This is a genomic window from Bacillus sp. 22190, assembly GCF_052045575.1.
Taxonomy (GTDB): Bacteria; Bacillota; Bacilli; order Bacillales; family Bacillaceae; genus Bacillus; species Bacillus altitudinis.
The window spans coordinates 1-53,451 of the sequence record NZ_JBQEPF010000021.1; the positions used below are offsets into that span (position 1 = coordinate 1).

Sequence of the window (53,451 nt, forward strand, 5' to 3'; positions counted from 1 at the left end):
GCAATTACAGGTCGAGATATGTTTGGAAATAAAGTCTCGAAAGAACAGCAGGAAGCGAGTATGAATGCGGCGCTAGGGATGCTTTTGCCGTTTGGGGCGAAAGGATTTCATGGGAAGATGGGTGTGAAGGATAGTGCTGGTACTTGTACCTAGTATTAGAATGGAAAAATATAGTAATTAGGAGGATCTTGATGTTAAAAAATATGCAGGCGATTATTCAAGACTTTTTTTCTTTTTTGAAGAATGATTTAGTTGAGGTGTTAGAGTGTTTGTCCCACAGAGAACCTTGGCAAGATCATATGATGGGATATGAACTTCCAGAGCATTCAGAGGATGTTGAATTTAATAATGGAGTAATGATATTTATGGACACAGCATCTTATCATGAAATTGTAATGGATAATCTAGATTTCTATAGTTGCTTGGAGGAAATTTGTATGGAGTATGTTGCTGAAACTCCAGAACAGGAGGCACAAGTTTATTTACTTTTGGACAAGGTAAAGACTACTTTAAATTTGTGAAAATTAAACCTAACTGAGTAAACCTTTAATACGAAGGTTGATTAACTTATATGAGGTATTCAAATGTATTTAAGGAGCAATATTTCGAAGTGTAGGGGAGAGATAAAAATCTTTAAAAACATCTATTTCAATTAATAAAATCAAAATGTGTAATGTTAATTGGATAAAGCTCGGAGGAGACAATAGAGTTTGTCTAATCACAAAAGGAATGTATTAAATTATGTATTTTTCATTAGAGCATTTAAAACATCACAAAATAAAAGTTGATTGGAAAACTATATATGTAGGAATTAGGCTAGATTTGATCTCATACAAAGAAATAAGCAAGTATGCAGTGGAATACTTATCTAATCATACTGAATGTGAAAATTCTTTAATCCTAGAATTAGCTTGGGGTGCTGGCGATCCAGATGAGGATTATAGAAAACTCCAAATGATATTAGTAGAATTATACAATGATTTGGTAGAAGAAGAATCTAGCCAATGGGACATTGAAAAAAGGAAATGGAGATATGGTATAATGTCTCACTTAAAAGAAAAAAATAAGAAGTCACCTGAAGAGTTATTGGATGAATTGTGTGAAGTATACGCTGATTTTGGTTACCCTGAGGATATGGAACCATTTATTCATTATATGCCTCCTTCATATGGTTATAATCCGTTACTATATTCAAAAGAAGAGAATATAAATAGATTAGTATCTTTTTTTGATGAGTTTTTACAAAAAGAAAAAGCAGTTGTCCAATTCGAGCAATTTTAATTACTGATTAAAGGTGACTAATGAAAATAAAACTTGAATTCGAACAAGGTGTGACAAACTACTATAAGTGGTTAGATCAGAAAATAAATGAATTTAAACAGTTAAGTGTATATAGTATAAACGGATATCACTTTTTAAATGATGGTGGAATAGAGGCTTTTCAAAGTTATTGTCAAAATGAATTAATCGAAATTTTTAGCGGTCAATTAACTAATTACCATTTTTATATCTTTCTAAGTAAGAAAGTAAATGATGTACATTCGCGAATAGAGAGATTCCGAAAAGTATGGAAATCGATTGATTCGGAAATAAATACTTCAGGTTTTGAAAAGGGGCCAGAATTACTTTTAGATGAACAAGAAAATCAATTTTATGTCAGTATGGCCAAAGTACCTCAACCTGATTTAGATAAGGCATTGCGAATAATGGATCAGTATCAATCTAGTTTCATGATTGCCAGTAGAAGGGATTCTATGCTCTCAGAGGAATCTATAAAAGATTTGTTTTACTCAGGATTGGATCAGAATAGTCATGAAGTAGATTATCAAGCGCTTTTTTTGAAGTATGGTTTGAATGGTGAAATTATCTTTAGATGGGGATCTGTTCTAAATGAGGCCGAATTGGCAATGATTTTAAATCAAGATCATACCCAGAAAATACAGGAGCGAATACAAAGCCATTCATAGTATCTCTAAAAGAGAACAACCCCCACATTTGGGACTTGCTCTCTCGTTTTTGTGAGACTGGGAGCAAAACACCGTATGAAACAGCCAGTTGTCGAAACTCTTTCGGTGACTGGTTGTTTCATTTCCATTGAACTCGAATATTGGTATATGTATTTTATAAAATCGCTGCGTAGTGATTGTCAGGTGGTGAAGATGATAGAACCCTTCTGATTTTAAATTGGAGTGGAAGGTTTCGATGTGGGCAACTTGTTTATGAAAGCGATGATGCTCCCCATAATGTGTAATATTCTTAATTCCTAGCTTATAATGGAGGGTTAGCTGCAAGTCTGTTGTGAGTTGTTCACATCTATGAATGAAGATGCATATTAACAAATTAATTGATTATCTAATAAGGTATTTATCGTAAGGATAAATACAAAATGGAAAGGAGATGTTGAACTGGCTAATATGAATAAAAACAAAAAAACAAAAATCGAAACCTTAAAAAGAAAAAGCAGAAGAAAGCACTTAATAAACGAATTAAGCTATATGACACTTCCAGAACCCCCTTTTTTGGAGGTCGAAGAGAATCAATTTTTTTGTCAGAAGGTATTTACTTTCCTGCAATCGAGAGAACATAAAAGTCAAATACATGGAGACAACGATCTAGAGCATATTGAAAAGTCTACACAAATGTTAAATGAAATGGTCGGGAGGATAAAAGAGACTCCTAAACAAGGGAGATTGCTTTTTTTCCGAGATCATGAAATTGAAGCGCTTTTAGTAAATGTGGATGAAGTGTTTCATCATTTAAATCAACTTCTTGAGCAAACCAAATTTTTAAGTGGATACGGAGATTTCATTTTAATAGCAGAGGATTTTCATTTTGGATTATGCATAGAGCGTACAGAATATTTTTATGAGTTTAGTATTTGGGGCTGTGAGATTAAAAGTGGGATGTAGAGACGAAGAGATAAGGTTTTCTTGATAGTCAGGGTTTCTCAATGGTGTCAGGTTGACATCGTTTTTAGTTTGTTTTATTCTTTCTCACTCTATCAGTCATCTGAAAAGGTACATTTGGTTGATAAAAACAGACTCTTTGATCTATATTTATTCATTTTTTATTTGATTTTTAAGAAAAATGTTGCTTTTGTTTAAAAAATTACTTACTATAGTGATATTAACATGTTAAAAGCGGTTTCATGAAACGATGAAAAGCTAAAAATAGAATAATGCGTACATTCAATAAGGCGTGTTACTGTTCGGCAGGCAAGACCTAGATTGGATGGGATATCTGTATTTGTATATTCCCACCCAATCCAGGTCTTTTTTTGTTGCCTGAGCTCCTATAATTAAAAATGAAAGCGGTGACTTTGATGAACCATAAAGACTTAGCTCAAGACATTCTAAAGCATATTGGTGGAAGTGAAAATGTTCAAAATGCGATCCACTGTATGACGAGATTAAGGCTGACATTAAAAGACTCTTCACGTGCAAACTCTGAAGAAATTAGTCGTCTTGATGGCGTTATTCAAGTAGCGGATACAGCAGGTCAGTATCAAATTATTATTGGAAATGATGTAGGTTATGTCTATAAAGAATTTGCAAAGCTTATTGATCACAACCCAGAAGCAAGCGGGCAAATTGTCCAGAATAAAGATCATAGCTTCAAAGGATACTTCAATCGTTTTGCCAATTTAATCACTGGCATTTTTGCACCAATTATCCCTGCAATTGCCGGTGCTGGTATGTTGAAGGCTTTGTTGATTTTGTTGCCGATGCTGAATTTGATGAAAGAAGATAGCCAGACCTATTTGGTGTTGAAAATCATTTCAGATGCGGCGTTCTTCTTCTTGCCGATTTTGTTAGCCTATACAAGCTCGCAAAAATTTGGCACAAACCCTATGGTATCCATGGCTTTGGCTGGGGTTTTATTACATCCTAACTTAACAGCTTTGTTTAGCAGTGGCGATCCAGTTGCTTTTGCTGGAATACCCTTGAAAGCTGTATCTTATGGCGCATCGGTTATTCCAATTATATTGATTGTTTGGCTTATGTCCTATGTTGAAAGGCTTGCGGATAAATTATCACCGGGACCCGTCAAAATTTTTATGGTTCCTTTAATCACAATGATCATTGTCGCGCCGATTGGTTTACTGTTTCTAGGGCCGCTCGGTATGTATCTGGGCGCAGGGTTAGCAGCGGGAGTGCTATGGATACAACAAACTGCGGGATGGGCGGCTGTTGCAATTTTAGCTGTTTTCTTACCTTTTATCGTGATGTTTGGCATGCAGAAGGTGTTCTATCCAGTTGTTATCGCTTCCCTTGCTTCGCCTGGATATGATGCGCTCATTGGAGTAGCCATGTTAGCGGCGAATTTTGCACAAGGTGGAGGTGCTTTGGCAGTTTCATTTAAAACAAAAGATCCTAAGTTAAAACAAATTGCGATGTCCGGAGGAATTTCTGCTTTATTTGGCATCACAGAACCTGCATTATACGGTGTCCATTTAAAGCTTAAGAAAACATTACTTGCATGTATGATTGGAGCAGGGGTTTCAGGTATATTTGTTGGATTAATTAAACTGAAAGCGTTTGTCATGGTTTCACCTGGAATTGCCACTATGCCGATTTTCATTGAAAAAGGGACTTCAAACTTTACGTTTGCCATTATTGGTGCAGTCATTTCAGCGGTAGTCGCATTTATTGCTGTTTACATCATTGGCTTTAAAGATGCAGAAAATGAAGTCGTCCAGAAGAGCAATGAGCCTATCTCTACAACAGAAAACACAAGAAATCGTGAGGTCATTTATGCACCGATCAAAGGAGCTGTCATCCCATTAGCGAAAGTAAATGATAAAGTATTTTCTGAAGAAGTGATGGGTAAGGGGGCAGCGATCCAACCTAGCGATGGAAAAGTAGTAGCTCCATTTGATGGGCAAGTAGAAATGATTTTCCATACAAATCATGCGATTGGTCTAAAGTCAGACTTAGGTGTTGAAGTTCTTATTCATATTGGGATTGATACCGTTAACTTAAATGGACAACATTTTACTTCACATGTTCAAAAAGGTGATACAGTAAAGCAAGGCCAGCTTTTAATTGAATTTGATGATCAGAGTATACAAAAGGCTGGTTATGACACAACAACACCAGTGATCATTACAAATTCGGCTGATTATTTAGAAATTTTAACCCAAGAGGGAAAAACCAATCCTTCTGGTCATCAGCAGCCACTTTTAACTGTCTTATAAATAGATTTTGAATGTAACCAGGAAGGTGATATGGTATGGAAATTATAAAAGTGCTGAATACCAGTGTGGTTCTCGCTAAACGAGATGATGGAAAGGAAATCATCGTAATGGGGAAGGCGATCGGGTTTAAAAATAAGCCTGGCAGTCTTATTCAAGAGGAAGATATACAAAAGATTTATGTGCTAGAAGATCAAAGCACGTCAAATGATTTAGCTGAGCTCATGAGAGAGACTCCAGAGGAATTTTTAATCATAACGGATGAGATTATTTCCTATGCGAAGCATCGATTATCCACACACTTAAATGAGCATCTTTATATTTCTCTAACAGATCACCTTTTTATGGCTACAAAGCGCTTTAAGGAACATCTCACGATACAAAATCGCCTGCTTTGGGAAGTGAAGAAATTTTACCCCGAGGAATTTAGCATTGGTATGCACGCACTCGATCTAATAAAAAAACAACTAGGTATTCAATTACCGGAAGAAGAAGCAGCGAATATTGCTTTTCATCTAGTAAATGCGCAGCAGACAGAAGACAATTTGAATCAAATCGTGATGATGACCAATATGGTCAAAGATATTCTAAACATCATTAAAATGCATTATAAGATCGATATTCCAACAGATACGATTAATTACTCCAGGTTTTTAACACATTTACAGTTCTTTGTTCAGCGGTTGCTGGAGAACAAAATGCTTGAAACAGATGACCATGATTTAATCGATCAAATCATGAGGAAATACCCTGAAGAAGTGAAATGTGTGGAGAAAATCGAGAAATATATTAAAACAAATGTGGATTACACCATATCCAATGACGAAAAAATGTATTTAATTATTCATGTCAATCGAGTGGTTTTAAGAAATAATGGATCGTCTTAAGGGAGGAAGAGAGATGTCTAATCAAGTTAGAAAGTTTCCAGAAGGTTTTTTATGGGGTGGCGCTATTGCGGCTAATCAAGCAGAAGGTGCATGGAATGTAGACGGAAAAGGGCTATCGACTGCTGATGTGGCGATTTTTAAAAAAGGCCTCAGCAAGTCTGACTATAAAAAGCACAATAAAGTGGATGAAGAACAAATTCAACAAGCGATGCGTGCAGATACCGCTGAAGGTTATCCGAAACGAAGAGGTGTCGATTTTTATCATCGTTATCCAGAAGACATGGCGCTCTTCAAAGAGATGGGATTAAAGACGTTGCGTGTCTCGATTGCCTGGACACGTATTTTTCCAAAGGGAGATGAAGAAGAGCCGAATGAAGCGGGATTATTGTTTTACGACCGCTTATTCGATGAAATGAAGAAACATGATATTGAACCACTCGTTACGCTATCTCATTATGAAATGCCGCTATACTTAGTCAATCAATATGGTGGATGGTCTCACCGCATTGTTGTTGATTTCTTTGTGAAATTTAGTCGAGTGGTATTTGATCGATACAAAGATAAAGTCAAGTATTGGCTGACTTTCAATGAAATTGATAGCATTGTTCGCCATCCGTTTACAAGTGGAGGAATCGTGTCAGAGCGTTTTGATAATGTAGAGCAGGCTGTTTATCAAGCGCTACATCATCAATTTGTTGCAAGTGCTCTGGCAGTGAAGTATTGCCATGAAATGATCCCGGGTTCAAAAATTGGCTGTATGCTGACGAAATTAACAACGTATCCTTATTCTTGTAATCCAAAAGATGTTTTAAAGGCATCGAAGAACAATCAATTTAATATGTTCTTCACAGATGTACAGGTGCGCGGGGAGTATCCACGTTTTATCCATCGACTGTTCAAAGAAAAAAACATTCACATTGAGAAACAGCTAGGAGATGACGAGTTATTAAAGGTTCATACCGTCGATTTTATTTCTTTTAGTTATTACAATTCACTTGTTGCTACTGAAAACAGTGAAGGGATGGAAACGGTCAGCGGAAATACGATAGGTGGCGTAAAGAATCCTTATTTAGAAGTGAGTGAGTGGGGATGGCAGATCGATCCTATTGGTATTCGTATTTCTTTAAATGATCTATACGACCGCTATCAATTACCGCTATTTATTGTTGAAAACGGATTAGGAGCAAACGATCAGGTGGAGCAGGATGGAACGATCAATGATGATTATCGTATTAGTTATCATGAACAGCATTTCCAGCAGATGTTAGAAGCGATTGAGGATGGAGTCGAATTGATGGGGTACACGAGCTGGGGGATTCTTGATTTAATCAGCTATTCATCGTCAGAAATGGAAAAACGTTATGGGTTTATCCATGTTGATCAAGATAACGATGGAAATGGAACATTAAATCGCACACCTAAGAAAAGTTTTTACTGGTACCAGAATGTGATTCGTCAAAATGGACTGGAAATGAACGAATAGATGTGTCAGAAATCTTTTAAGGAGTGGTGTATACCCACTCCTATTTTTTATTGATGAATGTTTCAGCTCGTAAAAGAAAAGATATGCATATGGATATGCATTTCCCTCAAATTTAAGCAATTCACTATCATTACCTTTCACATTCATATAAAATAAGAGCTAGTGAAAATTTGAAGAGATGCTTGATAAATGAAGGGCATGTAAGCTGTATGAAATGATGAGATGTTTCAAGTACGTGAAGGTTGCAAAGCTGTTTCTCCTCACGCATGAATCTTGTAAGCGTAACCATTATTTGTCACTTCATTGCAATGTGTTGAGGGGTGTGTCAGCATGAGGAATCCGTATTTGAGAACGGCTTCTAGTCTTTATATCAATTATTTTTTATTAGGTATGGTCAATATTATTTTGGCTTCTAATATGCCATTTTTGATCAAACAATTAGATACAAATAGTGCGGGGATTAGTTATATGATATCTGCACTCGGTATTGGCAGGGTGCTCACGTATGGTCTATCGGGTGTACTGTCAGATCGTTTTGGACGAAAGCCGGTCATTTTGGTTTCGGGGGTGCTGATGGCAGTGTTCCTCATTGGAATCCCATTGTCTCCGAATTATCAAATCGCGTTTGCGTTTGCGATTTTGGCAGGGGTGGCGAATTCGGCGATGGATGCAGGGACGTATCCGGCTTTAATGGAAGCTTTTCCTCAAAACTCGGGATCTGCAAATGTGATGGTGAAGGCGTTTATTTCGATTGGGGCGACCATTCTGCCGCTCGCTATTTTCTTTTTAGCAGAGCATGATCTGTTTTATGGATTTGCGTTTTTTGTACCTGCTTTTATCTATTTAGTGAATGTGATGATGTTGTGGACATTGCCATTTCCGAATCATCGCAAGGTGGAGCAAGTTCAGGTGACGGAGCATGATGGACTTCCGCGCTTCTCATCAGAGCCTACGTTTTGGAGAGAAGGGGTCGCACTGATTGTGATCAGTTTTACATCAAATGGTCTGTACGCCTTGCCGCAAATTTGGCTGCCTACGTACGGTGAGGAAATTTTGGGGATGGCTTCTGGCAGTGCTGTGAAGCTGCTTAGTTACTATAGCATGGGCGGTTTGCTGTCTGTCTTATTGCTCGCATTTCTTTTGCGCCGCATTGTTCGTCCGGTCACCGTGCTGCTACTCTATCCGATTATTACATTAGCCTCTATCTGTGTGCTATTGGTCGTGAAGTCTCCAGTCATCGGGACCGTCAATGCATTTGTATTGGGCTTTTCAACAGCGGGTGTCTTTCAGCTGACGTTAACCGTAATGGCTGAGTTCTTCTGGAAAAACAAAGGGACGATGACAGGAATTATCTCAACTGCAGGCGGAGTGTCCGCCATTGTGATTCCGGTTGTCACTGGTTTGATCGAAACCCACGCTACGATTTTGCAAATCTTTATATTTGATGCGGGTGTCGCTGTTGTTGCGATCATCGGGGCGATGTATATCCTCAATCGATATCGCCGGATTATGATACACGAATAAAAAAAGACGACTTCCAAAGCGGAGGTCGTCTTTTTTCTGTGTTTCGTTTAGAAACGGTCATTTTCAAATAGAATTTGTTTCACTTGTTCAACTGGCATATCCTCGCCAGTAAACAGTTTGTACGCAAGGGCACCTTGCCATAGCATCATGCCAAGACCGTTAATCGTTTTGGCACCAGCTTCTTGTGCTTGAGCAAGAAGTTTTGTTTTTTGCGGGTTGTAGACAACATCTGTTACGATTAAGTCTTTGCGTAATACATCAAGGGTATCGTCAATAATGCTGAGCTCATCTAATGGTTTCATGCCAAGGCTTGTCCCGTTTGCTAAGATCGCACTTTCAGCTACTTCACGACGGAAAGCGTCTTTGTCTTCAAGTGGGAAAATGTTTGCTTTGACACCGAATGATTTCATTTCGTTGTTGATGTAATTTACATTTTCCTCTGCTTGAACAAAGTATTGATCATTACGAGCAAAAATACTAATTTCACGAATACCTGATTGTGCAAGCTGAATGGCAATCGGAGTTGCAGCGCCGCCAGATCCAACGAGTGTAACCTTTTGTCCAGCTAATTCAACACCATGTTCAATTAAGTTTCTTACGTAACCAAGACCATCTGTGTTGTAACCAACCAGCTTGCCATCTTTGTTCACAACTGTGTTGCTTGCGCGAGTATGTCTTGCAGAATCATCTAGTTCATCTAAGTAATCAAGTACTTTCATTTTGTTCGGCATGGATACGTTAAACCCAGCTGCACCCATTGCTTTCATCCCGTTTACTGCTGCTTCTAGTTCATCATTTCCTACCTCAAAAGCAAGGTAAGCATAGTTGATTCCTGTTAGTGTATAGCCAAGGTTGTGCATCCGTGGTGACAGGCTGTGCCCGATTGGTGTTGCAAGAAGACCGACTAATTTTGTTTTCCCATCAATATTACGTTCGTGTATGTTTGTCATGATTGACATCTCCTTTAATTATCTAAACAATTTTTTCATGCGTCGTAAAACAAAGACTGCTAACAATACGCTGATGACCGCAATGATCATATCGAAGAATAAAGTCATTTTAATATCGTACGTGCTGACGAGTCCGCTTGTAATCAGCGGAACAAGGATAAACGCTGAACTTGCCGCAATGTTGACATATGATGAAGCCGTTGCTTTGTTTGTAGGGAATAATTTCATCATAATACTCATCGCCAACTGGAAAATGCCGGCTGTAAATAATCCTAAGAAAAAGGTACTAACAATGACAATGCCGTACGTTTCGATTTGAAATAGTGAAAGCATGGCAAGGAATGCCCCGATTGGGTAAATAATAGCGACCATAATTGGTGAAATGAATTTATCTAATACGATTGAAAGCAATAGAACAGATACGAGTGCACCAATACTAAAATAAGAAAGAAGCTGTGTCGCTTGTCCTGAACCAAGCCCAATCAATTTCAACCCGAGCTGTGGAAGCCAAGTTTGCCATACGACAAATAATGCAGTAGACGTGAATCCCATAAGTACAACAGCTAAACCTTCACCAAACATTTTCGGTTCTTCCTTCATTTGCTCTTGAACGGGAAGATCGTTTTGAGAAGCCGTTTGCTTATGATTTGGGAACGGCATAAAGATCAAGTAAATGCCTACAAGTAAATAAAGAAGTCCTAGACCAAAGAATGCCCAGCCCCAGAAGATGTCATGTGCAATAAGGAATGCCAAGATAAATGGAAGAACAGTCGCACCAATTGATACAGACGCCTTCACTAATACAGAAGCTGAACTTGCTTTTTTAGGAAATGACTCTGTCAAAGCAGGATATGTCCCTGAATCAAGCAATGAGTTTGCAATCCCTGCGGAAATGGCAAAAATGAAAGCCAATGTATAATTGGTCGTCGTTGGAATCCCAATTAAGAATAATAAGTAAAGAAAGTTACCTGTAATAATGACAGGTTTTCGCCCCCAGCTGTCTGCCAGCCGGCCAGAGAAAAAGAGAGCAATTAATTTACCGATACCGATTGCTGATACAAGCAAGCTGATTTTTGGAATATCTACATGGTAGCGTTCAGATAAGCTTTCCATGTTTGATGCCACAATAATATTGATCATGCCTAGCATGAAATAGTTTAAGTACATGCCAAGTGATGATTTAATGTATGGATTTTTCATGTTCCCACTCCTATATTTGAAACCCTGTTCGGGCCAAATTCTTGTTACCCTTTGTTATTTCCTTAAACGTAAATAATATTAAGTCCATCACAACACCCCTTGTGTGATTGATGAAAAAAATAATGAATATTCATCTGTTCTTCAAATAAGTACATCGTTCTACTAAATAATTAAAAATAATAACAGTTATCATAAGTTGATGGACTTCCTCGATTTGATCAGAATCAAAAGATCCATCTTTAACTGTAGTTGATATTATAAATAACGATATGTTCACAAAAGGTATAACGATATACTAAAAGAAGCAACGAGATAAATATACTCCTGTGTATAAAATGTGTCAAGTTTATGACTTTGCGATTTAAAAAAAGAAAAATGTAATAAAGAAATAGTTGACTTGCTCAATAAAAAAAGGAGAATCGCTTTGCAATTCTCCTTTTCATGATCATGTCGAGGTTTCTCGAATATGAAGTTGAGGCTTTAATATCAATCGCTGCAGTTCTTCATCCTGCTCGTTCATTTTATGATACAAAAGGTTGGCTGCTTTGACTCCAATGGATCGTGGAAATGATGAGACTGTGGTGAGCGGCGGGTGATACATCTCCGCTTCAGGGATGTTATCGAACCCAACTACATCAATGTCTTCACCAGGCTTGATGTCACGCGCTGCCAATTCTTGAATCACCCCAAACGCCACTAAATCACTGAAGCAAAAAATAGCAGTAGGTGGTTCGGGAAGGTCAATCACTTGGGCAAGGGCTTCTTTCCCGCCTTCACGGGTAGGCACCATATCGATAATAAGAGATTCATCTATCGTTAAGTCTTCATCATCATGGGCTCTTTTGAACCCTTTCATCCGTTCAATCCAAGTTGAGGAGGATTTGATTCCACCTAAGAAGGCGATGCGGCGATGTCCTTTTTGAAGAAGATGACGGACCGCCATCCAAGTGCCTTGTTCATAATCAACACCGACATAATCACAATGGACATCTGCTAATTCACGATTTGCCAATACTTTTGGTGTGCGAATGTTGTTTAATTGTTTCACCGTTCGTGTCGAACTTTTCGATGCTGGATTTAAGATAATTCCACCCACTCGGTGCTCTACCATTGTGGAGATGAGCCGCTCCTGCTTATCTACACTATCAAAGGTTGTCCCAAGTAAAACGGTATAGCCAAGTGATTCAAGTGTGGTTTGCACACCGATTAAAAATTCAGAAATAAAGGTGTTTGAAATATCCGTGACGATCACACCTACAATATTTGAACTTTTCGACCGCATGTTAGCAGCGACGCGATCGTACACGTATCCCAAATCCTCCATGGATTGCAGCACTTTTTTCCGGGTGGCTTCAGAGATCCTAGGGTTGTTGCGAACAACGAGTGAGGCCGTTGAAGTCGATACACCGGCATGCCGAGCGACTTCTTGTAATGTCACACGCTGTTTGTTCATTTTTTTCATTTGTCTTCACCAACTTCATTGGATTGCCTAACTATGGTTCATCATCAAGATGGATGTCTCCACTAAACGAGCCGAACATTCTTTGTTTCATTATACCTTAATCAAGGGGTGTTGATGAAGTGATGTCATATCAGCTTCAGATAAGGAGGAGACAACATCTTAAAAGATTACCATTGACAGCTTTCATCTAGAGGCGTAAAATATAAAATTATTCAGAAATAGCAACATTTAAAGTAAATATCGAAGGCTATGATTGCTGTGGGTCACACTATGGCAGGAGCAGCTTCTGGAGAGACCGCATGTATGTGCGGCGCCGAAGGGTTCACAATCTCAGGCAAAAGGACAGAAGAGTACGAAATATTGTATTTGTGATGCATGGATCATACTGTGTATTGCTTTTCTCTATTTTGCTATTCTTTTATGACCGTGAGATTGGAGCGCATCCAATCTCTTTTTTTATGGACTTTTTGAGAGTTCATTATTTCAGTATAGGATCGTGTCGTAGGAGGGTGTTGAAATTGGCACAACAAGAGTTAAAGCGAGATTTATCAAACCGTCATGTTCAATTAATTGCCATTGGCGGAACGATTGGAACTGGGCTGTTTTTAGGGTCTGGAAAAGCCATTCAATTGGCAGGACCATCGATCATTTTTGCGTACTTAATTGTCGGAATGGCCATCTTTTTTGTCATGAGGGCACTTGGAGAATTGCTCTTATCTAAGGCGGGCTATCAGTCTTTAACGGATATAGCAGAGGATTATCTTGGACCATGGGCTTCCTTTGTGACAGGATGGACGTATTGGTTTTGCTGGATTATGACAGCGATGGCGGATGTTATTGCGGTCGGGGTGTATGTGCAGTACTGGTTTGATATTCCGCAGTGGATTCCTGCTATTATTTGTTTATTGATTTTGCTAGGATTTAATTTATTAACGGTGAAGCTTTTTGGAGAAATGGAATTTTGGTTTGCACTTATTAAAGTGATTACGATATTACTGTTGATTGGCGTTGGAATTGTCCTGTTAATCATTGGTTTTCAAACAGATGCAGGGCCCGTGACGGTAACGAATCTGTGGTCACACGGAGGATTATTTCCAAATGGTGTGACAGGCTTCTTATTGTCATTCCAGATGGTGATTTTTGCGTATGTGGGCGTGGAACTTGTCGGTGTGTCAGCAGCAGAAACAGCGAATCCGCAAAAAAATATCCCGTCTGCGATTAATAAAATTCCATTAAGAATTCTCTTTTTCTATGTAGGTGCGATTTTTGTATTACTATGCATCAACCCATGGACAGAACTCAGTGCATCAGAAAGTCCTTTTGTGAAAACCTTTGGGCTCATTGGGATACCAGTAGCGGCGGGACTCATCAACTTTGTCGTCCTGACATCTGCGGCGTCTGCTTGTAATAGCGGTATGTTCTCAACGAGCCGAATTTTGTATAATCTCAGTCATCAAAAACAAGGACCGGCATCTTTTGGCCGACTAAATAAGCATGCTGTTCCAAGTAATGCCCTGTTTGTTTCGACAATTGTGGTGTCAGTAGGGGCTCTTTTAAGCAAGCTGATTCCTGAACAAGCCTTTGGTATTGTGACTACGATTAGTGCCATTTGTTTCATTTGGGTATGGAGTATTATTTTAATATGCCATCTGAAATATAAGAAAACACGTCCTGAACTGCATAAGGCGTCTACCTTTAAAGCGCCATTTACACCTTTTGTGAATATAGCGGTTCTTGTGCTCTTTGCTTCCATTCTTGTCATCATGCTTTTCGCTGATGCGACACGTCCAGCTCTGTTATTGACACCAGTATGGTTTGGGTTCCTATTTTTGATTTATGCACGAAAGAAACGCCGTTCAGCATAATGAACGGAAAAAGCACAGCCTTTTTAAATGGCTGTGCTTTTGCTTATTTAACGATTTCTAATCTTCAACATATAGTATGCATTAAGAATGATTAGAACAAGTCCAATGACGATGATGGAGAAGAGTTGAGAGTGATTGGCGCCAAGAGAATAGACAATCAAAATAAACATGGCACCGGTCAATAAAATATTCATCATTTGAAAAGTGTGAAAAAGCCCATCGAGCATCACATGCTTTTCGCCTTCATCAGAAATGGCGAGCAGTTTTTTGCCATAATCTTTATCGGTTGGACTAGGTAGGTGACGATTAGGATAGACGAGCTTTAGGACAGAGGTCGACACATAAGAAAGAATGACGGTGATCAAAAATAAGGCAGCATTTGCGAGAATCAGCCAAGGTGGCTGCTCGGTTACGATGGAAATTCCAATTGCAATAATCGATAAAATGGTACTCACCGTATTAGCTAACGTTACATCAGTAAAGGTTCGATACTGTTTTACCTCGAGTTCATCCTCCTCATCACCAGATACCGAAAGAGAGACTCTTTTCTTCATGCGTGAAATGCCTGAAAAACAATAAATGATGAATAGAACTGTCAAGCCAGTGATGACAAGAGTCGCTTCAAATGCAGCTTGCAGAAGTGTCAGCTCAAATTCGGATGCCAGCAAACAGTAAGCACCGAGAAAACCAAGGAGAGCACCTAAGAGCATTTTGTATACAGTTTTCATGTGAGTTCATCCTCCTCGAATAGAAAAATATGTTCAATGGGTTCTTGAAAAATACGTGAAAGCCTCATAGCAAGTAAGAGAGACGGCATTAATTCATCTCGTTCCATTAAGCTGATCGTCTGGCGGGAAACCTTTGCCCGTTTCGCAAGCTCCGTCTGGTTTAAACCATCACGTGCCCGCAACTCTTTTAGCCGATTTTTCATTCTGTCACCTCAACTCTGATCAAAATGTTATCTTGATTGTAAAGTATTATATTCATTTTGACAAGTATAGTTGTCAAAATGATAAAAATAATTGTCAGAAAGATCGCCTTTATTCAAAAGGAAATCAATGATACGCTAAAGAAAAGAGAAACGGAAAATAGGTGATGCCCATGTTCATTGATCAATTAAAAAGTGACTTACATCAATCACAGCCATTATTTATCGGAGAAGAGACAGCGTTCAAAGCGGCAGTCCTTGTCCCTTTGGTGCAAGTAGACGGGGAATGGCATGTTTTATTTGAAGTGCGATCACTGACGATGAGAAAACAACCTGGCGATATTAGCTTTCCAGGAGGCAAACTCGACGGCGGCGAAACTGCACAAGAAGCTGCACTGCGGGAAACATATGAAGAACTAGGGATTCCGCCCGAATCGGTCAAGGTGTTAGGACAGCTCAGTCCTTATATTGCCTCACCATCCTTTGTGGTATATCCATTTGTCGGGATTATTGATGAACAGCAGGTCAAACATTCCTTTAATCAAGAAGAAGTAGAGGAGACCTTTACTGTGCCTCTATCATGGCTCAGCCAATACGAACCGTACTTACACCATGTATCGGTGCAGCCAACACCAGGAGAGGACTTTCCTTATGAAAAAATCATGAATGGTGAAAAATACAGCTGGGGGAGTCGTTCGATTGAGGAGTGGTTTTATGATTACGATCGTTACACCATTTGGGGATTAACTGCCCGCATATTAAAACATTTTGTGATGGTTGCAAAAAGAAATTCCTAGAGAATCAGCTCTAGGAATTTGTTGTAGAAAGGCGTTCTTTTGCGGTTTCTTTTCCTTTCCCTTTTCCAATTAGGATGGGCGCTTTAGCTTGGCTCAATCCATATGAAGGCATGTTCACGTAGATAGATTCATATGAGCCGGCTTGAATTTGATACGTTTCATGATAAATTCCGACCGCGTCATTATGTCGTGCTCTTTGGTTGAATCCTTTCCAAGCAGTCAAATGCTTCTCCATCTTGGCGTAGGCAAGGAGGTCCTCTGTTGATTTCCAATATTGGATCATGGTGGTGGTGCGTAAACCGAAGTAATTTTCTGTCCCGAGAAAACCAAGTTCTTCTTGATGTGTATAAAGTTCTTTGATCATCCCCGGCATCGCCTTAAATACTGGCAGCCATTGATGAACAGCCCAGCGTTTATTGATTCTCATTCCGATAATGAACACAACAATCGGCTCAGAATTGTCTGTTGTATACCTGCCAGCACGTATATTTTTTTTCATTTGTTCACCCTTCTTCCTTCATCGATTCACAGGTCTCCACGCACCAATCAATTCCAGCCTGCGCCACTTTCTTTCCGTAATCTAACGTATACAGCCAATACTTCGCATCAGCTTCATCTGGATACAGCTCTTGAATGTTTTGTTCAATCGCAACATATGTCTCATAACGGATACGGAGCTGCCTCTCATAATCCTGTAAAAGCACCAATTTTTTCTCAAACGAAAGATATTGACCAAAAAATAACTTTAATAACACCTCATTTCGTTCTGATGGTACTTGATCGAGCGGCTGTGCCAGCCATTGCCTCAACGTGTCCAGCCCTTTTTCAGTTAGATGATATTCCCGCTTGTCTGAGCGGCCAGTTGTAGAAGTGGGTGCAACCTTCGCAAGCCCTTCCTCGACTATTAACTTTAAAGCTGGATAAATTTGTCCATAACTAATTTTCCAAAAGTGATGCAAGCTCCTATCAATTAATTGCTTCACTTCATACCCAGACTTACAATCTGTCGTTAAAATCCCCAAAATCGCATACGTCGTATCATTGTATTTTTTCATTGATCAACACACCTATCTAAAAGATATATCATTTAGATATATAATAAACGATGTATAACTGCAGATACAAGAGGTATGAGAAAAAAATAAATGCTAGAAAGGAGGTGAAGAGATCACTGATTGGTTAATCAATAAGATGAATCCTTCATATAGAGTGAACGATCATAGTTTGGAGGGGACATATGAGTAAATCAAAAATCTGGATCATGACTATTCTGGCGGTACTACTGATTGGTGGAGGCGGCTGGATAGCCTATCAAGCAATCGCACAAAAGAATTCATTGAATCATGCCTATGCATTTGCGTATAAAACGAAGGATAGAATGAGCTGGTTTGAGATATCTGAGAATAAAGGCAAAGTAACGGGGCATTTGAATGAAAAGTATATAGAAGAAATATGGTGGGATCCCAAAATATATAAAAAACAATATGTAGTGTCCGGGAGTTCAAAGGAAAACGGTTATGAATTTCGAGTCAAACAAGGCAAAGAAACAATCATATACGAAGTTCAAATGTCTGGGAAAGACCTATCTGTAAAAAAACAAGGTGATAAGAAAAGCAGGATATATAAAGCAACCAATCGAAAAAAGCTAGATTCGTATCACAAAAAACTTCAAGATCGACATCAACATCTAGTTGATACATCAGAAACTAGATTTTATGACAATATGAGACACTTCAGGGATAAAGTAGCGAAGGTATATGGTTTTCTATATACGGCAGAGGACAAACAACTATTTTTACAAGTGGAAAGCATGCATATTGAGAATGGATGGCTCGGCACTTTTCTAATAACAACTGTTTCTGAAGAAGGGTGTAAGCCCTATAAAGAAATGAAATTAGAGGTCGGGGGCGAAACTGATGGTGGAGACTATTTAGACATGAGCTACGATCCTATAATTGAACGAGGTGTCATTATAGGTTCGACTGATCGAGATGCAAAATCAATCAAACTGCCAATTAAAAAGACTAACGGTACTATAGAGATAAAAGCTTTCACGTATCAGGAATTTAAAAAACTCCCTAGACCATATATCATGACAGGCGATTCAGTAGAGTTAAAAGCTGTCACGAAAAAGGAATATGAAAAACAAGCGAAAGCATTTAAAAAGAAAGCAGAAGAAAAGAGAAAATAGGCATCTTAAACCAGATGAGTGAATCAACTTATCTGTTTTTTTATGGAGAAACATTTTGTTGATTGATGATAGAAGGAACAAAAGAGTTGCTTTAAGTAAATAAAGAAAAGTATTTTGGGTATATAGACCTTAATAAATTTCAGAAAAATAAATGTTGACGCTTTCATATAATCAATATATACTAAAAACAAATCCAATATAAATAAATTAGACATGTGACTGGTCATGCAGGCAGGATCTAAAAACGATGAATTTCTTTAATTTGTCGTTTTAGATCCTTTTTTTATTGCTAAAATATAGGTCTCATGTATGAGAAAAGGAGGGAAAGAAATGGATTACACACAAGTCGCCAAAGATGTTTTACAGCATGTAGGTGGTAAAGAAAACATTGCGCACCTTGAACACTGCTCAACAAGACTTCGCTTCACACTAATTGATCAGAAAAAAGCAGATGTACCAGCATTAGAAAAAATACCAGGTGTCATAGCTGTCAGAATGTCAGGACAATGCCAAGTGGTCATTGGGAATGACGTGATTGAAGTGTATCAACAGGTAACAAATTTAATGGGCGGCAGCTCATCCGGGCAAGGCGTGCCATCCAATCAGCCAAAAGAAAAAAGAAAAGCAGGCACAGTTCTATTAGATTTCATTGTGGGTGTCTTCCAGCCGCTTGTTCCGGCTATCGCAGGTGGAGGGATTTTAAAATCATTTCTTCTCCTTTTCTCTTTATTAGGCTGGGTGGATGCAAAAGGCCAAACCTATCAAATATTGAACATGGTGGGTGACGCACCACTATACTTCCTGCCATTACTAGTCGCTGTCACAACGGCAAATAAACTAAAGGTAAACCCACTGGTCGCATTATCAGCAGTCGGTGCACTCCTTCTTCCGAACATGACAGCCATGCTTACTGAAGGTGCACAATTAATGTCATTCGACGTAAAAAATATAGCTTATGCGTATCAAGTGTTTCCAGCAATCCTTTCTGTATTGCTTTACGCTCAAATGGAAAAATTCTTCACACGATTTTCACCAAAACCAATTCGGATTTTCTTTGTCCCAATGATGTCATTAGTCATTACTGTACCCGTTACGTTACTGTTATTAGGACCACTTGGTTTTACAGCAGGACAAGGGTTTTCATCCGTTATTCTTGCGATGTTTAATACGGTAGGCTGGGTAGCTGTCGCAATTTTAGCAGCGGTACTCCCGTTTATGGTTGCATCAGGCATGCACAAAGCAATGGTCCCTTATGCAGTGACAACGATGGGGAACCTCGGGAAAGAAGCACTTTATTTACCAGCATCACTTGCGCATAATATTGCGGAAAGTGGAGCATGTTTCGCAGTGGCACTACGCACGAAAGACAAGGTACTCAGATCAACAGCTATTTCGGCAGGAATTTCAGCATTTTTTGGCATCACAGAACCTGCTTTGTATGGTGTGACACTTCAAAATAAACGCGTACTTGGAAGTGTCATGATTGGTTCGTTTGTTGGCGGGATCTTCATTGGATTAGTTGGTATACAAGCTTTTGTACTTGTTGGTCCTGGATTAGCAAGTATGTCGATGTTTATATCAGATGAGCTTCCACGAAATCTAATGTTTGCTGTCATTGGAGCTGTCATTTCCTTCGTTGTTGCTTTTATCGCTGCTTTTGTATTAGGTAAGGATAAAAAAGTAGAAGAAAAGACAAATGATCAAGATGCATTTGCTGAACAAATTGGAGCAGGGGAAACTTTCAAAAGCCCTGTGATTGGTCAAATGATCTCTCTATCTGAAGTAAAAGATGATATTTTCTCTTCAAAGGTCATGGGAGACGGAATTGCCATTGTTCCTTCAGAAGGAGCGTTATATGCACCAGTAGATGGTGAGGTCACCTTGCTGTTCGAAACAAACCATGCACTTGGTATGAAAACGGACAAAGGGGTGGAAGTATTATTCCACATTGGCATTGATACTGTACAGTTGGAAGGACAGTATTTTTATCCAAAAGTGCAGGCAGGAGATCGTGTACAAGCAGGGGATTTACTCATTGAATTTGATGTTGAAAAAATCATGGAAGCAGGATACGATCCAGTTACGCTTGCTGTCATCACGAATACAGATCAATATGATATTAAGGTACAGCCATTACAAGAGGTCAATCGCCAAGATACATTGATGGTTATCACCCAATTAGGAGGCTAAACATATGACGACAATAAAAGGTTTTCCAAAAGGATTTTTATGGGGCGGCGCCATTGCCGCCAACCAAGCAGAAGGCGCTTGGAATGTAGATGGAAAGGGCCCATCTGTTGCTGATATTGCGATGTACCGGTCTAATTTGAGTGTAGAAGATTATGAAGGGCATCTAGCTGTTACTTCTGAAAATATAGATCGAGCGATGAAAGACCCAGATGATAAAAAGTATCCAAAACGCAGAGGTGTTGATTTCTATCATCACTATAAAGAGGATTTGGCTCTATTTGCTGAAATGGGTTTTAAAACTCTTCGCATTTCTATTGCATGGAGCCGTATCTTCCCAACTGGAGAAGAGAACGAACCAAATGAAAAAGGACTCCAATTTTACGATCGTTTATTTGCAGAAATGAAAAAACACAACATAGAACCGATTGTGACGCTGTCACATTATGAAATGCCGTTAGCACTGAGCGTGAAATATAATGGCTGGGTTGAAAGAAAAGTCGTTGATCTCTTTGTTAAGTTCGCCAATGTATGTTTTGAACGCTATAAGCATGATGTGAAATATTGGCTGACCTTTAATGAAATAGATAGTATTCACCGCCACTCTTTTATTACAGCAGGAATTATTCCTGATCGCTGCCCAGAAGGGAAAGAGGAAGAGACGGTTTATCAAGCACTCCATCATCAATTCATTGCCTCTGCACTCGTAACAGCAGATTGTCATCGCATCATACCAGGCAGTCAAGTAGGGTGTATGCTGACAAAATTAACAACGTATCCGCACACTTGTCATCCGAATGATGTGGAGCGGGCATTGAAACAAAACTTAGAAAACTATTTCTATGCAGATGTTCAGGTATTTGGTGAATACCCGCCGCTTATCAAGCGCATGCTTGAGAGAAAAAACATTCATATCCAAATGGAATCAGATGATCTTTCTATTTTAAAAGAAAATACAGTAGATTTTATCTCGTTCAGCTACTATATGTCTTTAACTGAATCAGCTGATGAAGGATTAGAAAAAACGGATGGAAATACCATCCGTGGGGTCAAAAATCCTTACCTTCCATCTACTGATTGGGGATGGCAAATTGATCCGGTTGGTCTGAAAATTTCTTTAATAGAATTATATGATCGTTATCAAAAACCACTGATCATTGTAGAAAACGGCATGGGTGCAAAAGATGTTGTTGAAAGTGATGGATCAATTCACGATGATTATCGTATTAACTATTTCAAAGAGCATTTCCGCCAAATGAGAGAAGCGGTGGAAGAAGGCGTTGACCTCTTCGGATATACGAGCTGGGGCTCAATTGATATTATTAGTGCAGGTACATCACAGATGTCAAAACGATACGGGTTCATTCATGTAGATCAAGATGACGATGGAAACGGTACATTAAAACGTTCTCGTAAAGACTCATTTTATTGGTACAAAAAGGTCATTGAAACAAATGGTGAATCGCTTGATTGAAAAACCACAATCATGAAAACAGGTGATGACGATGTTTAAAATCAAAAAAGTTTTAAACTCGAGTGTGGTTCTGGCTGAAGATCAGAACCAACAGGAGATGGTTCTATTCGGCCGTGGGATTGGTTATGGACAAAAACCAGGTCAAATGATTGAAGAAAAGAAGGCAGATCAAGTGTTTATGTCTGTCGATAACATGAGAGCGAAGGAATTTCTCCAACTATTAGATTCAATGCCACAAGAGTTTATCGATTTAACTCAGCATATTGTTCAATATGCTGAAAAACGCTTAAACTCAAGTCTGAATTCTGGTGTCTATTTTACCTTGATGGACCACTTGAATTTTGCAGTAGAACGGCACAAGAAGAACATTAATATTACAAATCGAGTATACTGGGAAATCAAAAACTACTATACCGAAGAATTTGAAGTAGGTAATTATGCGCTTGAGTTAGTCAACAATACATTGGGCATTCAATTACCAAAGGAAGAAGCGGCCAATATCGCCTTCCATTTAATTAATGCGTTAGGTGAAGAGTCCGATTCCAAAGATGGCATGAAGTATGCCAAGATGATTGGAAGTATTGTGAATCTCGTCCGCTATACGTTGAATATGAAAATGGATCAAGAGAATATTCATTACAGCCGATTTATTACACATGTGAAATTCTTTGTTGAAAGATTTTACGCAAATAAATTATTATCAGATCAAGAAAATGAGTTGTTTGAACAAATTGCACACTTGTATCCTCAAGCGATGGATGTGGCTTTCAAAATCAAAGATTATATTAAACAGGTGCACAGTATTGTTATTCCAAATGACGAACTTACGTATCTGGCGGTACATATTCACCGCCTCATTTCTTATCAAGAACTAAAATAGATGTGGACCACTTGCCTTGTAATGAGGCAAGTGGTTATTTGTATTGTATCGGTTTATGTTCCAATAGGTCGTTCTGTTGGGTTAAGATTTGTATCATTTAACGAATTGTAAGACACCGTTTGTCCGAAAACAACGATGGCTAAAGCGAAAATGAGTAAACTCACTTTTTTCATCATAATTCCTCCAATTAAGTGTAGTGTGTTCCAATTGATAGGCATCCTTCAAAAAGAGATATGCTTGGTGAATTGAACCTAGCTCTTCAAAGTGTTTGGCAGCTAGTGCACTTAATTCACGGGCACCTTCAACATCCTTTAATTCTTTCAGAATACTGATGTCATCGAAACAGGTTTGAGCTTTTTTGGATATGTCTTCAGTGAAATATAGGTGATAGAGAAAATTCATTTTTGCTGTATAGATGGGGTTTCTGTCTATTTCTTGTTTTTGTTTGACTAATTCAAAATAATAGAGAGCTTGCGACTTTTCATCAATGGAGAGCAGCTCTTTTAGTAACATAAACATGGAGTGTTCGAAATAACAAGATGAAAGGTAGTCATCATCACTAAGAGCCTTTTCTAGGGCATCAATACATTTTTTTGATTCTCCAGCTTCGGCATATAGAATACTGATATTGTGATAAAGCTGTGATGCTAGAAAATGATCGTTTAATTGATTTGAGATGTGTAATGCTTTTGTGTAGTAATTCTCAGCTCTTTTGAAATCGCCAATATCCATGAAGTTGGTGGCTGCGATCACAAAAGCTGCTGCCAGTCTTCTTTCATAGCCATCATGACCTTTGAAAATATCGATAGCATTCTGAATATAATGAAGTGAAATCAGGCTTTGGCGAAGCATCATATATAGGTTTGCGACCTTCGTATGAAATTCTGCTACTTCTATTTCATCAGGAATGTTTTGTAGTTTTTTCTCAGCAATTTTAAACAGTCCGATGGCTGATGCATAGTCTCTGTTATATGAAGCGTAAAGGGCTTTATATAGGTAAAAATAGTATTCAATTAAGTCGTTTGTTTTAGAAGGGTATTCTAGCACTGTCGGTTCATTCAGTTTTTTACCTCTTCGTTCATATAACATGAGCTTAAACTTGCCTTCTAGCAATGAATAGTATGTCAAGACCTCCTGATTCTCTTCCATCTCTTGAAGTAATTCCTTTAATTCTGTGTAGATTGTCTTTGCATTGTGTACATCATGCTTACGAATGGCAATTCGCCAATCATTTAAACGGTTCCCCACCTGTTCAGCTGAAATGATCGTCATGGAAATTTCACCTCTTTAACATCCTTTCGCCTGTTTCAATAAAAAACGATATCACAATTTTTGGTAAAATATAATCGTTTCAGGGAGGTGATTGACAGGAGGTAATAAAAAGGACCTTATGTCATGAGATGTACGATATTGTAACGATGATTGATTGTTTATTCAAATGACTAAAATCTTTTTTTGGAAGTCTAAAAACGTGATAGATACTATTAGTTTTAAATTTATGGTCGGAAATACCAGCCGAATATATGAAATAAAGCTATTTTAGCTATGAGAGAAGAACAATGAAAGGTCGATCTAGAAGGGAAAATCAGTTATGATGTTGCTAGATGATTTTGGGAAAGAAACTGGTAGTTACTGAGAAAGGTGAATATTCGAGACAAGTGTTGACCTTTCAGAAAGGATGTTGAAATGAAAAAAAGATTTCAAATGTTAAACTGGCAAATGACAATTGTGATGACGACGCTTTTACTTGTTTTAGTCACTCTTTATATCTCAAAGAGATACTTTTATAGCAAAGAAATTGAGTTGCTGACAGAATCTTGTCAACAAGAAGACGGCAAAATTATACTAGAAACAAATAGTTTGACTATGGATTACTCCTTTGAGTGTAAGAAAAAATAAAACAGGCAGCTTTCTGCCTGTTTGACACCAATTAAAACCCTAAGTTTTGTAACCACTTGTTTAACAAGGCCTCTCGTTTCTCAGCGGTGAAGCGATCGTATTTTCCTAAATTTAAATGGGCTGAAATTTCACCGTCATTCATAAACAAAATTCTTTCAGAGCAAAGGGCCACTTTTGGATCATGGGTGACGAGAAGCAGAGTTGTTCCTTCAGAATTGATTTGTGAAAAAATATCCATGACTTCCTTTGTGGTTCTTGAATTAAGAGCACCTGTGGGCTCATCTGCAAAAAGAATGTTTGGTTCATTCATAAGAGCTCGACAGATAGAGGCTCTTTGGAGCTGTCCTCCTGATACTTCTGATAAATATCTATCAGCTAAATGATCAATATCAAGTTTCTCCATTAGATATTTTGCTCGTTCATTGACTTCTTTTCTCGGCATTTTCTTCGCTAAGTAAGCTGCAGCAATGATGTTATCAAATAGATTGAGGTTTTTTAGTAAGTGGCTGTGTTGAAAGACGAATCCCATCTCTGATAAGCGCAAAGCTGTTAACTGTTTGTCTGTCATTTCTGATAGCAGTTGACCTTTATATTTGATTTCCCCTCTGGAGGATGTCTCTATACCGCTAAGTTGATAAAGCAAAGAGGTTTTTCCACATCCTGAAGGTCCCATAATGGTGACAAATTCTCCACGTTTAATTGATAAGTGAATATTTCTAAGAATGGTCTGTTTTTGTCCTTTTAATGAATCAATTTGTAAAGACAATTGTTTCGCTTCAATTAATTGTTCCATGTGAAACATCTCCTTATGAAAGTGTATGACGGCTGATTTTACTAGAAAAAAAGGACTTCAATAACCACGAGATGACAGTTAAATTCACCATAAACAGCAGGAGAGGATACACGATCCAAACCCATTTCGGGGCTAACCACTGAAGGCTGGATGCTCCTAATGATGCTCCGCCTGCACTCATCAACGCCGGACCAATAGTATGAACAGCGATTGCTCCAATGAAGGCACCAATAGAGAGAACGACGATAAAACTTGTTAAGTATTGATAGGTTAAATCTTTTTGAGAAAAACCAATCGTCCTTAACAAGTGAGTACGATTTAAATCTTTCGCCCTTAACATGTGTAGAAACATCATTAACATGAGGCTGGCTGTTCCAAAAGCTGCGATGGTTGAAAATAATGCAATCACTTTTACTAGAGATGCGGTGCTTCCTATTGTTTGATGCACATATTCTTTCATATCTGTCACTTTTGCAGGAGACATATTTGTTTCAAGTGCTGCTTTTTTTCCTGCCATATCTATTCCTTGTTTTAATTGTATTTGAATGGTTTTCCAAAGGGATGATTGAGGAAAAGGCTGAGATAATGCTTTAGCAGTTTTCCCTCCGTTGGTGACGTCTTGATAAATGCCGGTAACCATTTTTTGAACTTGCTGCCCATTTGTGGCGAGAGTGACTTTTTCGCCTATCTTTTTCTGAAGTGAGTCAGCACTCAACACCGATAAAGCAATCTCTTCCTCCTTCAACGGTTCCCTTCCTTGTAAATAGGTGAGAGGGAATGCTGATAGATCACCTGTTTCTAAATAGAGCGTTTCTAATGTATTCTCCATTGTTTTGGCTTGTAGAGAAGTTGTTTCATAGACGGCAGATGTTTGAATGTCTTGGTCTTCGCTAATCATAGACTCTATTTTATTTGTACTTTTCTCTAAATGATTTCCCTGCCGAATATCAATTCGAAGGTCACTTTTTCCAGAGCCAAGATATGTGATGAAATCTGGTGATTGTAATGTGTACCATAACTGAATCGGCATCAACATTAAAAATGTACAAAGCGCGATAATACAAGTAATTGTTGAATACATCTTTATTCGCGAGAACAGATCTTTCAAACCAAACCAAAAATTTACTGGGAGGAATCTGTTTTTCTGGAGGTGCATAGGAATTTGTTTTTTATGGCTTGGTGAGCTTATGCCGCCTTGAATGGCTTGAGCGGCTGATATTTGACCAAATCTCCTTAGGACAGCATAGCTGAATGAGATGACGATCATTGCCGTCAAAATTGACACCAAAAGCGGGATCACCTGATGAATAAAAGAGAGGCGATTCCCCATATATTGCTGAATATTGGCTGTAAACAAATCACCAAACATGAGCGTCATTAAATATCCTGCTATACACCCTATACAGGCAAGCACAGCATATTTCCCAACGTATAATTGTTTGATTTTTGATAAAGGGATTCCAAGTACTTTTAAGATTCCAATTTCACGTTCATCCTCTTCTATAGCGGCGGTCATAGCGAGACGAAGAGAGAGGAGAGAAATGCTAATGAGCAGAAAGCAGACAAGAAGGAGAATGGCGATCACCATACCATCTGTTAGGGCATTCAGCATGCGAAGCAGGGGTAATGTGACAGCAGGCCCCTGTTGTGGCAGCTCAGATGATTGATAGAGTGATTGAAAAGCATCTGCTTGACCAGCATCATGCAATAAAAATTCAATTAAGTACTCCTTTTTTTGAAACACTTGATTCAGTGCCGCCCAGTCCGCATCATGCAGAAGAAATCTCTTTGAACTGACAAGACTTGGATTCATTTGGGCATCTCGTAAGAACGTTTTGATTTGAAAAGAGAATTGATGAGAGCCTTTTGTAATGAGTAACCTTTCGCCAATCTTTAAGTGGTATTTTTGTTGAAAATAAATAGGGACTGCTACTTCTCCTTTATTGACAGTGAGCTTTTCATTTCGTTCGTTTAAAAGGAAATCAAAATAGCGATTTTGCTTTACAAATAAATGATCCATCACACCCGCTTGAGCAGGCTCCTGCCCGAACTTGATGCTGACATGTTCGATCGGAATCATTGGAACAATTTGATGTGCCTTCACCATCGACTGTTTACTTGAAAATGTATCGACCGCTTTTTCATCTAAGCTCCCATCGTGCATTTGGACAAAGTCTGGTGCTTTGGCTGATTGGAGTAAATCAGAAATGGAACCATTCAACTGGACTGTCATTTGCGCAGCGCTTGTTGCTAAAAATGATGTCATCATGATGCAAAGGGTTAAGCCGATTGAAATGAGACGGTGGCGGGTTAGGTCTTTCTTGATAAACGTCAATCTCATGAGGCTGATTCTCCTTCATGTCGAAGCATATTTTTTGTAAGGAAGGCAAGTGCAAACATCAAGGCGCTGACGATTAACACGGTCACATACATGCTGGCGGAAAAAGTGTTGAACAAGAACCCGTACATCATTTGACCGAGCGGTGCAGCACATTGAGAGACCATTGTCAGATTGGCCATGACTTTTCCTAATTGAGCATTGGGTGTTTTCTTTTGCACATGTGAGATGACAACGATCGAAATCATGGTGAGCAGCATGGCAATTGGGAGACACCCTGCTAAAAAGAGAAAATAGGCTGGAAATGTCCCAAATTGAAGAGCCACCTTGGATGTTGAAAAAGCAACAGGCAGCAAAATGACTGCGATGACGAGCAGCCAGCGATACAAAGTAGGAATGCGCCAATGTTTCGCTACAAGCCCAACTAGCAGGGCGCCTGCGATGACGGCAAATTCAATGATGCCCATTCCTATTCCATACATGATGTCACTGCTTTTCATTGTGACCCTTAAAATAATGGGACCTCCAACGATAAAAAATGGTGTGAGGATGAAATTTAGCAGCGCTGCAAGCAGCATGGCTCTTTTTAAAAATGGCTGGCTTCCGATATAGGAAAATCCTTGTTTCATATCTTTCAAGAGTACTTTGGTCATCGGTTCTGCGAGTGGGCTAGGTGAGAAAGAGATATTTAACCGTAAAAGCATGCATGCTGATAGAAAAAATACAATGCTGCTAGCGCCTATGATGATCTGGCTCCCAATGAGTCCGTATAAAACGCCGCCAATGATAGGAGCGACAACACCTGAAAGGGCCTGCACGCCATTCACGATGCCATTCGCTTGTTCTAATTTTTCTTCTTTCACTAGCTGAGGAATACTCGACATCACAGCAGGAGCATAAAATGTACTCATGACACCAAGGAGAATCATGACGGCTCCAATCATATAAAGCGAATCATGACCTGAAAATAACCAGAAATAAAAAGCCAGAATCATAATGCCAGTAAGAACATCAAATAAAATCATCAAATTTCTTCTGTTAAACCGGTCAGCAATTGCTCCTGCTAATGGCGAAAGGAGGAGCGGGATATTGGATAAAGCGAAAAGCAGAGCATATAAATCAACGCGATGTGTCATATCCAAGACGTGTAAAGATAGAACAAAACGAATCAAGGAAGACCCGAAAACGGAAATAATTTGCCCGAGAACGAGATAGATAAAATGGGTGGAGCCATTTTTGGCTGATAACGACATGAAAATCACTCTCCTTTTAGACCGACCGTCAGTCTATAATGTATGCAGGATTGGTATTGAAGTGACCAATCACTGATTATTGTCTTCCGGTTCTCCAGTTAAACGTTGGAGAAGGAAGGAGAAACTTCCTTTTTCTGCATGTAATGAGGCTTCAAGGATTGCGATAAATGCTAGAGCTCGTTGTATACTTTCCGCTATGGTCCATTGGAAAAGTCCCTCATCAAAGATAACCTGTGCAGAAGCGAGGAGAAATTCGACAGTTTCTTGTGGGTAATCCGTTTGAAATATCCCTTCTTCTACCCCTTGCTGAATGACTTCTGCTAAAACGGGTGATAGCTCTGTAATGGCTTTGATCAAGCTTTTTTGGTGCATCTCTGCATTAGCAGGCTGATGAAATTGTTCGATCATGCCTTCTTTATGGCTGCCCTGTTTAGGAGATTGTGCCATGATGATGCGAAATAATTTATCGACCACTGAGATATCTGGATCAGCGGCAATACGCTTTGCCTCGATGATATCTGCTTTTATGATCCGGTCAATGATTGCATCCATCACTTCTTCTTTGGAAGTAAAGTAATAATAGAATGTGCCTTTTGCAATGCCAACGGCTTTGAGGATGTCAATAATTGTGGTTTGCTGATAGCCTTTGGTTGAAAAAAGCTTCTCTGCTGCATTTAAGATGTCATTTTTGCGTTCCTCAGGATGTTTAACGGTTCTCATAAAGCCATCCTTTCTTTTGACTAGACTGTCGGTCGGTCCCTTGATTTGATTAAACACTTTTTGGCGTATCTTTGTCAACGGCTGTTTTTTAAGCTTTGCATTTATTGTGCAATGACACTATGATACATTGAATGAAAACCCCTTCAGGAGAGATGCTGAATGCAATTTTTAACCAGTGAATTGGCGCAAGAGATGGTTGAACGTACGATGCATATTTTACATCAAAACATCAATGTCATGAATGCGGATGGTGTCATTATTGGGTCTGGTGAACGAAAAAGGATTGGACAAAAACATGATGGAGCACGTCTAGTGCTGTCAAGCGGAGATAGTGTGGAGATTGATCATGAGACATCCCACCGCTTAAAAGGCGTGAGGCCTGGAATCAATCTGCCTATTTGCTTTCGGGAACAAGTTGTTGGTGTCATTGGGATTACGGGTGAACCAGAGGGCATTCGTCATCATGCCGAGCTGGTGAAAATGGCAGCTGAACTCGTATTAGAGCAGTCTTTTCTACTTGAACGCTTCCAGTGGCGGCAGCGAATAGAGAGTGAAATTGTGAATCAGCTCATCTCCGAGTCTGACATGGGTGATCATCAGCTGAAGCACCGTGCTGACTGGCTTGGAATGGATCTAGACAAGCGGCGAATGGCTATTGTTTTTCAGCCGATTCCATCGTCCGAGGATACTGTACACAAAATGATGCATGCCATTCATTACGATAAGAATGCGGATGATTTACTAGGCATGACCTTCCGTCATGAATTAATCCTGTTAAGACAGCCCATATGTGACCATCAACTCAAGCATGTGATCGAACAGCTGCAGCAAACAATGGCAGGTGCAGTTGATGGACAAGTGCTCGTGGGTGTAGGAACTGTCGCTGAGGTCATGAGTCAATTACCGGTGTCCTTTCAGCATGCGAGAGAAGCCCTGCGGTTAGGAAAGGTGCTCCATCCAGAGGAAAGCATATATGTTTTTGAATCTTATCAGCTTGAAAGCTTGTTTATAAAAGCGAGAGCCGCCAAAGAGGACAAACGCTGGAGTGATTTTTATCATCCGCTGATACAAGAAACGGAACTCGTTCAAACGTTAAAGGTTTACATTGAAGAGGGCGGGGACTTACAAAGAATCGTTGATCGTCTATTTATTCACCGCAATACACTGCGATATCGTTTAGATAAAATCCAGGCATTGACCGGAAAAGATCCTCGTCATGTGAAACAGTTGATGGAGCTGTACATAGCACAATTGGACCATCAATTGTCTTAATTGTGCATTTGCACAACTGGAAGAAGAAATAAATAAAAGAAGTTCATCTGGATTCACAACTCGATCCCAATGGGTAAACGCTTACAATTAAGAAAAGACAAATAGGAGGGATGGAGTATGGGTGGAGATGTGACAATAAGTACATTGGGCGCATTGACTGCGCTTGTGATCGCTATTGTTCTCATTTTAAAAAAAGTATCACCTGCTTATGGCATGCTGGCAGGTGCATTTATTGGCGGTTTGGTTGGCGGTATAGATGTTGTGCAGACCGTGAACGTCATGATGGAAGGTGCAAAGGACATGATTCCGGCTGTTCTTCGAATCATGGCGGCAGGTGTACTGGCAGGGGTTTTAATTGAGTCGGGTGCAGCGTTATCTATTGCGGAGGCCATCGTGAAAAAGCTTGGAGAGGCGAGGGCACTTTTAGCACTCGCACTTGCCACAATGATTTTAACAACGGTGGGTGTTTTTGTAGATGTAGCAGTCATTACAGTAGCACCAATCGCGCTTGCCATTGCCAAGCGTGCAAAACTTTCTAAAACGGGGATTTTACTTGCGATGATTGGAGGAGGGAAGGCAGGGAATATCATGTCACCGAATCCGAATGCCATTGCAGCCTCTGATGCTTTTGGTGTCCCGCTTACTTCCCTGATGGCGGCAGGTGTCATACCGGCTATTTTCGGGATAGCCGTCACGTATGTATTAGCCAAAAAGCTTGCGAATAAAGGGACACCTGTTTTGGAAGAGGGAGCAGACCAAGGCGAGGTTCAAGTACCTGGTTTTCTACAAGCGCTTGTAGGCCCACTTGTGACCATTCTCTTGTTAGCCTTGAGACCGTTGTTTCAAATAAATATTGATCCAATGATTGCCTTACCAATAGGAGGAATTGTTGGCGCTCTTTTCATGAAAAAAGGGAAGTTTCTCAATGATTATGCGATGTCAGGGCTGCATAAAATGTCAGGTGTAGCGATCATGTTACTAGGGACAGGTACATTAGCTGGAATTGTATCGAATTCTTCCATGAAAGAGGTATTTATTCAGGCGCTTGACGCTTCGGGATTACCTCCTTACTTGCTTGCACCAACGTCTGGAATTTTTATGTCGGCAGCCACAGCTTCGACAACTGCAGGGACGGCAGTTGCAAGTGGTGTATTTAGCGGAACTCTTATTGGTCTTGGTGTATCTGCCCTTTCAGGCGCAGCTATGATTCACGCTGGCGCAACTGTTCTCGACCATATGCCGCACGGAAGCTTTTTCCATGCAACGGCAGGAAGTGTTCAAATGGATATAAAAGAACGGTTGAAATTAATGCCCTTTGAATCGTTAATTGGTTTGACATTAACCGTTGTATCGACCATTATCTTTGGTATTTTCCAGCTGTTCGGCTGAGGACTTAATGAGAAACGAGGGGTTTTTGGATGAAAATTGTGATCGCACCAGATTCATTTAAAGAAAGTTTATCTGCTTATGAGACAGCATGTGCCATTGAACGAGGATTTCGCTCTATTTTGCCACATGCAGAATATATGAAAATCCCAATGGCAGATGGAGGAGAAGGCACAGTTCAATCGTTAGTGGATGCGACAGGCGGAACCATTGTCCAGCAAGTGGTCACAGGCCCGCTTGGCAAACCTGTGGATGCCTTTTTTGGTATGTTGGGAGATGGGCAGACAGCTGTCATAGAGATGGCAGCAGCATCAGGATTACATCTTGTCCCGTCAGAAAAACGGAACCCCTTATTCACGACGTCTAGAGGGACAGGAGAATTAATGCTTGCAGCGCTGGATAAAGGTGCGAAGCATTTAATCATTGGGCTTGGCGGAAGCGCAACAAATGATGGCGGCGTTGGCATGATGCAAAGTTTAGGTGCTTCTTTTCTCGATAAAGCAGGCCAAGATCTCACGCCGGGCGGTGGATCACTGAATCAATTAGCTTCTATTGATCTATCTCGACTGGATCCAAGATTGCGATCAGTCCGTCTGGAAGTGGCGTGTGATGTGAATAATCCTTTAACGGGTGAAAGAGGAGCGTCTGCTGTGTTCGGTCCTCAAAAGGGAGCAGATACAGAAATGGTTCAACTGTTGGACAAGAATTTATCTCATTTTGCACAAGTGGCTAAGCAGCAGCTTCATGTCTCCTTTGGAGATGCGGCAGGTGCAGGAGCGGCAGGAGGACTGGGCGCGAGTTTATTAGGCTTTTTACAGGCTGATCTGCAAAAGGGAATCGATATTGTACTGAAAGCCGTACATTTTGCTGACGTACTCAAGGACGCTGACCTAGTCATTACAGGGGAAGGGCGGATTGATCAGCAGACCATTTACGGCAAAACGCCAATCGGTGTAGCCAAAGCTGCGAAACAATATGGACTCCCTGTCATTGGCATCGCTGGGTCCCTCTCAAAAGACAGTGCAGTCGTACATGATCATGGCATTGATGCACTCTTTAGTATTGTCCCTGGCGTCACGACTCTGGCCGAAGCCATGCATGATGCCAGTGTGTATGTAGAGAGAACAGCAAGGAATATTGCGGCTGTCATGACATTTGGAAGAGATAAGTAAATGATGAAAAATGTTTCCTTTTCTATCACATTCCTTTCTATAGAAATGTGGTAAAATGGTTCTAAATGAAAAAAAGTTGGAGGAAACACAAATGTCTAATCTACCGAATTGTCCATCGTGCAGTTCAACCTATACATACGAGGATGGCAGCATGCTTATTTGTCCTGAATGTGCGCATGAGTGGTCGCTAGAACAAGAACAAGTGGCAGAGGAGCAGCTTGTTGTCAAAGATGCGAATGGAAATCTATTAAGTGATGGTGACACGGTCACTGTGATTAAAGATTTAAAAGTCAAAGGTTCTTCTTCGGTTTTAAAAATAGGAACGAAGGTCAAAGGGATTCGTTTAGTCGAAGGCGATCATAATATTGATTGTAAAATTCCTAGCTTTGGCGCGATGAAGTTAAAATCGGAGTTTGTGAAGAAAGTATAATGACAAAGAAATGTTCTTCTCATAATTAGAATTTGGTCATGACAAGCTTACTATAAATGCTGAAGAAGAATGATGTATATGATTGTTGTTAACGTATAAAAAACACCTAAATTGTCAAAGGGATTCAATTCCTTTGCTCATTAGGTGTTTTATATTTTTATAAAGCTTTTATTTTTGAAGATCAGTTATCGATGGGGTGGTAGAAGTGGAATTTGGATATTTCAAAAAAACTGTTATGAAAAAAACGACTAAATGCATCCCTATTATCAATAAAGAAGGTGTCCCCATTGGATTCATAAAAAGATTTTATAAAAATAAAGTTGAGAGAATTTTGGATCATATTTTTGATGAGTTTTTTGTGAATGTTGAGGTTATGGATGCAAATTTGAATACTGTTGTAAAAGCTACAGAAAATTTATCCTTCAGATCTATGTACCGCTCAAATTGGAGCATAGAATGTAAGGAGAAAGGAAGGTTGATATTCGAAGATCAAACTAAAATCAAAACAAATCCAACGATGCGTTTCATCATCAATGATACTACCTATTATCTAAAGAAAGGTTTCGCAGATAAACGTGTTAGATTGGAAGACTCAAAGCAGACCATCGCTGACATTACATACGATAAAATAATACCACCTGCAACAGTCAGTATTGAAAAAAGACAAGGTGACCTAACTCTACATCTTATCGCTTGCCTCTATTATATCTTTATGTTGAGGGAGTAGCTGAAGTTAATATGTTTTATCATACTTAAAGAATTTGAAAATATACTATTTATGATTTAGGTTCTAATTCCTATAAAATTTAGTGAAGTCCCTTTCGTGCAATAAGATCTTATTAAAATGATTACCTTAACCTCACCTTAAAAAAGGCAGATGATTCTCTAAATTTTGCCTAATCCCCTTCACAACTTTTGGGCATTGCTGTACCATATGGAAGTGTTCTTCTATTTTTGACGGATCATGGTGTTTATCAGGAAATAGATGATAGATGATACTTAGACAAAGAAGGAGAGGTAACGTGACGAACGTTTTAGAACTGCAAAATGTATCTAGGCATATTCGCGGGAAAAAGATTGTTCAAGACTTGAGTTTCTCTGTCCAAGCGGGCGAAGTCTTTGGCTTCTTAGGGCCGAATGGCGCAGGAAAAACGACAACCATTCGCATGATGGTCGGTCTTTCTCCCATTACATCCGGTGACATTCTGATTAATGGCCATAGTATTCAAACCTCATATCAGCATGCCATCCAAGATGTCGGTGCAATTATTGAAAATCCAGAAATGTATAATCATTTAACGGCAAGACAAAACCTTGTTCATTTTGCCAGAATGAATGGAAAAGTGGATGAAGGTCGAATTGATGAACTGCTAGAACTAGTTAGTTTGCAGCATGTGAAACATAAGCGTGTCCGTACGTTTTCATTAGGAATGAAGCAGCGTTTGGGGATTGCTCAGGCATTGATACATAAACCGAAACTGCTAATCTTAGATGAGCCGACCAATGGACTAGATCCAGAGGGAATTCGTATGATACGAGATTACTTGAGAAGGCTGGCAAAGGAAGAAGGACTTGCTGTCATTGTTTCAAGTCACCTCATGTCAGAAATGGAATTGATGTGTGATCGTTTTGCCATTATCCAAAAAGGAAAGCTGATTGCGATTGAGGATCAGCGTGCGGAGACGAAGCAGGATGATTTGGTCAATTATCGAATGAAAGTAGCATCAAGTGAGCTTGAAGAAGCTCAAAAGCTCATTGAAGCATTTGAGGAAGGCATCACAGTTAGAGAAGAGGAGCAGTACTTATTCTTCTCCATCCTAGAAGAGAAAATGCCACAATTGATTCGTCATTTGAGCGAGGCTTCTATTCATTTGTACGAAATCAAAATAGAAAAACAAACCTTAGAAGATAAGTTCTTAAGCTTAACAGGTAAAAAGGAGGCAGACGTATGATTCGCCTCATTCAAAACGAGTGGATGAAAATCAGTTATCGTGTGGGTACTTGGATTATGGTTGGGCTTCTTGTTTTAGGTATGATTGCGACGTTGATTTTTGCACTTAAAACAAATGACGAAGATCAATCATCTGGAGCTTGGAAAGCCCAACTAGAGATGATGAATACTGAGAACAAGAAGGAACTCAAAGAAATAGAAAATGGTTACTTTAAAAGAAACCTTGAAAAAGAGATCGCTATTAATGATTATCGAATTAAGCATAACTTACCGCCAGCTGATCAGTTTAGCGACAGTGTATGGGACTATGTGAAAACAAACGCCAGTTTACTTCAGCTTGTAGGTGTGTTTGTGATCATTATCGCTTCCACCATTGTCTCGGCTGAATACAAGCATGGTACAATTAAATTATTATTGATTCGCCCACCATCAAGACTAAAAATCTTAATATCTAAATATATTACGGTGCAACTGTATGCTCTTCTACTGGTGGTGGTGCTGTTTATCTTGTCATTTATATTGGGTGCCATTTTCTTCGGACTCAATACTGATTATGTGAGTGTGATCTATCAAAATGGTGAAGTGATTGAACGCTCGCAGTTTGCCAATATGGTTTTTTATTATTTAGCTAATTGCGCAATGTTTGTTGTGTTAGGGACACTTTCGTTCGCTATATCAACAATTTTCAGAAGTGAAGCTATCTCCATTGCCATTAGTGTGTTAGCTTATATTGTAGGTGGAACGATTACAGGTATTTTAATGCTCTTCTTTGATTGGACAAAATATTTGTTATTCGCAAATGATCCATCCCAATACTTTATGGAACAGGTTACTGTTATCGAAGGCATGTCCCTAGGTTTCTCACTAACGGTCCTAGTCATTTATTGGGCCATCTTCTTGGCGGTTGCTTTAATCGTCTTCCAAAAGCGAGAAGTAAAAACAGGTTAATTTAACTTTTTAGGAGGTTTCTATCAATGATTAAGCGTAAAGGTGAAAAAATTATGGGGATTATCAGTATTGTCCTCAACGTAATTGGTGTTGGTTTTGGGGCATTGATGCTCTCTGTGGACCCAGCATTTTATGAAGAAATGAATGAAATTTTACAAGAGGAAGGCAGCGCCTTGCCAGTTGAAACACTTGAGGCATCGGTTCATGCCTTTGGCGTTCAGTTTATGGTTGTTTCCGCAATTGCGGCTGTCTTAGCCCTTGTTGGTGTGATTGTTTTGAAAACAGACCGCCGTGCCGTGCTTTCTGGTATTCTTTTCTTGGTTTCCGCTGTGACTCTTTTAATTGGAACTGTTGGTCTTGCTTTCGTTCCGATGATCTTGTTGCTAATCGTTGGATTGATGTCACTCATTAGAAAACCGAAAACAGACATTCACACGAGTGAATATCCTTCATAATTCAAAGAAAAAGACATGCGCTGGTTTGCGCATGTCTTTCTTTTTATATGATGCCAATCAGTTTGGCGATGATGAGTAAAACGATACTGAACCCCCACATCCAAAAGAAAGAGTAGCGGATATGTTTCCCCATATCGACCCCTGCAAGACCGATGGCAAGCCATACAGCAGGTGCAAGGGGGCTGACAAAGGTGCCGATGATATTTCCAATCATCATGGCGTATGCTGCAGATGTCCCTGACACACCAACCTCTGATGTAATCGATTCGACAATCGGCAAGAGTGCATAATAATAGGCATCCGTACTTGTCAGCATATCAAGAGGAACCCCAAATATCCCCACAATGATATGTAAAAATGGCAGTAAGAAAGCTGGCAAAATGTGAATACTGTCCACTGCAATTGCCTTCAGCATGCCTGTTCCTTCAAGAATTCCTAAAAAAGAACCTGCGGAGAAAATTACAGCTGCCATCATTAGTGCACTTGGAGCATGCGCCTTAATTCGCTCCATTTGTACATTCACATTTGGAAAGTTAATCAGAAGTGCTAGTGAAAGACCAATCATAAACATATAACTAGCAGGAATCACGTTCAGCACGAGAAGGACAACAACAGCTAAAAATAGAATGAGGTTGACCCACATTAAGTGATAACGCTTTAAAGACGCATCGCCTGTTTCGCTGATCGATTGAATAGCACGATCCCAATCGGCGCCTTCTAATTGGACAGCAGCTATTTCATTTGCCGCGATTTTCACCCGAATTCGTTTTTCTTCTCTTTTTCCTAAAATGAATGCCATTCCTAATACGAGCACGACCCCGATCAGCTGAATGGGAATAAGCGGTACCCACAGTTCAGATGGGTCCATATTTAGGACACTAGCTGCCCGTCCTGTGGGGCCAGCCCATGGAATCATATTGGTTAATCCAGCACTCGTCCCGATTAACAATAGCAATAAATAAGGACTCATATGTAATTTTTTATAAAGCGGAAGCAGTGCAGGTACAGTTAATAAAAAGGTTGTAGCGCCTGCTCCGTCTAAGTGTGCGATGACTCCAATCAAGGCAGTTCCCATCGCAACTGTGACAACATTCCCTTTTGTCAGCTTGATTAACGCTTTAATTACAGGTTCAAAGAACCCTGTATCTTGTAAAATGCCAAAAAATAAAATGGCGAAGATAAACATGGTCGCCACTGGCAAAACTTTGATAATCCCTTGTTCAAAGAAAGTTTGAATGTCATTGATACCAAATCCTGCGATGAGCGCCCCTATTAAAGGCACCATGACCATGGCGACAATTGGACTTGCTTTCCCCCAAATCAGCAAAACAACAATCGTTAAAATAATCAACAATCCAACAAACGTTAACATAAGCCCCTCCCCCTACAATAAACCGTTTACATTTGTTTGTTTTTTTACCAATGCAATCCCACATTTGCATTGAAAAAAAGAGTATCAAAAATATGAGTATTAGGCAACCGCTTTCATACCTATACAATGGTAAAAAAGGATGGCGGGGCCAATCATGGTGCGGTGTTCAATATGTCAAAAAATTTAGATAAAAAATAATACTTCTATTGATAATCTACTGCCAGGAGAAATTTTATAGGTATTTAGATTCAACAAAAAGTAAAAAGCGCCCGTTGGATGGACGCTTCTTTCACACTATTTTTTCAAAATAACGTATTCGTAAGGATTCAGTTGTAACCGTTGAGATGTATGCTGTCCAGTCAGCATATTTTCATAGCTTTCCGATGAATCTAGTGAAATGTTCTGTTGCTGTTCTGTAAAATTCATCATAAACACAAAGTCCTGCGATCCATCTGTTCGTTTCTGGACACTGACTCCCTCTGGAATTGAAGAGGAGAGGATCGGCTTTATCCCTATTCCTGTGATGAGATCTTCGTAAAAATCATCATAAAACGCTTGCTCATTTTCAGAAGCCATATAGTATGCTTTCCCTTTGCCAAATGGACGGACAGTAAGGGCGGGCTGTCCTTCATAGCAGCCATTCTCAAAATGCCCTAACACAGAGGCTGATTCTGGGTGAATGGATTCGCAATATTGTCCGACATGGTAGGTGCGTCCATTTCCTGTGGTCATTAAAACGTGTTCATCTGGCATCAATGTGTTGATTTCCTCTGCCCAAACACCAAGTACATGGCGGAGAGGGCCAGGGAAACCACCGAGGAAACAGAGGTCGTTTTCATCAACAATGCCGCTCCAGTACGTTGCTACAAAAATGCCGCCCTCTTTGACAAAGGCTTCAATCTTTTCTGCCACACCTGGTTTGATCATGTAGAGCATTGGTCCCACAAGCACTCGATAGGATGAGAAGTCCTTTTCCATCCCGACAATATCAACAGGGATGCCCTTTTTCCAGAAACTACGATAGTGAGTTTGGCAAGCCTCTACATAGCGTTTGTTGGTATTATTTAAGCCTTGCGCATCATCAATTGCCCAATGGTTTTCCCAATCATATATGATGGCGACCTCTGGTTGAACGGATGTACCCGCAATCGGCTGAAGCTGCTCCAGCTGTTTTCCTAAATCAGCGACTTCTTGAAACACACGCGTGTGTTCATGTCCTGAATGATCCACAACAGCGCCGTGGAATTTTTCAGAGGCGCCCCGACCTTGTCTCCACTGGAAATAAAGGACGGAGTCGGACCCGTGGGCAATCGCCTGCATGGCAGAGAGCTGTGCCATTCCTTTATGCTTCACCTTATTCACTTCATGCCAGTTCACGAGGCTTGGTGTGCTTTCCATCACAAGAAACGGCTGACCACCCTTTAATGAACGATACAAATCGTGAACGAAGGCGACGTTTGACGCTAATTCTGCAGTGGATTCTCTGCCGCTATGCCATGCTGGATAGCTATCCCATGAGATCACGTCGACTTCTTTTGCAAATTGATGATAATCCAGTCCAAGGAATGGACGCATATGCGGATAGTCGCCCATAAAATTGGTGGTTACTGGCACATGAGGTGTTAATTCTCGTAGTGGTTCGATTTCATTTTGATAAAAATTGATCGTTTGCGCTGTGACAAAACGCTTCCAATCTAGGTTCATGCCGTGAATCATGTGCTCCCCGTGAGGTGCAGGTGACTCGATTTGTGACCAATCACTATACGTGTGGCTCCAAAATCCTGTCCACCATGCTTGGTTCAAAGCTTCAAGGTCATGATTGTATTTGTCTTTCAAATAGTCTCTAAATGCCTCTTGGCAAAGATCACAATGACATTCGCCGCCGTATTCATTTGAAATGTGCCACATAATCAGCGCTGGATGGTCCTTGTAGCGTTCAGCAAGCAAACGATTGAGTGTATTCGTTTTTTCTCGATAAACCGGTGAGGTGAAGCAATGATTATGGCGAAGTCCGTGTAAGTTGCGCTGGCGGTTTGCTTCAACGCGTAAGACTTCTGGATATGTTTGCGAGAGCCAAGCAGGTCTTGCTCCGCTTGGCGTGGCGAGAATGGCGTGAGCTCCCTGCGCTGCCAAGCGATCCATGATATCATCCAGCCAGGCAAAATCATATTCCCCTTCTTTTGGCTCGAGCTTGCTCCAAGCGAAAATGTTGATAGAGAATGTTTGACAGTGTGCAAGCTTCATTAATCGAAAATCTTCGTCAATGATCTCCGGCATATGAAGCCATTGATCAGGATTATAGTCGCCACCATGCAAAAAGCCTTTCACATTTGGGTGGACGAGTGGGTAACGCTTTCCCATTTTGTCACGTCCTATCTGTTTAATTACGGTGTCATTTGTTTAAATACATCAAGAGAAGGCAGGGCTTTTCCGTTGAAATCAAACATGGCCTGATTTTCCCAAGCATTCCCGACTGTGCCGGTTGTTTGAATATAAGCGAGCCCGTATTGACTAGACCACGGCGCACCTTTTGCTGGAATCCAAAGCGGCTCCCAATAAAAGAACCCTTTCCCGCGATTGTTTTTTACTTGTGAAATTTTTTCTGATAGATCTCGTATAAAAGATGCCTGCCCTTGTGGTGATGCTGGATAACCGGCCGTATTGACTGAATCTTGGTTAAATGAGTTATCGAGGTTATCACCATTTGCTGTTGTAAAGCCGTAGGCAGTTTCTACCACGATGACATCTTTGTTATAGCGGGCGCTAATATCATTCATGTTGTTAGTAAGACCGCTAAATCCCCCGTCCCAATACGGGTAGTAAGATAAACCGATCGTATCGAACGAAACGCCTCGTTTGGTGATTTCATCAAACCACCAGCGAGATGCACCATTGTCCCCTCCATGTGCAAGATGAAGCATGACTTTGATGTTTGAATCGACAGAGCGGACAGCATTTGTCCCCGCTTTTAGCAAAGCAGCGAGTCGGTCAAATTCACCGCCGTCTTCACCCCAGCTCTTTCCGTTCGGCCAAAGCATACCTGAATTTAATTCATTCCCGACCTGTACCATATTTGGTAGGGCATTTTGTGCTTTCATCGCTTTAAGTACATCGCTTGTGTAAGTGCCAACAGCTTTTTCTAAATCGCTTTGGGAGAGATTGGTCCAAGCTTTCGGTTTGAACTGTTTACCGGGATCGGTCCAGAAATCACTGTAGTGAAAATCAAGCAGCACTTTCATGTTTTGTGCTTTTGCACGTTTCGAGAGAGCAATGGCGGTATTTAAATCGTTTGTCCCCCCGTTATAGGCACGGCCTTGGTTGTCGTATGGATGGTTCCAGAGTCTGATGCGCACATAGTTGACACCTTTCTCTTTTAATAGCTTGAGCGGATCAACCTGCTGCCAGTTTTGGTTGTAGTATTTGCCGCCGCTTCGCTCCACTTCTGCGAGCATGGAGATATCGGCTCCTTTGATGAAATCACCTTGCAATCCATTGATCGGTTTCACCGAAATCGTATCAGCCTTTGCTTCAGGCAGAATACCTAACCCCATCAGAAAGAAAACGACAACAGTGACAAGCAACCATTTCTTCATCAAATCTCTCCTTATCCTTTTGTCCCGCCTTGTGTGAGGCCGGATACAAATTGTTTTTGTAAAACAAGAAACAATAAAGCAACTGGAATCGCAATGAGTAAAGCCCCGGCTGCAAAGGTCGTGTAGCTGGCACCCATTTTGTCTGATACAAGATTGTATAGACCGATTGGGAGCGTATACATTTCGGGTGAGCGGACAATGACACTGGAGATGATGAAATCACCCAGCGGTCCTGTAAATGAGTTGATGGCAACAACGGCTAAAATCGGCTTGGCAAGCGGCATAATAATTTGGATGAAAATCCGGAAATGCCCTGCGCCATCCATTCTGGCTGATTCATCGAGATCCTTTGGAATCGCATCAAGATAACCTTTCATTAAATACGTATTCATCGGGATTTGTCCGCCTGCATAAATCAAAATCAATGCGAGGTGGCTGTTAATGAGTCCAAGCATTTGAGCCAATACAAAAATGGCGATTAGCGCTGAAAATTGAGGAATCATTTGCAGCAGCAAAAAGAGCATCAGTCCATTCTTGCGTCCTTTGAATCGGAACCTAGAAAAGGCATAACCTGTAAAGCTAACAAGGATCAACGTTAAGAGCATAGTCGCAATACTGATTTTCATTGAGTTCCAATACCATTTTGCATAAAGTGCTCCCTGACCGAAGAAGAGTTCTGTAAAGTGGCTGAACGTTGGATTCTTCGGAAACATGCTTGTGCTCATCAGGCTATTCCCAGGATTAAAGGAAGCGCCGATCGTCCAAAGGAGTGGATATAGAATACATACGGAGGCGATGAAAAGGATGAAATAAGTGATACTCAGACGAATGAGCTTATTTTGTTTTGATCCCATATCACATCATGTCCTCCTCTTTAAATGAATTCGTTCTCTTAAACTGCCAAAGTGCAATGGCAATGACGAAGATTGACAGTAAGATCGTAACAGCGGCAGCGAGTGCATATTGAGAAGATTGCATCGTCAGTTTGTAAATCCAAGACACCAAGATGTCTGTGCCCCCAGCAGTTGAGCCAGCCACAGGCGGTCCTCCGCCATTAAATAAGTAGATGATATTAAAGTTGTTAAAGTTAAACGTATACTGCGTGATTAATATAGGTGCAATTGAATAGAGGACAAGCGGTAATGTAATGGAACGGAATTTCTGAAAGAAATTTGCCCCATCAATGGTTGCAGCCTCGTATAAATCTTCAGGAATGGCCTGCAAAACGCCAGTTGTCATAATGAACACAAAAGGAAAACCAAGCCAAGTCTGCATCGCAATAAGAGCGATTTTGCTCCAAAATGGATCTGTCAGCCATGGTTTTGGATCAATTCCAATCGATGCAAAAAGGGTATTGTTAATCGCACCAAACGTGTCGTTAAACAATCCAGCAAACACCAAAATGGTCACAAATCCTGGAACAGCCCACGGCAGAATCAAAATCGTTCTGAAAAACCGTTTTCCTTTTAAATCTTTTTGATTGAGCAGAACCGCTAGGAAAATGCCGACAGCACATTGAAGGGTCGATGCAGCCAACGTCCATACGACCGTCCAGCCTAGTACATCAATGAATGTGTCTCTCCAAATATCGATTGAAAAGATATTTTGAAAGTTTTTGATGCCTACCCAATCAATGAGATTGGCAGGAGGCGAGTGGTATAAATCATAGTTTGTAAAGGCCAGCGCAAAGCTGAACATAATAGGAAAGACAACAGAGAATAGAAGTAAAAAGAAAGCAGGAGTGCTCATTAAGTAAGGAAAGCCTTGGTCGATGAGCTGATGGTATTGAGCACGGATGGAATGAAGCGGAATCCCTTGATCACGTTTCTTTCCGTTCATAAATGCATCTCGTATCATGATTACATAAAAACCGATGCCAAATCCAGCTGTTAAAAGTGCAATAATTCCTTTTGCTAAAAGGAAAACAGAGTTGTCACGAGGCAGCATCGTACCAAGTGTGAACAGCCCCCAGAAGCCAATATTGAATAAATCATAAAACACTACTAGAAAAGAAACGCCAAACAGGAAAAAGAGTGCCCCTTTGCCATATTGTTTGTTGTATATTTGCCCCATCCCGGGTATAAGAGAGAACATTAGCGCCCGTCTCCGGTGTGTCTTTGATTCCACTATGTGTGTGCGGTCTAGTTCAAGGTTACCCGTCACGTCTAACACCTACTTCATATGAAATTAGATCAAGTGCAGGCAGCATGATAGATGAACAGCTACCTGCGCTTGATGTTTATTTGGAGTGATTCGCTTTAATTTGCGAGTCGATTTGTTTGACCGCATCATCAAATGCTTTTTTCACATCGGTACGGCCAGTCGCAATCAGTCCTAATGCACTGTCAATCGGCTTCCACACCTCTGCCATTTCTGGATTGTTCGGTGTCAGCGTGGCATATTTCGTTTGCTTTGAAACAGCATCCGCATTTGCGTTTTCAGTAATGACTGGGTCTTTCATCAGCTTTTTCACTGGTGGAATTTCCTCTGTGACTTCAAAGCGCTTTTTCGAATTTTTTTCGTTCGTGATAAACTCAACAAATTTCTCGGCAAGTTCTTTATTTTTAGAATAAGAGGAGACGTTGTAGCTCTTTACACCTAAGAACGAGCTCATATGTTTTCCGTTAGGGAGTGTTGGCAGTTCCGTCACGCCATAGTCGATACCCGCTTCTTTATAAGGACCAAATGACCATGGACCAGAAATCACAGCCGCTGCCTTTTTCTCAGTGAATAAGGAATTGAGGACATTGATTCCTTGCTCACCAATGATGCCTTTCGGGAAAAGACCTTCGCTAAAGAATGTCTGAATGTATTTTCCGCCTTCGATGGCACCATCGTTATTAAGACCAATATCATTGACGTCATAAGACCCATCGTTTTTCTGTTTGAAAATATAGCCGCCTGAACCGCCTAATACACTTTGTGCGTAATAAATTTCATCCCACTTCGCAACAAAACCGTATTTCCCGTCCTTTGTCAGCTTTTTCGAAAGGTCATACCAGCCATCGAGTGTCGTTGGTGCCTTTTTCACAAGGTCTTTGTTATAGAAAAGCACAGTGGTTTCAACGGATTTTGGCAGGCCATACAGCTTACCATCTACCGTTTGTGATTGAATCGATTCGTCTGTGAAGGAATTGATTACTTTTTGATCTGGTTTGATTTCTTGTAACAATCCCTCTGTGACAGCTGATCCAATTTGGTCGTGAGGCATGGTGATGACATCTGGACCAGTGCCGGCTGCGCCATCAAGACGAAGCGCTTCAATTTGGTCGGCATATGCTTTTTCGACTACTTTGACTTTCACGTCGTTTTGTTTTTCAAATTCTTTGACAGCGTCTTGAATCCCATCAGACTTTTTGACATCCTCCCACACTAGCAAGGTCTTTGTACCTGTAGATGCCGGCTGTGTACCGCTTGAATTGTCATCTCCTGGTCCGCATGCTGACAGCAGAAGCACAGCAGTACCAACGACTGCCGATAATGTCGCCCATTTTCCCTTTTTCATTCGTAATCCCCTCTCGTTCTTTTTTCACAGATGATAAGAAAACGCTTTCTTAATGTGAGAATATCAACTTGAGTAAAAAAAGTAAACACATTTTATTAAATTTATTAAGTAAAATTTTTTACTGAAATAAAGAGAAAAGAAGCCCACCTTATACGGCAGGCCTTCCAGCTGTTTATATCGTGCTTTTCCGAAAGACAGGTTCTGAGGCAATCAGCACGGTTTTTGGTAATGTTCTGCCATCAACAAGTCTTTCTAAAAGTAAATCGACAGCTGTTTCGCAAAGTAAAGAGGTATGGATGTGATAAGTTGTGAGCGGTGGTGACACATATTGAGAGACGTGAATATCGTTGATACTAAAGACACTCACTCGATTTGGTAAAGAAAAACCGCGTTCATTTAATGCTTGTAAACAGCCTATCGCAAGAGGATCACTTGCGACACAAAAAGCGGTTGGCAGGTGATTGCCGAGCTCGTCGATCGCCTTCATCATCAATGAATAGCCTTCATCTACAGAGAAGTGGTGACCGATATAGACCAATTGTTCATCCAGTTTGTTGTGTGCTGTCATGTACTGGCGGAAGGTCGTTTCACGAATATCTGGAATCCGCCTATTTGTATTGAGATCAAGATCTGTCCCGCCAATAAATCCGATGGATGTGTGCTGTTTTTCGATAAAAGAATCGATAATCTTTTCTACAATTCGTTTCAAGTTTGGTTTCACAGAATCAAAGCGGTCTTCATCTGGTGATGTATCAATAAAGACGATATGTTTTGTGATCGCATATAATTGATCAAGCTCAGTTTTTTTAAATCGACCGATGGCGATGATGCCTTCTGTAGAAGGATCAATCGATTGAAGACCATCAGATGGGTTGTAAGCGGTAACATTTAAGCTTCTGGTATTGGTGAGTTCCTCAATGCCTAGACGAATGGATTTAAAATAAATATCTTCAAGCTCTTCTTTTTCGGTCATCCAATAGAGAAAGGCAATTTTTTTTAGTGAATGTTTGAATGTCTTTTTTTGATAGGACAAAGCTTCTGCTGCCGCGTATACTCTCTCACGTGTTTGATCCGTAACCGATAGGTTGGGATCTTGGTTCAGTACGCGAGACACGGTGGCGATGGATAATCCGGCTTTTTCCGCAATGTCCTTTATTTTAGCTGCCAAGTCAGCACCTCCTATAGAAAATATCTCCTTTCAGTATAGAGTCTTTAAAAAAATTAGTAAATATTTTTATTAAATTGATTGGTTTAGGCTATTCTTTACGAGTTGGAAAGGAATTAGTAAGATATATGTATTGAAGATGTAGGATTAAGATTTCTGATAGGAGAGGGACAGATGTATTATGATGCACTGAAGACATTTGTGACAGTGGTAGAAGAGAAAAACTTTACAAAAGCAGCTCAGAAGCTACGGATTTCTCAACCGAGTGTCAGTCTTCACATTAAGAACTTGGAGCAGGAATTTCAGACGGTTCTGCTCAATCGTTCGCCAAAGCAATTAACGGTGACGCCAACTGGGGATATGCTGTACCATCGATCAAAACAAATCATTCGTTTATATGAACAGGCGAAGCAGGATATTTATGAGCATCATCATCTGGCACGAGGAAAGCTCACGATTGGAGCGAGTTTTACCATTGGGGAGTATGTGCTGCCGCAAATTTTGGCACAATTTCATCAGCTCTATCCGCATGTTGATATTGAGGTAGTCATTGATAATACAGAGGCGATCGCTAGACATGTTCGGTTGTTCCATGTCGACATCGGACTGATTGAAGGACAAACCAATGACAAAGAACTCTCTGTGGAAACGTTCCTAGAGGATGAACTGTATATCGTTGCCCCATTAGACCATCCGTTTGCAAAGAAAAAGGATGTCACCATTGATCAATTGCAAAATGAAACATGGATCACAAGAGAAGAAGGATCTGGGACAGGAGAATACTTACAGCACGTCCTGAAATCAAATGGACTGAAAGCGCGGACCTTTGTGACATTTAGCAGCAATCAAGCGATAAAAGAAGCTGTCATTCATGGAATGGGGCTGTCTGTTTTATCTAAATATGTCCTCCAGCGGGGCAGCATTGGCGGGGAATTGGCTGTCATTTCTGTGAGGGGAATGGACTTTAAACGGACATTTTCCTATGTCGAATCCCCGATGACAGGTGGGAATAAAAATAAGGAATTGCTTGTTGAGTTGTTGAGAAAAGAGAAAAAAGACGCTTCTCCGCAGTAGGGAGAAACGTCTTTTTTTATAACCCTTTGATGTTGATTTCATCGACTGGGAGGAAAATCTCACCTGTATCTGTGTACTTCATGTTGACTTGATCGCCTTCTTTTAAATAAATAATAAGAGGCTCTTTTTCAGATGACATGGTGTAGTTTTTCCCATCGTCTAGTAAGAAGGTGACGGTTGTATAATCACCGGTCTTTTCCTTATACACCCTCTTCACTTTGCCTGTCGACTCTTTCTTTTCTTGCTTTGATGAACTATTGACGGTACCGCCGCCTTTTTGAAGAGCTGTTTTATAGGCTCTTAGTGCTTCGTTTGGTGTAGAAGCATATGCGGCGATTTCAGGATTGGCTGCCGAAACAATAAAGTAGTTTTGCAGGAATCCGTTTGAATCGAGAACAGGTGTAAGCCAGCTGGCTTCCCCGTAGAAATTATAAAGAATCGGCATGCGGCCCTTCCATTTCTTCTCGATAAATCGTTTCTCAATAATTTGCAAAGCTCCCTGTGAATCCATGTAGGATTCTTCAAGATTACCCGTATAATACGTAGCTTTTCCTGTTCGGGCATTTGTCAGTGCATACCCGAGCATGGAATCAACGCCCTCTTTTGGACTGGTGAAATCTGTGAAGTAATACATATCCCCTTTTGAATCAAACACCGGACTTACATTGGCTTCCGTTCCCTCGTCTGAAGGCAGCTTCACATCTGATTTTCCAAAAAGACTGTTCCAGAAACCATGTACATAGTTGCCGAAGTAACTATTCTGCAGACTGACGGCCTCTGGCGAAACAGCGCCATCAATAAAGGCTGGTACTTTGTCTAAGGAATATTTCTTCGTTTCACCCGTTTTGGCATCCACAACAACCACACCTGAAGCTTTAAACCCGTTTCGTGCAGAGATGAAATCTCCAAATGTTTGGATGTAATAAGGCTTGCCATCATCATTGATCTCTAGCTGCGTGTCTCCATAGAAAATCAAGTCTGGGTACTGAAGACGGATATGCCGCTCAATTTCCTTATTGAAATAGGAAGAAGGCGTATAGACCATCTCGGTTTTCACAAACTTTGGATTGGCAGATGAGTCGGTCGCACTTAATGTAAAGTAACCTGGTGTGCTACCAGAACGAATCCATTTAAAGAAATCGGAGAACTCGACGGGTGCGATATACACATACTCACCATTGACCTTCTGAATTTGCAAGCTGCCAAGCTCGTAGTAGCTCGTGTTTGGCACCTGTCCGAACGATTTCTTCATCTTATTGCGAGCAAATTGCGGTGGTACACTCGCAGGTGTTTCTGTCTCATCAAACGCTTTGATTTCGACTTTTTGATCCATCTTAGACACGTCGAATTTCTCATTTGCATTGAATAGAAAAGCGGTTGCCATATAAACACCGAGCAGCAATAATATGAGAAATAATACGCCCTTGATCTTCCGCTCCAATCCCACTGATAAAAAGGCACCTGCTGCTGTCACAACAAGTCCAATGAGCCACAGTGATGATGGGTTGCGGTCTAAATTGGTGATGTAGTAGAAGCCGAAAATCCCGATGATAAACAGCAGTGCCAGTCCCGCAATCCATATAAGCGGCACCTGTTGTTCAGTTCCTTTCTTTCTAACGATTAACCTGAGTGGTGTGAGCAAAAGGGTCAGGACAAGACCGATCACAACCGAAAATAACAACATATATCCCACAAACAGATCTCCTTTCAAATCAATCACTCTTTTAGTATATACGAGTGAGACGGGGAAAAGATTCACCGGATGACAGGTTCATTTAAATGCCGATCGAGTCAATGGCTGATTGAACATCTTCTTTCAGCTCAAAAAATGTGAGTCTTTTTTCGATTTTCTCTATTAACGCGTCAATGGCTTCACCTGACATATGGGTTTGGATGTTCCTTTGATGTTTGTACACGTTAATCAGAAGGTCATCAATCAGATCTACTATTTTTTTGGCTTCTTGACGATCCTCTGCAAATTCATTTTGAAGTTGATGCCGGATGGCTCTGATCAGCGCTGTTTTCTGTTCTTCTTTGATCTTTGCCTTCAAAGCAGCCAGCTCTGCTGGTGTCATGTCTTCCGTGTTAAAGTTTGCTTGAGAGAAGATGGAGCTAGATGTATGCGTATCTGTGACTCTCTGCAAAAAACGATCTGCGTCTGTTGGTTGTTTCTTTGAAAATTCCATTTGTCGTACTCCTTAAGAAATTCCCATATTCTTGGCAAGGGTTGTATCTGCATCGTGGTATTGTTTTCCTAGCTGGCTCATATCATCTGATATTGAGTCCATCCACCGTTTCATATCCATCGCATGATCAATCGCGGCATCATACTTTTTGACCGAATAGAACTCATTTTCAAGACCCTCTGTTTTTAAGTGGCGAATCACAGCATCCACATCTGAAGCCGTCAGCTGGTCATACGAACCAAAACCGACAATTTGTTTGTATCTTGAACGAACGCGTTCCACTGATTGATCCACTTTGTCATCGAGTTTCTCAATTTTGCGAATGATTTGCTGCATATGGTGCTCGGCATATGTAGAGAATTTACGACCTGTGTTCATGAGAACATGCGACTTGATTAAAATCGCTACCACACTTTGCGGATGAACATTTGATTGACTCAATTGATGTAACATGGCTGCAGTGAGAGAAGGGTTTTTTCTCAACATATCATCAATGGTTTGAACGGAGCCATCTGACGAAAAGGAATACCGGTCTAAGCCATGGCTGCCGGCGAGGGCTTCAAGAAATAAATTCGCATCAAGTGAAGGATTCACACTCATTGCCCGATTGAGGAGATTTTTCATAAATTGGACGGCTTTTGAGGAGTCCTCAGTGTAATCGACGCCTTCAGGTAAAGCGGCATCATACATCACTTTCACACGACCGATTTCTGTCGTATGACGATTTAAGAGAGATAGCCCGTCATTGAGATTGATATATTCTGTTAATCTACTACGGTAATCACCTTTTAATGCTTTGGCTTGCAGACCATCCGATAGATTTGGGTAAATATTCGGATTCTCAAAGGTGACCCCGCCTTTAATAAAATCATTTTTGACAAGAACATAAGAAGCATTTGACCCGCCAAGTGAATGCCCTGTCACATACATCTTCGCATTCGGCATTTTCTTATGGATCTCTTTCGCATACCGGTCCGCTTGCACCATTTGATTCTCTGCACCGTGTTCAAAAGGGATATTTTTAATCAAATACTTCGTATCTGAAATCAACCAATCTTGTACAATCTCATTTGTATAGGTCGTTGTCCCTGTCGTCATCTTCGTCGTGACTTCCTTTGACGTCTCTGACTGGCTAAAAGGAGGCAGCTTTGTCAAAATGGTAGAAAGAAGATCATCTGACTCTTTTTTTCCATGTTTTTTAATGGTATCTTTATATTGGCCTGCCCCAATCGGTTCTGACCCGCGGTAGGCGATGACGGCGTTTTTGATTTTTGTGAGGTCTTTTCCTTTGTTTGAGTTACGATAATCTTCTCTCGAGACAAGGGTTAGTGCATTAAGGCCTTTTTTGGTTTCTATATGGTCGACGACATACATGGTTTTACCGCTTTTTAAGCGTATATCTTTCTGGTGGGCATAATTGGCAATATCATAAGACTCTGACGATATATCATTATAATCTTTATCGCTAAGTTGATTAATTGAGCTTTTTGTGGTCAATTTTTACACTCCTGTAATATTTATCATATATATTATATTATAGAAAGATATAAATATCTATAATAAGTGTAGTATTTAAGTAATATCTAAAGAAGAATATTATAACTTTTAAGAGGTGGAAGATATTTCATATGGGAAATAAAATTTCGATTATAATTGTCTTGATAATTATTACTATCATTTCAGTTACACTGATTCTTTTAAATGGTAAGCAATCTCAAACAAATGAATCTGGAGGAAAGGCTATCTTGGAAGAAAAAGAGAAAAATGAACAACAGAAGGCAGAAGAGTTCGCAGAGGAAATGAAGCCGAATATAGAAAAGCGTTTACGTAAAATGGATATTCATAATTTTATCGAAACCATATCTTTTAAAAAGGGAGTAACCATTAATCCAATGGGATATATAAGAATTAGAGGATACGTGAATGGTGAACCAGAAAGATTTGAGTTCTCTGCATCATTAGAATATAGATCTAAAGAGGTGGGTTCTATGAGCATTTCATCTGATTTATCAGACCGTTTCGAGAACTGGGATGATTTTGATCCGCAAGTGAAAGAAGATTTTTTGAATAGTCTCTCTAAAAAGGAACGTGAACAGTATCTAAAGGACATTGGAGAAAAAGAGTAAAACAGGTACATGCCTACCTGTTTTTATTTTGTCAATTTCATTAGTCGATGGATTAAAAATCCATTAAGGAGTTTTGCTTTTTATGAGAAATACAATGAAATTTTCTATTATAATTGTGGCCGTCATCATCTCAGTAACTGTTTTTATTGTAGAGTACATTAATAAGAGTCTGTCAGATGAAGTAGTGGAAGAGAAAAGCGATCAGGAAAAAGCAGAAGATTTTGCAAAGAAGATGAAACCTAAGGTTGAAGAGCACTTACACAAAAGAGATATTCATCACTTTATCAAAACCATAACGTTTGAAAAAGAATTGACCATCAATCCTATGGGGGATATTATAATCGATGGCTATATAAATAATGAACCGGAGAAGTTCGGATTTTCAGCTTCTTTACAATATAGAGCTAAAAAAATAGGTTCAATGAGTTATGATCCTGAGTTGTCATATCGTTTTAAAGATTGGGACAAATTTAAAGATGAACCAGAATTAAAGGAAAACTATCTTAAACGACTCTCTGAAAAAGAACGAGAGCAATATCTAAAGGACATTGGAGAAAAAGAGTGAACAGGTGTCTACCTACCTGTTTTATTTTTTTAGTATCATTAATTAAGAAGTTTTGATTGTAAGGAGTGTTGCGTTGTATGAAAAACACAATAAAACTTGTATCTGTTTTGGTCGTTATCATCATTGTTTCAGTGACTTCGTTAATCACTCAGCACAATAAGCAAAGTAAATCAAATGATGTGGTAAAAGAAAAGAGCGATCAAGAAAAAGCAGAAGAGCTCGCAGA

The 53,451-nt window shown here is 40.1% G+C and carries 47 protein-coding genes, 1 pseudogene and 1 riboswitch; of the genes and pseudogenes, 26 read left to right on the forward strand and 22 right to left on the reverse strand.

Annotated elements, in window-relative coordinates:
• The 9 genes and pseudogenes from ACTJKA_RS18375 to ACTJKA_RS18415 all read left to right on the forward strand — a co-directional run.
• Window positions 1-138: pseudogene (locus tag ACTJKA_RS18375) on the forward strand (hypothetical protein); the annotation flags it as partial.
• Window positions 139-191: 53 nt separating this feature from the next.
• Window positions 192-521: a hypothetical protein gene (locus ACTJKA_RS18380; protein ID WP_024720470.1), complete on the forward strand. Its 330-nt coding sequence runs from the start codon at window positions 192-194 to the stop codon at window positions 519-521.
• 220 nt (window positions 522-741) lie between these two features.
• The gene (locus ACTJKA_RS18385) at window positions 742-1,281 is read left to right on the forward strand and encodes a DUF2247 family protein (RefSeq protein ID WP_072368310.1); all 540 of its coding nucleotides are present in this window, start codon (window positions 742-744) and stop codon (window positions 1,279-1,281) included.
• 20 nt (window positions 1,282-1,301) lie between these two features.
• Entirely contained in the window at window positions 1,302-1,967 is a 666-nt protein-coding gene (locus ACTJKA_RS18390; RefSeq protein ID WP_265154208.1) for a hypothetical protein, read from the forward strand.
• Window positions 1,968-2,414: 447 nt separating this feature from the next.
• Window positions 2,415-2,909: a YxiF family protein gene (locus tag ACTJKA_RS18395; RefSeq protein ID WP_079920052.1), complete on the forward strand. Its 495-nt coding sequence runs from the start codon at window positions 2,415-2,417 to the stop codon at window positions 2,907-2,909.
• A 413-nt stretch (window positions 2,910-3,322) separates the two neighbouring features.
• A complete protein-coding gene (locus tag ACTJKA_RS18400) occupies window positions 3,323-5,197 on the forward strand; it encodes a beta-glucoside-specific PTS transporter subunit IIABC (RefSeq protein ID WP_017359942.1) in 1,875 nt (624 codons plus the stop codon).
• Window positions 5,198-5,232: 35 nt separating this feature from the next.
• On the forward strand, window positions 5,233-6,081 hold the full coding sequence (gene licT, locus ACTJKA_RS18405) for a BglG family transcription antiterminator LicT (RefSeq protein ID WP_017359941.1): 849 nt from the start codon (window positions 5,233-5,235) through the stop codon (window positions 6,079-6,081).
• 13 nt (window positions 6,082-6,094) lie between these two features.
• Window positions 6,095-7,564, forward strand: coding sequence for a glycoside hydrolase family 1 protein (locus tag ACTJKA_RS18410; RefSeq protein WP_017359940.1), 1,470 nt, complete (start codon window positions 6,095-6,097; stop codon window positions 7,562-7,564).
• A 330-nt stretch (window positions 7,565-7,894) separates the two neighbouring features.
• Entirely contained in the window at window positions 7,895-9,088 is a 1,194-nt protein-coding gene (locus tag ACTJKA_RS18415) for an MFS transporter (protein WP_025208290.1), read from the forward strand.
• A 47-nt stretch (window positions 9,089-9,135) separates the two neighbouring features.
• On the opposite strand, the gene ACTJKA_RS18420 is transcribed toward ACTJKA_RS18415, so the two are convergent.
• The 3 genes from ACTJKA_RS18420 to ACTJKA_RS18430 all read right to left on the reverse strand — a co-directional run bounded on the left by ACTJKA_RS18420 (window position 9,136) and on the right by ACTJKA_RS18430 (window position 12,700).
• Entirely contained in the window at window positions 9,136-10,038 is a 903-nt protein-coding gene (locus tag ACTJKA_RS18420; RefSeq protein WP_017368407.1) for a shikimate 5-dehydrogenase, read from the reverse strand.
• Between the two features lie 18 nt (window positions 10,039-10,056).
• Window positions 10,057-11,238, reverse strand: coding sequence for an MFS transporter (locus tag ACTJKA_RS18425; protein WP_007497314.1), 1,182 nt, complete (start codon window positions 11,236-11,238; stop codon window positions 10,057-10,059).
• Between the two features lie 445 nt (window positions 11,239-11,683).
• Entirely contained in the window at window positions 11,684-12,700 is a 1,017-nt protein-coding gene (locus ACTJKA_RS18430; protein WP_125589233.1) for a LacI family DNA-binding transcriptional regulator, read from the reverse strand.
• Window positions 12,701-12,976: 276 nt separating this feature from the next.
• Window positions 12,977-13,056, forward strand: a riboswitch (glycine riboswitch).
• A 162-nt stretch (window positions 13,057-13,218) separates the two neighbouring features.
• On the opposite strand from ACTJKA_RS18430, the gene ACTJKA_RS18435 reads away from it, so the two are divergent.
• On the forward strand, window positions 13,219-14,565 hold the full coding sequence (locus tag ACTJKA_RS18435; protein ID WP_052320580.1) for an amino acid permease: 1,347 nt from the start codon (window positions 13,219-13,221) through the stop codon (window positions 14,563-14,565).
• A 47-nt stretch (window positions 14,566-14,612) separates the two neighbouring features.
• Here ACTJKA_RS18435 and ACTJKA_RS18440 read toward each other — a convergent pair whose 3' ends face one another.
• Window positions 14,613-15,293 carry a DUF3169 family protein gene (locus ACTJKA_RS18440; protein ID WP_024720464.1) on the reverse strand — a complete coding sequence of 227 codons (681 nt, stop codon included), beginning with the start codon at window positions 15,291-15,293 and terminating at the stop codon, window positions 14,613-14,615.
• Complete coding sequence (locus ACTJKA_RS18445) at window positions 15,290-15,496, reverse strand: helix-turn-helix transcriptional regulator (RefSeq protein WP_008347396.1); 207 nt, start codon at window positions 15,494-15,496, stop codon at window positions 15,290-15,292. The genes ACTJKA_RS18440 and ACTJKA_RS18445 overlap by 4 nt, the downstream gene beginning before the upstream one ends.
• A gap of 170 nt (window positions 15,497-15,666) precedes the next feature.
• Here ACTJKA_RS18445 and ACTJKA_RS18450 point away from each other — a divergent pair, with 170 nt between their 5' ends.
• A complete protein-coding gene (locus tag ACTJKA_RS18450; protein ID WP_008347394.1) occupies window positions 15,667-16,290 on the forward strand; it encodes an NUDIX hydrolase in 624 nt (207 codons plus the stop codon).
• 10 nt (window positions 16,291-16,300) lie between these two features.
• Here ACTJKA_RS18450 and ACTJKA_RS18455 read toward each other — a convergent pair whose 3' ends face one another.
• Window positions 16,301-16,789: a DUF4188 domain-containing protein gene (locus tag ACTJKA_RS18455; protein WP_035390052.1), complete on the reverse strand. Its 489-nt coding sequence runs from the start codon at window positions 16,787-16,789 to the stop codon at window positions 16,301-16,303.
• A 4-nt stretch (window positions 16,790-16,793) separates the two neighbouring features.
• On the reverse strand, window positions 16,794-17,345 hold the full coding sequence (locus ACTJKA_RS18460; RefSeq protein ID WP_268357696.1) for a PadR family transcriptional regulator: 552 nt from the start codon (window positions 17,343-17,345) through the stop codon (window positions 16,794-16,796).
• Between the two features lie 182 nt (window positions 17,346-17,527).
• Here ACTJKA_RS18460 and ACTJKA_RS18465 point away from each other — a divergent pair, with 182 nt between their 5' ends.
• From ACTJKA_RS18465 to ACTJKA_RS18480, 4 genes are all read left to right on the forward strand, one after another.
• Complete coding sequence (locus ACTJKA_RS18465) at window positions 17,528-18,481, forward strand: hypothetical protein (RefSeq protein WP_268357695.1); 954 nt, start codon at window positions 17,528-17,530, stop codon at window positions 18,479-18,481.
• Window positions 18,482-18,811: 330 nt separating this feature from the next.
• On the forward strand, window positions 18,812-20,671 hold the full coding sequence (locus ACTJKA_RS18470; RefSeq protein WP_336750376.1) for a beta-glucoside-specific PTS transporter subunit IIABC: 1,860 nt from the start codon (window positions 18,812-18,814) through the stop codon (window positions 20,669-20,671).
• 4 nt (window positions 20,672-20,675) lie between these two features.
• Window positions 20,676-22,142 (forward strand): glycoside hydrolase family 1 protein, encoded by a 1,467-nt coding sequence (locus tag ACTJKA_RS18475; RefSeq protein ID WP_008347383.1) that lies wholly within the window; start codon window positions 20,676-20,678, stop codon window positions 22,140-22,142.
• Between the two features lie 31 nt (window positions 22,143-22,173).
• Complete coding sequence (locus ACTJKA_RS18480) at window positions 22,174-23,022, forward strand: PRD domain-containing protein (RefSeq protein ID WP_008347382.1); 849 nt, start codon at window positions 22,174-22,176, stop codon at window positions 23,020-23,022.
• Between the two features lie 93 nt (window positions 23,023-23,115).
• On the opposite strand, the gene ACTJKA_RS18485 is transcribed toward ACTJKA_RS18480, so the two are convergent.
• From ACTJKA_RS18485 to ACTJKA_RS18505, 5 genes are all read right to left on the reverse strand, one after another.
• Window positions 23,116-24,294 (reverse strand): tetratricopeptide repeat protein, encoded by a 1,179-nt coding sequence (locus ACTJKA_RS18485; RefSeq protein WP_008347380.1) that lies wholly within the window; start codon window positions 24,292-24,294, stop codon window positions 23,116-23,118.
• Window positions 24,295-24,952: 658 nt separating this feature from the next.
• Window positions 24,953-25,714, reverse strand: coding sequence for an ABC transporter ATP-binding protein (locus ACTJKA_RS18490; protein WP_008347378.1), 762 nt, complete (start codon window positions 25,712-25,714; stop codon window positions 24,953-24,955).
• A gap of 13 nt (window positions 25,715-25,727) precedes the next feature.
• The gene (locus ACTJKA_RS18495) at window positions 25,728-28,055 is read right to left on the reverse strand and encodes an FtsX-like permease family protein (protein WP_440607888.1); all 2,328 of its coding nucleotides are present in this window, start codon (window positions 28,053-28,055) and stop codon (window positions 25,728-25,730) included.
• Complete coding sequence (locus ACTJKA_RS18500; protein ID WP_366967560.1) at window positions 28,052-29,305, reverse strand: MFS transporter; 1,254 nt, start codon at window positions 29,303-29,305, stop codon at window positions 28,052-28,054. The genes ACTJKA_RS18495 and ACTJKA_RS18500 overlap by 4 nt, the downstream gene beginning before the upstream one ends.
• Before the next feature lie 69 nt (window positions 29,306-29,374).
• Window positions 29,375-30,025 (reverse strand): TetR/AcrR family transcriptional regulator, encoded by a 651-nt coding sequence (locus ACTJKA_RS18505; RefSeq protein WP_440607889.1) that lies wholly within the window; start codon window positions 30,023-30,025, stop codon window positions 29,375-29,377.
• Between the two features lie 159 nt (window positions 30,026-30,184).
• Between ACTJKA_RS18505 and ACTJKA_RS18510 the strand changes: the two genes are divergently transcribed.
• The 8 genes from ACTJKA_RS18510 (at window position 30,185) to ACTJKA_RS18545 (ending at window position 37,639) form a co-directional block, all read left to right on the forward strand.
• Window positions 30,185-31,297 carry a CdaR family transcriptional regulator gene (locus ACTJKA_RS18510; RefSeq protein ID WP_440607890.1) on the forward strand — a complete coding sequence of 371 codons (1,113 nt, stop codon included), beginning with the start codon at window positions 30,185-30,187 and terminating at the stop codon, window positions 31,295-31,297.
• A 117-nt stretch (window positions 31,298-31,414) separates the two neighbouring features.
• A complete protein-coding gene (locus ACTJKA_RS18515) occupies window positions 31,415-32,686 on the forward strand; it encodes a GntP family permease (protein WP_440607891.1) in 1,272 nt (423 codons plus the stop codon).
• Window positions 32,687-32,715: 29 nt separating this feature from the next.
• Window positions 32,716-33,855 (forward strand): glycerate kinase, encoded by a 1,140-nt coding sequence (locus tag ACTJKA_RS18520; RefSeq protein ID WP_440607892.1) that lies wholly within the window; start codon window positions 32,716-32,718, stop codon window positions 33,853-33,855.
• A 91-nt stretch (window positions 33,856-33,946) separates the two neighbouring features.
• Window positions 33,947-34,285, forward strand: a complete 339-nt coding sequence (locus ACTJKA_RS18525; protein ID WP_039962846.1) for a zinc ribbon domain-containing protein YjdM — start codon at window positions 33,947-33,949, stop codon at window positions 34,283-34,285.
• 205 nt (window positions 34,286-34,490) lie between these two features.
• Window positions 34,491-35,012, forward strand: a complete 522-nt coding sequence (locus ACTJKA_RS18530) for a tubby C-terminal domain-like protein (RefSeq protein WP_268357692.1) — start codon at window positions 34,491-34,493, stop codon at window positions 35,010-35,012.
• 295 nt (window positions 35,013-35,307) lie between these two features.
• A complete protein-coding gene (locus tag ACTJKA_RS18535; protein ID WP_008347360.1) occupies window positions 35,308-36,237 on the forward strand; it encodes an ABC transporter ATP-binding protein in 930 nt (309 codons plus the stop codon).
• Entirely contained in the window at window positions 36,234-37,184 is a 951-nt protein-coding gene (locus ACTJKA_RS18540) for an ABC transporter permease (RefSeq protein ID WP_035703987.1), read from the forward strand. The genes ACTJKA_RS18535 and ACTJKA_RS18540 overlap by 4 nt, the downstream gene beginning before the upstream one ends.
• Before the next feature lie 26 nt (window positions 37,185-37,210).
• Entirely contained in the window at window positions 37,211-37,639 is a 429-nt protein-coding gene (locus tag ACTJKA_RS18545) for a DUF4064 domain-containing protein (RefSeq protein WP_007497283.1), read from the forward strand.
• 43 nt (window positions 37,640-37,682) lie between these two features.
• Here the strand turns inward: ACTJKA_RS18545 and ACTJKA_RS18550 are convergent, their stop codons facing one another.
• The 7 genes from ACTJKA_RS18550 to ACTJKA_RS18580 all read right to left on the reverse strand — a co-directional run bounded on the left by ACTJKA_RS18550 (window position 37,683) and on the right by ACTJKA_RS18580 (window position 47,277).
• A complete protein-coding gene (locus ACTJKA_RS18550; protein ID WP_024720446.1) occupies window positions 37,683-39,011 on the reverse strand; it encodes a CitMHS family transporter in 1,329 nt (442 codons plus the stop codon).
• A gap of 294 nt (window positions 39,012-39,305) precedes the next feature.
• A complete protein-coding gene (locus tag ACTJKA_RS18555) occupies window positions 39,306-41,372 on the reverse strand; it encodes a beta-galactosidase (RefSeq protein ID WP_268357691.1) in 2,067 nt (688 codons plus the stop codon).
• 23 nt (window positions 41,373-41,395) lie between these two features.
• The gene (locus ACTJKA_RS18560; RefSeq protein WP_099496969.1) at window positions 41,396-42,604 is read right to left on the reverse strand and encodes a glycoside hydrolase family 53 protein; all 1,209 of its coding nucleotides are present in this window, start codon (window positions 42,602-42,604) and stop codon (window positions 41,396-41,398) included.
• An 11-nt stretch (window positions 42,605-42,615) separates the two neighbouring features.
• Window positions 42,616-43,458 (reverse strand): sugar ABC transporter permease, encoded by an 843-nt coding sequence (locus ACTJKA_RS18565; RefSeq protein ID WP_007497274.1) that lies wholly within the window; start codon window positions 43,456-43,458, stop codon window positions 42,616-42,618.
• A gap of 1 nt (window position 43,459) precedes the next feature.
• Window positions 43,460-44,698, reverse strand: a complete 1,239-nt coding sequence (locus tag ACTJKA_RS18570; protein WP_171465961.1) for a carbohydrate ABC transporter permease — start codon at window positions 44,696-44,698, stop codon at window positions 43,460-43,462.
• Between the two features lie 145 nt (window positions 44,699-44,843).
• On the reverse strand, window positions 44,844-46,109 hold the full coding sequence (locus ACTJKA_RS18575; protein WP_008347347.1) for an extracellular solute-binding protein: 1,266 nt from the start codon (window positions 46,107-46,109) through the stop codon (window positions 44,844-44,846).
• 172 nt (window positions 46,110-46,281) lie between these two features.
• Window positions 46,282-47,277, reverse strand: a complete 996-nt coding sequence (locus tag ACTJKA_RS18580) for a LacI family DNA-binding transcriptional regulator (protein WP_203143870.1) — start codon at window positions 47,275-47,277, stop codon at window positions 46,282-46,284.
• Between the two features lie 171 nt (window positions 47,278-47,448).
• Between ACTJKA_RS18580 and ACTJKA_RS18585 the strand changes: the two genes are divergently transcribed.
• Window positions 47,449-48,348, forward strand: a complete 900-nt coding sequence (locus ACTJKA_RS18585) for a LysR family transcriptional regulator (protein WP_025208260.1) — start codon at window positions 47,449-47,451, stop codon at window positions 48,346-48,348.
• A 16-nt stretch (window positions 48,349-48,364) separates the two neighbouring features.
• On the opposite strand, the gene ACTJKA_RS18590 is transcribed toward ACTJKA_RS18585, so the two are convergent.
• The 3 genes from ACTJKA_RS18590 to ACTJKA_RS18600 all read right to left on the reverse strand — a co-directional run bounded on the left by ACTJKA_RS18590 (window position 48,365) and on the right by ACTJKA_RS18600 (window position 52,031).
• Window positions 48,365-50,041 carry a hypothetical protein gene (locus ACTJKA_RS18590; RefSeq protein ID WP_440607893.1) on the reverse strand — a complete coding sequence of 559 codons (1,677 nt, stop codon included), beginning with the start codon at window positions 50,039-50,041 and terminating at the stop codon, window positions 48,365-48,367.
• Between the two features lie 82 nt (window positions 50,042-50,123).
• Complete coding sequence (locus ACTJKA_RS18595) at window positions 50,124-50,534, reverse strand: hypothetical protein (RefSeq protein WP_024720438.1); 411 nt, start codon at window positions 50,532-50,534, stop codon at window positions 50,124-50,126.
• A gap of 12 nt (window positions 50,535-50,546) precedes the next feature.
• Window positions 50,547-52,031 carry a lipase family protein gene (locus ACTJKA_RS18600; protein ID WP_440607894.1) on the reverse strand — a complete coding sequence of 495 codons (1,485 nt, stop codon included), beginning with the start codon at window positions 52,029-52,031 and terminating at the stop codon, window positions 50,547-50,549.
• Window positions 52,032-52,162: 131 nt separating this feature from the next.
• Between ACTJKA_RS18600 and ACTJKA_RS18605 the strand changes: the two genes are divergently transcribed.
• On the forward strand, window positions 52,163-52,660 hold the full coding sequence (locus tag ACTJKA_RS18605; protein ID WP_171465942.1) for a DUF1433 domain-containing protein: 498 nt from the start codon (window positions 52,163-52,165) through the stop codon (window positions 52,658-52,660).
• A gap of 82 nt (window positions 52,661-52,742) precedes the next feature.
• Window positions 52,743-53,225 (forward strand): DUF1433 domain-containing protein, encoded by a 483-nt coding sequence (locus ACTJKA_RS18610; RefSeq protein WP_171465941.1) that lies wholly within the window; start codon window positions 52,743-52,745, stop codon window positions 53,223-53,225.
• Window positions 53,226-53,451 lie beyond the last annotated feature (226 nt).

Coding starts and splice junctions, on each gene's coding strand:
- ACTJKA_RS18380 (WP_024720470.1), top strand. CDS start 192: ATGTTAAAAAATATGCAGGCGATTATTCAAGACTTTTTTTCTTTTTTG.
- ACTJKA_RS18385 (WP_072368310.1), top strand. CDS start 742: ATGTATTTTTCATTAGAGCATTTAAAACATCACAAAATAAAAGTTGAT.
- ACTJKA_RS18390 (WP_265154208.1), top strand. CDS start 1,302: ATGAAAATAAAACTTGAATTCGAACAAGGTGTGACAAACTACTATAAG.
- ACTJKA_RS18395 (WP_079920052.1), top strand. CDS start 2,415: ATGAATAAAAACAAAAAAACAAAAATCGAAACCTTAAAAAGAAAAAGC.
- ACTJKA_RS18400 (WP_017359942.1), top strand. CDS start 3,323: ATGAACCATAAAGACTTAGCTCAAGACATTCTAAAGCATATTGGTGGA.
- licT (WP_017359941.1), top strand. CDS start 5,233: ATGGAAATTATAAAAGTGCTGAATACCAGTGTGGTTCTCGCTAAACGA.
- ACTJKA_RS18410 (WP_017359940.1), top strand. CDS start 6,095: ATGTCTAATCAAGTTAGAAAGTTTCCAGAAGGTTTTTTATGGGGTGGC.
- ACTJKA_RS18415 (WP_025208290.1), top strand. CDS start 7,895: ATGAGGAATCCGTATTTGAGAACGGCTTCTAGTCTTTATATCAATTAT.
- ACTJKA_RS18420 (WP_017368407.1), bottom strand. CDS start 10,038: ATGACAAACATACACGAACGTAATATTGATGGGAAAACAAAATTAGTC.
- ACTJKA_RS18425 (WP_007497314.1), bottom strand. CDS start 11,238: ATGAAAAATCCATACATTAAATCATCACTTGGCATGTACTTAAACTAT.
- ACTJKA_RS18430 (WP_125589233.1), bottom strand. CDS start 12,700: ATGAAAAAAATGAACAAACAGCGTGTGACATTACAAGAAGTCGCTCGG.
- ACTJKA_RS18440 (WP_024720464.1), bottom strand. CDS start 15,293: ATGAAAACTGTATACAAAATGCTCTTAGGTGCTCTCCTTGGTTTTCTC.
- ACTJKA_RS18445 (WP_008347396.1), bottom strand. CDS start 15,496: ATGAAAAATCGGCTAAAAGAGTTGCGGGCACGTGATGGTTTAAACCAG.
- ACTJKA_RS18450 (WP_008347394.1), top strand. CDS start 15,667: ATGTTCATTGATCAATTAAAAAGTGACTTACATCAATCACAGCCATTA.
- ACTJKA_RS18455 (WP_035390052.1), bottom strand. CDS start 16,789: ATGAAAAAAAATATACGTGCTGGCAGGTATACAACAGACAATTCTGAG.
- ACTJKA_RS18460 (WP_268357696.1), bottom strand. CDS start 17,345: ATGAAAAAATACAATGATACGACGTATGCGATTTTGGGGATTTTAACG.
- ACTJKA_RS18465 (WP_268357695.1), top strand. CDS start 17,528: ATGAGTAAATCAAAAATCTGGATCATGACTATTCTGGCGGTACTACTG.
- ACTJKA_RS18470 (WP_336750376.1), top strand. CDS start 18,812: ATGGATTACACACAAGTCGCCAAAGATGTTTTACAGCATGTAGGTGGT.
- ACTJKA_RS18475 (WP_008347383.1), top strand. CDS start 20,676: ATGACGACAATAAAAGGTTTTCCAAAAGGATTTTTATGGGGCGGCGCC.
- ACTJKA_RS18480 (WP_008347382.1), top strand. CDS start 22,174: ATGTTTAAAATCAAAAAAGTTTTAAACTCGAGTGTGGTTCTGGCTGAA.
- ACTJKA_RS18485 (WP_008347380.1), bottom strand. CDS start 24,294: ATGACGATCATTTCAGCTGAACAGGTGGGGAACCGTTTAAATGATTGG.
- ACTJKA_RS18490 (WP_008347378.1), bottom strand. CDS start 25,714: ATGGAACAATTAATTGAAGCGAAACAATTGTCTTTACAAATTGATTCA.
- ACTJKA_RS18495 (WP_440607888.1), bottom strand. CDS start 28,055: ATGAGATTGACGTTTATCAAGAAAGACCTAACCCGCCACCGTCTCATT.
- ACTJKA_RS18500 (WP_366967560.1), bottom strand. CDS start 29,305: ATGTCGTTATCAGCCAAAAATGGCTCCACCCATTTTATCTATCTCGTT.
- ACTJKA_RS18505 (WP_440607889.1), bottom strand. CDS start 30,025: ATGAGAACCGTTAAACATCCTGAGGAACGCAAAAATGACATCTTAAAT.
- ACTJKA_RS18510 (WP_440607890.1), top strand. CDS start 30,185: ATGCAATTTTTAACCAGTGAATTGGCGCAAGAGATGGTTGAACGTACG.
- ACTJKA_RS18515 (WP_440607891.1), top strand. CDS start 31,415: ATGGGTGGAGATGTGACAATAAGTACATTGGGCGCATTGACTGCGCTT.
- ACTJKA_RS18520 (WP_440607892.1), top strand. CDS start 32,716: ATGAAAATTGTGATCGCACCAGATTCATTTAAAGAAAGTTTATCTGCT.
- ACTJKA_RS18525 (WP_039962846.1), top strand. CDS start 33,947: ATGTCTAATCTACCGAATTGTCCATCGTGCAGTTCAACCTATACATAC.
- ACTJKA_RS18540 (WP_035703987.1), top strand. CDS start 36,234: ATGATTCGCCTCATTCAAAACGAGTGGATGAAAATCAGTTATCGTGTG.
- ACTJKA_RS18545 (WP_007497283.1), top strand. CDS start 37,211: ATGATTAAGCGTAAAGGTGAAAAAATTATGGGGATTATCAGTATTGTC.
- ACTJKA_RS18550 (WP_024720446.1), bottom strand. CDS start 39,011: ATGTTAACGTTTGTTGGATTGTTGATTATTTTAACGATTGTTGTTTTG.
- ACTJKA_RS18555 (WP_268357691.1), bottom strand. CDS start 41,372: ATGGGAAAGCGTTACCCACTCGTCCACCCAAATGTGAAAGGCTTTTTG.
- ACTJKA_RS18560 (WP_099496969.1), bottom strand. CDS start 42,604: ATGAAGAAATGGTTGCTTGTCACTGTTGTCGTTTTCTTTCTGATGGGG.
- ACTJKA_RS18565 (WP_007497274.1), bottom strand. CDS start 43,458: ATGGGATCAAAACAAAATAAGCTCATTCGTCTGAGTATCACTTATTTC.
- ACTJKA_RS18570 (WP_171465961.1), bottom strand. CDS start 44,698: ATGTTCTCTCTTATACCCGGGATGGGGCAAATATACAACAAACAATAT.
- ACTJKA_RS18575 (WP_008347347.1), bottom strand. CDS start 46,109: ATGAAAAAGGGAAAATGGGCGACATTATCGGCAGTCGTTGGTACTGCT.
- ACTJKA_RS18585 (WP_025208260.1), top strand. CDS start 47,449: ATGTATTATGATGCACTGAAGACATTTGTGACAGTGGTAGAAGAGAAA.
- ACTJKA_RS18595 (WP_024720438.1), bottom strand. CDS start 50,534: ATGGAATTTTCAAAGAAACAACCAACAGACGCAGATCGTTTTTTGCAG.
- ACTJKA_RS18605 (WP_171465942.1), top strand. CDS start 52,163: ATGGGAAATAAAATTTCGATTATAATTGTCTTGATAATTATTACTATC.
- ACTJKA_RS18610 (WP_171465941.1), top strand. CDS start 52,743: ATGAGAAATACAATGAAATTTTCTATTATAATTGTGGCCGTCATCATC.